The organism is Streptomyces sp. NPDC052225 (genome assembly GCF_040679615.1).
In the GTDB taxonomy this organism is placed as follows: domain Bacteria; phylum Actinomycetota; class Actinomycetes; order Streptomycetales; family Streptomycetaceae; genus Streptomyces.
The window spans coordinates 504,293-550,641 of sequence record NZ_JBFAVD010000001.1; the positions used below are offsets into that span (position 1 = coordinate 504,293).

The 46,349-nt window shown below is 72.2% G+C and carries 43 protein-coding genes, 2 tRNA genes and 1 other RNA gene (1 of these 46 cut by a window edge); 20 read left to right on the top strand and 26 right to left on the bottom strand.

Going from position 1 to position 46,349, the window contains the following annotated elements:
* The 5 genes from AB0L37_RS02505 to AB0L37_RS02525 form a co-directional block, all read left to right on the top strand.
* Positions 1–34, top strand: the final stretch of a protein-coding gene (locus tag AB0L37_RS02505; protein WP_365498862.1) for an antibiotic biosynthesis monooxygenase. 338 nt of this gene lie to the left of the window's left edge; only the last 34 of its 372 coding nucleotides appear in the window; the start codon falls outside the window, past its left edge; the stop codon is at positions 32–34.
* Entirely contained in the window at positions 15–899 is an 885-nt protein-coding gene (locus AB0L37_RS02510) for an amidohydrolase family protein (protein ID WP_365498865.1), read from the top strand. The genes AB0L37_RS02505 and AB0L37_RS02510 overlap by 20 nt, the downstream gene beginning before the upstream one ends.
* A gap of 101 nt (positions 900–1,000) precedes the next feature.
* On the top strand, positions 1,001–1,750 hold the full coding sequence (locus AB0L37_RS02515) for a response regulator transcription factor (RefSeq protein ID WP_365498868.1): 750 nt from the start codon (positions 1,001–1,003) through the stop codon (positions 1,748–1,750).
* Positions 1,747–3,294 carry a HAMP domain-containing sensor histidine kinase gene (locus AB0L37_RS02520; RefSeq protein WP_365498871.1) on the top strand — a complete coding sequence of 516 codons (1,548 nt, stop codon included), beginning with the start codon at positions 1,747–1,749 and terminating at the stop codon, positions 3,292–3,294. The genes AB0L37_RS02515 and AB0L37_RS02520 overlap by 4 nt, the downstream gene beginning before the upstream one ends.
* 26 nt (positions 3,295–3,320) lie before the next feature.
* Positions 3,321–4,607 (top strand): bifunctional glycosyltransferase family 2/GtrA family protein, encoded by a 1,287-nt coding sequence (locus AB0L37_RS02525; RefSeq protein WP_365498874.1) that lies wholly within the window; start codon positions 3,321–3,323, stop codon positions 4,605–4,607.
* A 31-nt stretch (positions 4,608–4,638) separates the two neighbouring features.
* On the opposite strand, the gene AB0L37_RS02530 is transcribed toward AB0L37_RS02525, so the two are convergent.
* The gene (locus AB0L37_RS02530) at positions 4,639–5,502 is read right to left on the bottom strand and encodes an endonuclease/exonuclease/phosphatase family protein (RefSeq protein ID WP_365498877.1); all 864 of its coding nucleotides are present in this window, start codon (positions 5,500–5,502) and stop codon (positions 4,639–4,641) included.
* Positions 5,503–5,599: 97 nt separating this feature from the next.
* Here AB0L37_RS02530 and AB0L37_RS02535 point away from each other — a divergent pair, with 97 nt between their 5' ends.
* Together AB0L37_RS02535 and AB0L37_RS02540 are read left to right on the top strand one after the other, a co-directional pair.
* Positions 5,600–7,132 (top strand): MFS transporter, encoded by a 1,533-nt coding sequence (locus tag AB0L37_RS02535; protein WP_365498880.1) that lies wholly within the window; start codon positions 5,600–5,602, stop codon positions 7,130–7,132.
* Positions 7,133–7,231: 99 nt separating this feature from the next.
* A complete protein-coding gene (locus AB0L37_RS02540) occupies positions 7,232–7,999 on the top strand; it encodes a TetR/AcrR family transcriptional regulator (protein WP_365498883.1) in 768 nt (255 codons plus the stop codon).
* Here AB0L37_RS02540 and AB0L37_RS02545 read toward each other — a convergent pair.
* The 4 genes from AB0L37_RS02545 to AB0L37_RS02560 all read right to left on the bottom strand — a co-directional run bounded on the left by AB0L37_RS02545 (position 7,996) and on the right by AB0L37_RS02560 (position 12,557).
* Positions 7,996–8,457: a PPOX class F420-dependent oxidoreductase gene (locus AB0L37_RS02545; protein WP_365498886.1), complete on the bottom strand. Its 462-nt coding sequence runs from the start codon at positions 8,455–8,457 to the stop codon at positions 7,996–7,998. The genes AB0L37_RS02540 and AB0L37_RS02545 overlap by 4 nt on opposite strands.
* 13 nt (positions 8,458–8,470) lie before the next feature.
* Positions 8,471–9,289, bottom strand: a complete 819-nt coding sequence (locus AB0L37_RS02550) for a YceI family protein (protein WP_365498889.1) — start codon at positions 9,287–9,289, stop codon at positions 8,471–8,473.
* Between the two features lie 209 nt (positions 9,290–9,498).
* Positions 9,499–12,039: an MFS transporter gene (locus AB0L37_RS02555; protein WP_365498892.1), complete on the bottom strand. Its 2,541-nt coding sequence runs from the start codon at positions 12,037–12,039 to the stop codon at positions 9,499–9,501.
* Positions 12,040–12,101: 62 nt separating this feature from the next.
* A complete protein-coding gene (locus tag AB0L37_RS02560; RefSeq protein ID WP_365498895.1) occupies positions 12,102–12,557 on the bottom strand; it encodes a MarR family transcriptional regulator in 456 nt (151 codons plus the stop codon).
* Between the two features lie 194 nt (positions 12,558–12,751).
* On the opposite strand from AB0L37_RS02560, the gene AB0L37_RS02565 reads away from it, so the two are divergent.
* A complete protein-coding gene (locus AB0L37_RS02565; RefSeq protein ID WP_365498898.1) occupies positions 12,752–12,964 on the top strand; it encodes a hypothetical protein in 213 nt (70 codons plus the stop codon).
* Positions 12,965–12,982: 18 nt separating this feature from the next.
* On the opposite strand, the gene AB0L37_RS02570 is transcribed toward AB0L37_RS02565, so the two are convergent.
* From AB0L37_RS02570 to AB0L37_RS02610, 9 genes are all read right to left on the bottom strand, one after another.
* Entirely contained in the window at positions 12,983–13,759 is a 777-nt protein-coding gene (locus tag AB0L37_RS02570; protein WP_365498901.1) for a hypothetical protein, read from the bottom strand.
* A gap of 84 nt (positions 13,760–13,843) precedes the next feature.
* Positions 13,844–14,704 carry an RNA polymerase sigma factor SigF gene (locus AB0L37_RS02575; RefSeq protein WP_365498904.1) on the bottom strand — a complete coding sequence of 287 codons (861 nt, stop codon included), beginning with the start codon at positions 14,702–14,704 and terminating at the stop codon, positions 13,844–13,846.
* A gap of 246 nt (positions 14,705–14,950) precedes the next feature.
* Positions 14,951–15,841: an RNA polymerase sigma factor SigF gene (locus AB0L37_RS02580; protein ID WP_365498907.1), complete on the bottom strand. Its 891-nt coding sequence runs from the start codon at positions 15,839–15,841 to the stop codon at positions 14,951–14,953.
* A gap of 227 nt (positions 15,842–16,068) precedes the next feature.
* Positions 16,069–16,362, bottom strand: coding sequence for a Dabb family protein (locus AB0L37_RS02585; protein WP_365498910.1), 294 nt, complete (start codon positions 16,360–16,362; stop codon positions 16,069–16,071).
* A 35-nt stretch (positions 16,363–16,397) separates the two neighbouring features.
* Entirely contained in the window at positions 16,398–16,574 is a 177-nt protein-coding gene (locus AB0L37_RS02590; protein ID WP_365498913.1) for a hypothetical protein, read from the bottom strand.
* A gap of 470 nt (positions 16,575–17,044) precedes the next feature.
* Positions 17,045–17,129: transfer RNA gene (locus AB0L37_RS02595), tRNA-Ser, on the bottom strand.
* 10 nt (positions 17,130–17,139) lie between these two features.
* Positions 17,140–17,676, bottom strand: a complete 537-nt coding sequence (gene tadA / locus AB0L37_RS02600; protein ID WP_365498916.1) for a tRNA adenosine(34) deaminase TadA — start codon at positions 17,674–17,676, stop codon at positions 17,140–17,142.
* 33 nt (positions 17,677–17,709) lie between these two features.
* Complete coding sequence (locus tag AB0L37_RS02605) at positions 17,710–18,264, bottom strand: hypothetical protein (RefSeq protein ID WP_365498919.1); 555 nt, start codon at positions 18,262–18,264, stop codon at positions 17,710–17,712.
* A gap of 206 nt (positions 18,265–18,470) precedes the next feature.
* Positions 18,471–18,680, bottom strand: coding sequence for a hypothetical protein (locus tag AB0L37_RS02610; protein WP_365498922.1), 210 nt, complete (start codon positions 18,678–18,680; stop codon positions 18,471–18,473).
* Between the two features lie 122 nt (positions 18,681–18,802).
* Here AB0L37_RS02610 and upp point away from each other — a divergent pair, with 122 nt between their 5' ends.
* Positions 18,803–19,438 (top strand): uracil phosphoribosyltransferase, encoded by a 636-nt coding sequence (gene upp / locus AB0L37_RS02615; RefSeq protein WP_365498925.1) that lies wholly within the window; start codon positions 18,803–18,805, stop codon positions 19,436–19,438.
* 110 nt (positions 19,439–19,548) lie between these two features.
* Here the strand turns inward: upp and AB0L37_RS02620 are convergent, their stop codons facing one another.
* On the bottom strand, positions 19,549–20,181 hold the full coding sequence (locus tag AB0L37_RS02620) for a LytR C-terminal domain-containing protein (RefSeq protein ID WP_365499186.1): 633 nt from the start codon (positions 20,179–20,181) through the stop codon (positions 19,549–19,551).
* Positions 20,182–20,311: 130 nt separating this feature from the next.
* Entirely contained in the window at positions 20,312–20,608 is a 297-nt protein-coding gene (locus AB0L37_RS02625) for a type II toxin-antitoxin system VapB family antitoxin (protein WP_003955420.1), read from the bottom strand.
* A gap of 121 nt (positions 20,609–20,729) precedes the next feature.
* Between AB0L37_RS02625 and AB0L37_RS02630 the strand changes: the two genes are divergently transcribed.
* Positions 20,730–22,463: a helicase HerA-like domain-containing protein gene (locus AB0L37_RS02630; protein WP_365498928.1), complete on the top strand. Its 1,734-nt coding sequence runs from the start codon at positions 20,730–20,732 to the stop codon at positions 22,461–22,463.
* A 201-nt stretch (positions 22,464–22,664) separates the two neighbouring features.
* On the opposite strand, the gene AB0L37_RS02635 is transcribed toward AB0L37_RS02630, so the two are convergent.
* The 3 genes from AB0L37_RS02635 to AB0L37_RS02645 all read right to left on the bottom strand — a co-directional run bounded on the left by AB0L37_RS02635 (position 22,665) and on the right by AB0L37_RS02645 (position 23,883).
* The gene (locus tag AB0L37_RS02635) at positions 22,665–22,790 is read right to left on the bottom strand and encodes a hypothetical protein (protein WP_365498931.1); all 126 of its coding nucleotides are present in this window, start codon (positions 22,788–22,790) and stop codon (positions 22,665–22,667) included.
* 53 nt (positions 22,791–22,843) lie between these two features.
* Positions 22,844–23,185 carry a hypothetical protein gene (locus AB0L37_RS02640; RefSeq protein WP_365498933.1) on the bottom strand — a complete coding sequence of 114 codons (342 nt, stop codon included), beginning with the start codon at positions 23,183–23,185 and terminating at the stop codon, positions 22,844–22,846.
* 77 nt (positions 23,186–23,262) lie between these two features.
* The gene (locus AB0L37_RS02645) at positions 23,263–23,883 is read right to left on the bottom strand and encodes an HhH-GPD-type base excision DNA repair protein (RefSeq protein WP_365498936.1); all 621 of its coding nucleotides are present in this window, start codon (positions 23,881–23,883) and stop codon (positions 23,263–23,265) included.
* 88 nt (positions 23,884–23,971) lie between these two features.
* On the opposite strand from AB0L37_RS02645, the gene AB0L37_RS02650 reads away from it, so the two are divergent.
* The gene (locus AB0L37_RS02650; protein ID WP_365498939.1) at positions 23,972–26,593 is read left to right on the top strand and encodes a GNAT family N-acetyltransferase; all 2,622 of its coding nucleotides are present in this window, start codon (positions 23,972–23,974) and stop codon (positions 26,591–26,593) included.
* 44 nt (positions 26,594–26,637) lie between these two features.
* On the opposite strand, the gene AB0L37_RS02655 is transcribed toward AB0L37_RS02650, so the two are convergent.
* A complete protein-coding gene (locus tag AB0L37_RS02655; protein WP_365498942.1) occupies positions 26,638–27,399 on the bottom strand; it encodes a sulfite exporter TauE/SafE family protein in 762 nt (253 codons plus the stop codon).
* Between the two features lie 175 nt (positions 27,400–27,574).
* Here AB0L37_RS02655 and AB0L37_RS02660 point away from each other — a divergent pair, with 175 nt between their 5' ends.
* Genes AB0L37_RS02660 through AB0L37_RS02670 form a run of 3 tightly spaced genes read left to right on the top strand, consistent with a single transcriptional unit; the run spans position 27,575 to position 30,756 of the window.
* Complete coding sequence (locus AB0L37_RS02660) at positions 27,575–28,513, top strand: LysR family transcriptional regulator (RefSeq protein WP_365498945.1); 939 nt, start codon at positions 27,575–27,577, stop codon at positions 28,511–28,513.
* Complete coding sequence (locus tag AB0L37_RS02665) at positions 28,510–28,836, top strand: cupin (RefSeq protein WP_365498948.1); 327 nt, start codon at positions 28,510–28,512, stop codon at positions 28,834–28,836. The genes AB0L37_RS02660 and AB0L37_RS02665 overlap by 4 nt, the downstream gene beginning before the upstream one ends.
* A 42-nt stretch (positions 28,837–28,878) precedes the next feature.
* Complete coding sequence (locus AB0L37_RS02670; RefSeq protein ID WP_365498951.1) at positions 28,879–30,756, top strand: propionyl-CoA synthetase; 1,878 nt, start codon at positions 28,879–28,881, stop codon at positions 30,754–30,756.
* Positions 30,757–30,761: 5 nt separating this feature from the next.
* Here the strand turns inward: AB0L37_RS02670 and AB0L37_RS02675 are convergent, their stop codons facing one another.
* Complete coding sequence (locus tag AB0L37_RS02675) at positions 30,762–33,977, bottom strand: BTAD domain-containing putative transcriptional regulator (protein ID WP_365498954.1); 3,216 nt, start codon at positions 33,975–33,977, stop codon at positions 30,762–30,764.
* Positions 33,978–34,127: 150 nt separating this feature from the next.
* Here AB0L37_RS02675 and AB0L37_RS02680 point away from each other — a divergent pair, with 150 nt between their 5' ends.
* The 3 genes from AB0L37_RS02680 to AB0L37_RS02690 are packed head-to-tail and all read left to right on the top strand — an operon-like array spanning position 34,128 to position 37,114.
* Positions 34,128–34,703, top strand: coding sequence for a short-chain dehydrogenase (locus AB0L37_RS02680; protein ID WP_365498957.1), 576 nt, complete (start codon positions 34,128–34,130; stop codon positions 34,701–34,703).
* Positions 34,696–35,898: an MFS transporter gene (locus AB0L37_RS02685; protein WP_365498960.1), complete on the top strand. Its 1,203-nt coding sequence runs from the start codon at positions 34,696–34,698 to the stop codon at positions 35,896–35,898. Before AB0L37_RS02680 ends, AB0L37_RS02685 begins: the two co-directional genes overlap by 8 nt.
* 40 nt (positions 35,899–35,938) lie before the next feature.
* On the top strand, positions 35,939–37,114 hold the full coding sequence (locus AB0L37_RS02690; RefSeq protein WP_365498963.1) for an alkene reductase: 1,176 nt from the start codon (positions 35,939–35,941) through the stop codon (positions 37,112–37,114).
* Here AB0L37_RS02690 and AB0L37_RS02695 read toward each other — a convergent pair.
* On the bottom strand, positions 37,036–37,635 hold the full coding sequence (locus AB0L37_RS02695) for an alpha/beta hydrolase (protein WP_365498966.1): 600 nt from the start codon (positions 37,633–37,635) through the stop codon (positions 37,036–37,038). The two genes, AB0L37_RS02690 and AB0L37_RS02695, sit on opposite strands and share 79 nt — an antisense overlap.
* Before the next feature lie 52 nt (positions 37,636–37,687).
* Here AB0L37_RS02695 and AB0L37_RS02700 point away from each other — a divergent pair, with 52 nt between their 5' ends.
* Positions 37,688–38,719 carry a LysR family transcriptional regulator gene (locus AB0L37_RS02700; protein WP_365498969.1) on the top strand — a complete coding sequence of 344 codons (1,032 nt, stop codon included), beginning with the start codon at positions 37,688–37,690 and terminating at the stop codon, positions 38,717–38,719.
* Here the strand turns inward: AB0L37_RS02700 and AB0L37_RS02705 are convergent.
* The 4 genes from AB0L37_RS02705 to AB0L37_RS02720 form a co-directional block, all read right to left on the bottom strand.
* On the bottom strand, positions 38,683–42,843 hold the full coding sequence (locus tag AB0L37_RS02705) for a trypsin-like peptidase domain-containing protein (RefSeq protein ID WP_365498972.1): 4,161 nt from the start codon (positions 42,841–42,843) through the stop codon (positions 38,683–38,685). The two genes, AB0L37_RS02700 and AB0L37_RS02705, sit on opposite strands and share 37 nt — an antisense overlap.
* Entirely contained in the window at positions 42,840–43,172 is a 333-nt protein-coding gene (locus tag AB0L37_RS02710) for a CU044_2847 family protein (RefSeq protein ID WP_365498975.1), read from the bottom strand. Before AB0L37_RS02710 ends, AB0L37_RS02705 begins: the two co-directional genes overlap by 4 nt.
* A gap of 124 nt (positions 43,173–43,296) precedes the next feature.
* On the bottom strand, positions 43,297–43,518 hold the full coding sequence (locus AB0L37_RS02715) for a hypothetical protein (RefSeq protein WP_365498978.1): 222 nt from the start codon (positions 43,516–43,518) through the stop codon (positions 43,297–43,299).
* Positions 43,519–43,641: 123 nt separating this feature from the next.
* Positions 43,642–43,729 (bottom strand) — tRNA-Ser (locus tag AB0L37_RS02720).
* Between the two features lie 72 nt (positions 43,730–43,801).
* On the opposite strand from AB0L37_RS02720, the gene ffs reads away from it, so the two are divergent.
* An RNA gene (ffs, locus tag AB0L37_RS02725) (signal recognition particle sRNA small type) lies at positions 43,802–43,900 on the top strand.
* Between the two features lie 55 nt (positions 43,901–43,955).
* Complete coding sequence (locus AB0L37_RS02730; protein WP_365498981.1) at positions 43,956–46,070, top strand: DNA polymerase III subunit gamma and tau; 2,115 nt, start codon at positions 43,956–43,958, stop codon at positions 46,068–46,070.
* The last annotated feature ends 279 nt before the right edge of the window (positions 46,071–46,349 follow it).

The window sequence follows — 46,349 nt, forward strand, 5'->3', positions numbered from 1 at the left end:
GGTGGAGCGCAGTCATGGGTTCGCGCGTGGATGAGGCCGGGCGGGTACGGGAGTTCCTCGCACGTCACCGGCTGCCCGGGCTCGTCGACGTGCACACGCACTTCATGCCGGAGCGGGTGCTGCGCAAGGTGTGGGCGTACTTCGACGCCGTCGGGCCGATGACCGGCGTCGCGTGGCCGATCACGTACCGCGAGGAGGAGGACCGGCGGGTCGAGCTGCTGCGGGAGTTCGGGGTCACCGCCTTCACCGCCATGCTCTACCCGCACAAGGCCGGCATGGCGCAGTGGCTGAACGGGTGGGCCGTGGAGTTCGCCGGTCGGACGCCTGGGTGTCTGCACACCGCCACCTTCTTTCCCGAGGCCGGCGCCGAGGCGTATGTGCGGCGGGCCCTGGAGGACGGGGCCCGGGTGTTCAAGGCGCATGTGCAGGTGGGGGGTTACGACCCGAACGATCCGCTGCTGGACCCCGTGTGGGGGCTGCTCGCCGAGGCGGGCGTGCCCGTCGTGACGCACTGCGGGTCGGGGCCCGCGCCCGGCAAGCACACCGGGCCGGAGCCGATGGGGCGGGTGCTCGCGCGCCATCCCCGGCTGCCGTTGATCGTCGCGCACATGGGGATGCCGGAGTACACCGACTTCCTTGACCTGGCCGAGCGCTACCCCGAGGTGCGGCTCGACACGACGATGGCGTTCACCGACTTCAGCGAGGCGCAGGCGCCCTTTCCCGTACGGGAGTTGGGGCGGCTGCGGGACCTGGGGCACCGGGTGCTGCTCGGGAGCGACTTCCCGAACATTCCGTACCCGTACGTGCATCAGCTGGAGGCGATCGAGCGGCTCGGGCTGGGGGACGCATGGGTGCGGGCCGTCTGCCATGACAACGGCAGGGACCTCTTCCGCCTCTGAGGTCGGCTCTGACGCCGGCGCTGTGGGGCGGCTGTGCGTTTCTCAGGGTTTTCACAGGTTCGGGAAAGGGTGTTCTCAGAGGGGCGCCGCAAGGTTGCACCATGACCGCGACCTCGCCCCAGGGGCGTACCGAACTGCTGAGGCCGGACGGGAGCCCCGTCCGGGTGCTTGTCGTGGACGACGAGCAGTCCATCACCGAGCTGTTGTCCATGGCCCTGCGCTATGAGGGCTGGCAGATCCGTGCCGCCGGTGACGGGTCGGGAGCCGTGCAGACCGCACGGGAGTTCCGGCCCGACGCCGTCGTGCTCGACATGATGCTGCCGGACATGGACGGGCTGAGCGTGCTCGGGCGGCTGCGTCGTGAGCTGCCGGACGTGCCGGTGCTGTTTCTGACCGCCAAGGACGCCGTCGAGGACCGCATCGCGGGGCTGACGGCCGGGGGCGACGACTACGTCACCAAGCCGTTCAGCCTCGAGGAGGTCGTCGCGCGGCTGCGCGGGCTGATCCGCAGGACCGGCGCCGCGGACCGGCGCAGCGACTCCGTGCTCGTCGTGGGCGACCTCATGCTCGACGAGGACAGCCACGAGGTGTCGCGGGGCGGTGCCCACATCCACCTCACCGCGACCGAGTTCGAGCTGCTGCGGTTCCTCATGCGCAATCCGCGGCGCGTGCTCAGCAAGGCGCAGATCCTGGACCGGGTGTGGAGCTACGACTTCGGCGGCCAGGCCAACGTCGTCGAGCTGTACATCTCCTATCTGCGGCGGAAGATCGACGCCGGGCGTGAGCCGATGATCCACACGCGGCGCGGGGCGGGTTATCTGATCAAGCCGGCCGCGACGACGGTGGCGTGAGCCGGCGGCGCGGGGCCAGGACACTGCGGACCCGGCTCGTGGTGTCGGCCGTCGCGTTGATCGCCGTCGTCGCCGCGGTGATCGGGACCGTGACCACGGTGGCGGTGAGCAGTTCGCTCTACGAGCGCCTGGACTCCGACCTCACCTCGATCGCCCATCGGGCCGAGGGCGGCAAGCAGCCCGTGAAGCCCGGCGAGGCGTCGTCGCAGACCCAGCCGCCCGATATCGATGTCGACCAGAAGCTGCGCTTCGTGGTCGGCGGCGGGTCGCCGAAGGACACCGTGGGCGCCGTGGTGGACGACGGCACGGTCACCGCGTCCGAGCGCGGCACGGGCGGCTTCGCCACCGCCGACCTCACGGAGGATCAGCGGAGCGAGCTCGCGGCCGTGTCCGACGACGGCGACATCCACGGTGTCGACCTGACGGACCTCGGCACGTACCGGGTGAAGGCCGTGCACACGGTCGACGGCGACACCGTCGTCGTGGGGGTGCCGGTCTCCCAGGTCCAGGACACCGTCCGGACCCTGATCCTCGTCGAGCTCTCCGTCACCGCGGCCGGGCTCGTCGCCGCCGGGATCACCGGCGCCCTCATGATCGGCCTCGCCCTGCGCCCCCTGCGCCGCGTGGCCGCGACGGCGACCCGCGTCTCCGAACTCCCGCTCCACAGCGGCGAAGTCACCCTCTACGAGCGCGTGCCCGACACCGAGGCCGATCCGCGGACCGAGGTCGGGCAGGTCGGGGCCGCGCTCAACCGGATGCTCGACCATGTGCACGGGGCGTTGCAGGCACGCCAGCAGAGCGAGACGCGCGTACGGCAGTTCGTCGCCGACGCCAGTCACGAGCTGCGCACGCCGCTCGCCTCCATCCGCGGTTACGCCGAACTGACCCGGCGCGGCCGCGAGGAGACCGGTCCCGACACCCGGCACGCCCTCGGCCGGATCGAGTCCGAGGCGCATCGCATGACAGGCCTCGTGGAGGACCTGCTGCTGCTCGCGCGGCTCGATGCCGGGCGACCCCTGTCGTACGAGCCGACGGACCTGTCGCCGCTGGTCGTCGACGCGCTCAGTGATGCCCGCGCCGCCGGCCAGGGTCACGCCTGGCGTCTCGAACTGCCCGATGAACCGGCCACCGTGCTCGCCGACTCCGCGCGGCTGCACCAGGTCCTCGTCAACCTGCTCGCGAACGCCCGTACGCACACGCCACCGGGCACGACCGTCACCGCACGCGTCCACGGGCACGGCCCCCGGGTCTGCCTCGACATCCAGGACGACGGGCCCGGCATCCCCGCCGGGCTGCTGCCGCACGTCTTCGAGCGGTTCGCGCGCGGTGACTCGTCGCGGTCGCGGAAGGCGGGCTCCACGGGGCTCGGCCTGGCCATCGTGCAGGCCGTCGCGGCCGCGCACGGCGGCGCCGTGACCGTGGACTCGGTGCCCGGCAGGACGGTGTTCACCGTGCACCTGCCGGCGTACGTCGATCCCACTGTGCCCGCCGGATGCGCACAGCCGTACTCACAGGCGGGCCAAAGCCTCACCACACAGCGCTGACAGGGCAGTTGGCGAATGTCGGTGGCATGCGAACCGACTCTTCTCCGGGCATCGACCCCACCGCCGCGAGGTTCGGGGCGCTGCCGGCGCGGGAGCACCTCCCCGCGGGCAGCGGCGATGTGCCGGTCCTGGACGTTGTCGTCCCCGTCCACAACGAGGAGAAGGACCTCGGCGCGTGTGTGCACAGGCTGCACCGGCACCTGGTCCGCACCTTCCCCTACCGCTTCCGGATCACGGTCGCGGACAACGCCTCCGCCGACACCACGCCCCAGGTGGCGCACCGGCTGACCACCGAGCTGCCGGGAGTCTCGTACGTCCGTCTTGAGCAGAAGGGGCGCGGGCGTGCCCTGCGCACCGTCTGGTCGGCGTCCGACGCGCCGGTCCTCGCGTACATGGACGTGGACCTGTCCACCGACCTGAACGCGCTCCTCCCGCTCGTCGCGCCGCTGATCTCCGGGCACTCGGACCTCGCGATCGGGTCCCGGCTCACCCGCTCGTCGCGCGTCGTGCGCGGCCCGAAGCGGGAGTTCATCTCACGCGCCTACAACCTGATCCTGCGCGGCTCGCTCCAGGCCCGCTTCTCCGACGCCCAGTGCGGTTTCAAGGCGATCCGGCGTGATGTCGCGCAGGTGCTGCTCCCGCTGGTGGAGGACACCGGCTGGTTCTTCGACACCGAGATGCTGGTGCTCGCCGAGCGCGCCGGGCTGCGTATCCACGAAGTGCCCGTCGACTGGGTCGACGACCCGGACTCGACGGTCCACATCGTGAAGACGGCGACCGAGGACCTGAAGGGTGTGTGGCGGGTCGGCAAGGCCCTCGCCACCGGGTCGCTCGCGCTCGACCGGCTCGCCCGCCCCTTCGGAGACGACCCGCGCGACCGTCAGCTCGCCGGAGTCCCGCGCGGGTTGGCGCGTCAGCTGGTCGGCTTCTGCGTGGTCGGTGCCCTGTCGACGCTGCTGTATCTGCTGCTCTACTCCGGCTTCCGTACGTCCTCGGGCGCGCAGGTCGCCAACGCGCTCGCCCTGTTCGTCTCGGCGCTCGCCAACACGGCCGTCAACCGGCGCCTCACCTTCGGGGTGCGCGGCCGTGACGGTGCCGTGCGCCACCAGGCGCAGGGCATCGTCGTCTTCGGCATCGGGTGGGCGCTGACCAGCGGTTCGCTGGCCGCCCTGAACACCGCGTCCGGCGACGCCGCGCACTCCACCGAACTGGCCGTGCTCATCGCGGCCAACCTCGCGGGGACCGTGCTGCGCTTTCTGCTCTTCCGGGCGTGGGTGTTCCCCGCGAGCAGTTCAAGCCCCCGCGGCGATTGAGCCCCGGGCCCCGGCGCCGTTCCCCGCGCCCCTAGCGGGGCAGCGCGACCTCTGCGATCACCGGGCGATGGTCCGATGCCGCCGGCTCCGGCGGCACCGAGACGCTCCGGACCCGCACGCCCTCCCCCACCGCCACATAATCGATCCGCTTCACCGGCGCATCCGCCGGATACGTGTCGCCCCCGTTCACCGGCCCGGCATCCCTCAACTCCCGCCACAGCGGTTCCAGCTCCCCCGCGGAGCGCTCCGCGTTGAAGTCGCCGAGGAGCACCTGACGCGCCCCCGGGACGGCCTCCCGTTCGGACGCCATGATGCGGCGGGTGTCCGCGACCTGGGCGATCCGGACCGACGGGTCGGCGCGGTAGTCGAGGTGGGTGACGAACACCTGGAGCGGGATGCCGCGCACCTTGAGCGTCACCTCCCCGAACCCGGGCGCCGGGGCCGGCACCGGGTTCGGGTCCTGGGTGGAGAGCCGGGTGATCTCGTGGTTGGCGGCCGACCGGATCGGATACCGGGACAGGACCGCGACCCCGTACTCGCGCCGCGGGCCGCCGGCCGTCACCGGATCGAGGCTGTAGATCGGCGCGAACGACACCCGCATCCCGAGCCGGTCCGCCAACTCCCGCGCCACGTCGAGGTCCTGGCTGCGCGCGCCCCAGTGGACGTCGACCTCCTGGAGCCCGATCACATCCGCGTCGAGCGCCCGCAGCGCGGCGGCCTGGCGGTCGAGATCGAAGACGTTGTCCATGCCGGACCCGGCGTGGATGTTGTACGTGGCGATCCGGAGGGGAACGGCTCCGTGCGCGTCGGCGGAGGCGGGAGGTGCCGCCGCGACCAGGCTCAGCAGTACGGCGGGCAGGGTCAGTCGGGGCAGTGCCCGGACAGGAATCGGCATGCTCGGAACCGTAGGCGGAAAACCTTCTTGTACAGCGTACGAGTTCTCCTTTACGCTGTATAGCATCCACCGGCCCCGAAGCGGAGAGCGAGCCCAGATGACGGCGACGACCGCCGAGAACGCGAAGAACCCCCACCCGGAAGGCCCCGGCCCCGCCCCGGCCGGAGGCCACCCGCAGCGCTGGCTCATCCTCGGTGTCATCTGCCTCGCCCAGTTGACCGTGCTGCTCGACAACACCGTCCTGAACGTCGCGATCCCCTCGCTCACCACGGAGCTGCACGCGTCGACGTCCGACATCCAGTGGGTGATCAGCGCCTACTCGCTCGTGCAGTCGGGCCTGCTGCTCACCGCGGGCTCCACCGCCGACCGCTACGGCCGCAAGAAGATGCTCGCGGCCGGACTCGTGCTCTTCGGCGTCGGTTCGCTGGTCGCCGGACTCGCCGACTCCACCGGGCAGTTGATCGCCGCGCGGGCGGGGATGGGCGTCGGCGGCGCGCTCCTGATGACGACCACCCTCGCCGTCGTCGTGCAGATCTTCGACGACGCGGAGCGGGTCAAGGCGATCGGGCTGTGGGCGACCGTGAACTCGCTCGGGTTCGCCGTCGGCCCGCTGCTCGGCGGTGTGATGCTCGACCACTTCTGGTGGGGCGCGATCTTCCTGATCAACATCCCCGTCGCCGTGATCGGGCTCGTCGCCGTCCTGGCCCTCGTGCCCGAGTCCAAGAACCCGCGGGGTGAGCGGCCCGACCTGCTCGGCGCGCTGCTGTCCACGATCGGCATGACCGGCATCGTCTACGCGATCATCACCGGGCCCGGCGACGGCTGGACGGCCGGGCCGACGCTCGCCTCGGCCGCGATCGGCGTCGCCTTCCTCGCCGCGTTCGTGACGTGGGAGCTGCGCATCCCGTACCCGATGCTGGACATGCACTTCTTCCGCAACCAGAAGTTCACGGGCGCGGTCGCCGGGGCGATCCTCGTCGCGTTCGGCATGGGCGGCTCGCTCTTCCTGCTCACTCAGCACCTCCAATTCGTCCTGGGATACGGGCCGTTGGAGGCGGGCCTGCGCACCGCGCCGCTCGCCCTGACCGTCGTCGCGCTCAACCTCACCGGGGTCGGCGCGCGCCTCCTGCCGAAGCTCGGCACGCCCCTGACCATCGCGTCCGGCATGACGTGCCTGGCGGCCGGGCTCGCCGCGATCGCGCTGCTCGGCGGCGACAGCTACGGCGGCCTGCTCACCGGCCTGATCGTGATGGGCGCGGGCATCGCCCTGGCCATGCCCGCCATGGCCAACGCCATCATGAGCGCGATCCCGCCGGAGAAGGCGGGCGTCGGCGCGGGCGTGAACGGCACCCTCGCCGAGTTCGGCAACGGGCTCGGCGTCGCCGTCCTCGGCGCCGTCCTGAACGCGCGGTTCGCGGCGCTCGTATCCGTCTCCGCGGCCTCGCTGCCCGCGGCGCTCGCGGCGGCGTCGTCCGATACGGAGAAGGCCCGTATCGCCGACGCCTTCTCCTCGGGTCTGGAGACCAGTCAGCTCGTCGGGGCCGTCGCCGTCCTCGTCGGCGGACTCCTCGCAGCGGCGTTGCTGCGGCGGGCCGAGAGGGCAGACTCAGCGATGGTGGCTTCCGCATAGCATCGGTGCGGGGACGGAGGCGGACGGACGGATTCCGCGAGGGGTCCGGCCGGGCTCCCGTCCCCGCCCGCGAACGAGCAACTCCTGGGAAGGTGCGCCATGGCGAAGGCAGCGCGGATGAGCGTCTGGCTCGAGGGCTCCGGGGCGAAGCCGTCCCGCAGCCGCCGCAGCGAGCAGCCGAGCGGCCTGGACCGGGAGCGGATCACCGACGCCACCGTGAAGCTCCTCGACGCCGAGGGCCTCGCGAAGTTCTCCATGCGCCGCCTCGCGGGCGAGCTCGGCGTCACCGCGATGTCCGTCTACTGGTACGTCGACACCAAGGACGACCTGCTCGAACTCGCCCTGGACCGGGTCTTCGGCGAACTCGACATCCCCGACACGGACGACACGGACGGGCCCGACTGGCGCGACCAGCTGCGCGAACTGGCCGCCACCTACCGGGCGTTGATCGTCCGCCACCCGTGGATCTCGCCGCTGATCGGCAACTACCTCAACGTGGGCCCGCGCTCGCTGCTCTTCTCGCGCGCGGTGCAGCGCGTCATCGGCCGCACGGGCCTGTCGATGGCCCGGCAGCGCGGCGCGATCGCGTCCGTCTTCCAGTTCGTGTACGGGTACGGCACCGTCGAGGGCCACTTCCGGCAGCGGTGCGCCGAGGTCGGCATGACGCAGGACGAGTACTTCCACGAGGCGATGGCCGCGTTCAGCGTGCCGCCGGAGATGGCCGACGACTTCAAGCACGCCGAGCACATGATGGAGGCGGTGGAGGGCGGCGGCACGGTGGACCAGATGCGCGACCTGGACTTCCAGGTCGCGCTCGATCTGCTCGTGGCGGGCATCGAAGCCCTGGTGGCCCGGGAAGCCGCCTAAGCCAGTCGCGCGGGGAACCCGCCCGTGGCGATCGGCCCCCACTTCTCCGGCGTGACGCGGATGATCGACTTCCCCTGCTTGACCATCGCCTCGCGGTACTCGTCCCAGTCCGGGTGCTCGCCCGAGATGTTGCGGAAGTACTCGACGAGCGGTTCGACCGAGTCGGGGGAGTCGATGACCTCGGCCGTGCCGTCGATCTGCACCCACGGCCCGTTCCAGTCGTCGCTCAGGACGAGGACGCTGACGCGCGGGTTCCGCTTGGCGTTGCGGGTCTTGGCGCGCTCCGGGTAGGTGGAGACGACGATCCGCCCGGCGTCGTCGACCCCGCAGGTCAGCGGTGAGGCCTGCGGGGTGCCGTCGGCGCGGGCGGTGATCAGGAGGGCGCGGTGTCGAGGGCGTACGAAGTCGAGCAACTCGTCCAGAGAGACACGGGTGTTGGTCGCGATGTTCGGAGCCATGCGCCCAGCCTAATCATGCAGAGGGCAGCGAATCGCCCTGCACCGCCTGGATGTCGAGCTCGACCTTGAGCGTCGCGCCGATCGCCGCGATGCCGGCCTGCACGACCTGGTTGTAGTTCATGGCGAAGTCCTCGCGCTTGAGCTCGGCCGTCGCCTTGAACGCCGCGCGCGTGCCGCCCCACGGGTCGGCGCCGGTGCCCAGGTAGCTCAGGTCCAGGTCGACCTGGCGGGCGACGCCGTGCATGGTGAGCTCGCCGTGCACGGTCCAGCGGTCGGGCCCGGCCGGGCTGAGGCCGGTCGACCGGTAGGTGATCTCCGGGTACGTCTCGACGTCCAGGAAGTCCGGCGACTTCAGGTGGCCGTCACGCATGCCGTTGCCGGTGTCGATGGAGGCCGCCTTGATGACCGCCTCCACCCGCGACTTCTCGACGTCCTGCGCGATGTCGATCCGCGCGGAGAAGTCCGTGAACCGCCCGTGCACCGACGTGATCCCCAGGTGCTGCGCGGTCGCCGCGACCGCGGAGTGCGCCGGGTCGACCGTCCACGGACCGGGCGGCGGCAGCTCGGCGCCGCCCTGCCGGGCGAGCACCACGGTGCCGACCTCGGCCCGGCCCGTCGCCGTCACCAGCGCGGTGGAGGCGGCGGGGGCGTACCCGACCGCGGTCACGATCACGGTGTACGGGCCCGGGGTGAGGGCCGACGCGTCGTGCACGGCCCCCTCGTCGTCGGCCTCGGCGCGCAGCACCTGCGCGCCCGTCATGTCGGTCACCGTGACGACGGCGTGCGGCAGAGCCCACCCGTCCCGCGTACGGATCCGCGCACTCAGTCCCATCAGTCACATCTCCTAGCTCAAGTTCTCACACACGTAAGGGAATCGAGTGTTCCCGCTACGTGAACGGGCCCCGGCCCGTGGCGTCTCGGCCGTCCCCTGCCGATCACGACGCCTCCGGGTCCGGGGCCCCTTTCCCACAACCGGACCGCGGCGGCTCCCGTCTCCGCTCGAAGCGGGAGCCGCGTCGTACACGTGGTCCGGGGTCTCGACTACTCGCCCGGGTGGGCGAGTTCGATGTCGTGGCCGTCGACGCCGCTGCCCTGCACGCTGAGGTGCGTGGCCACCGGCGGGTAGCCGGTCGCGATGACGGTGTAGTCGCCGCCGTCCAGGTCGGTGAAGGCGTACGCGCCGTCCTCACCGGTGGTGGAGGTCGCGACCACGTTGCCCGCGGCGTCGATCAGCGTGACCCGCGCGTCGTTCAGGCTCTTGCCGGCGGCGCGCACGGTGCCCTGCACCTGCGAGCCCGAGTTCAGCTCGATCTCGACGCGGGTGACACCCGTGCCGCCGACCTCGACGGGCAGCGCGAGCGGCCGGTGACCGGCGGCGTTGACGGCCACCGTGACCTGACCGGGCACCAGCTCGGCGAAGGTGAACTCGCCCTCCTCGCCGGAGAGCCCGGTGGCGAGCACGTCACCGCGCACGTCCGTCACGATGACCATGGCACCGGCGACCGGGTCCTTGGTCTCGGCGGCCTTCACGACACCGCTGAGCCCGCTCGTCCCGCTGAGCAGGATGTCGTACGTGATCGGGTCCTCGCCGACGACCACCGTGGAGGCCTGCGGCTGGTAGCCGTCCGCCGAGGCGATCAGCACGTACGAACCGGCGCCGGGAGCGTCGATCGCGTACGAGCCGTCGCCCTGGGCGACCGCACGGCCCAGCTGCCGTCCCGCGAGGGAGATCAGCGTGACCGCGGCACGCGGCACGGGCGCGGACTCGGCGCCGCGGACGAAGCCGTGCACCGGGGTGCCGCCGCCGACGGCCTGCGCCGGGATGTCGGATCCGGCGACGGACGCGACCGCCGCGAGGCGCTGGGTCTGCTGGTCGGCGGCGGGCTCACCCGCACCCACCAGGCTCGGCACCTTCTCCGTGTCGACAGCGGGAGCGGCGGGAGCGGCGGCCTGCGGAGCGGCCTCCGGGGCCGGGGCGTCGCCGTTCGCGGCCTGCTCGAGAGCACCGGCGGTACGCAGCGGAACCTCCTTGATGAAGAGCGTGACGATCAGCGCGAGGAACGCGATCGGGGCGACGTACAGGAAGATGTCGCCGATGCCGTGCCCGTACGCGCTCTCCAGCCATGTGCGGACCGGGGCGGGCAGGGCGTCCATGACGGGCAGCGAGCCGCCGCCCGCGGCCTTGGCGGCAGCCGCCTGCGACTGCGGGTCCAGCGTGCCGATCGTGTCCTTGGCGTAGTGCGAGATCCGGGTCGTCATGACCGAGCCGAGCGCCGAGACGCCGACCGCGCCACCGAGGGAGCGGAAGAAGGTCACGACGGACGAGGCGGAACCGAGGTCCTTCGGCGCGACCTGGTTCTGCGTGGACAGCACGAGGTTCTGCATCATCATGCCGACGCCGAGACCCATCAGCGCCATGAAGATCGCGAGGCGCCAGTACGGGGTGTCGTACCGCATGGTGCCCAGCAGACCCAGACCGGCGGTCAGGAAGACACCGCCCGCGACCAGCCAGGCCTTCCACTTGCCGGTCTTGGTGATGACCTGGCCGGAGACCGTGGAGGAGACGAACAGACCGGCGATCATCGGGATCGTCATGACACCCGACATCGTCGGCGTCTTGTCCCGCGCCAGCTGGAAGTACTGGGAGAAGTACACCGTGCCCGCGAACATCGCGACACCGACGAACAGCGAGGCGATCGAGGCGAGCGTGATGGTGCGGTTCTTGAAGAGGCGCAGCGGGATGATCGGCTCGCTGGCCTTGGACTCGACGAACAGGAAGATCAGCGCGAGGACGACGGCACCGCCGACCATGGCGCCGGTCTGCCACGACATCCAGTCGTACTTGTCGTCGGCGAAGGTCACCCAGATCAGGAGCAGGCAGACCGCGGCGGTGATGAAGAAGGCGCCGGCCCAGTCGACCTTCACCTTCCGCTTGACCACCGGCAGGTGCAGCGTCTTCTGGAGCACGAGCAGCGCGATGAGCGCGAACGGCACACCGACGAAGAGGCAGTAGCGCCAGCCCAGCCAGTCGGTGTCGGTGATCACGCCGCCGAGCAGCGGGCCGCCGACGGTGGCGACGGCGAACGTCGCGCCGAGGTAGCCGGAGTAACGGCCGCGCTCACGCGGGGAGATCATCGCGGCCATGATGATCTGCGCCAGCGCGGACAGACCGCCGGCGCCGATGCCCTGGACGGCACGGGCGGAGATCAGCATCGCGGGGTTCTGCGCGAACCCGGCGATCACCGATCCGGCCACGTACACGACGAGGGCTATCTGGACCAGGGCCTTCTTGCTGAACAGGTCGGCCATCTTGCCCCACAGGGGCGTGGTGGCCGTCATGGCGAGCAGCGAGGCGGTGACGACCCAGGTGTAGGCCGACTGTCCGCCGCCGAGGTCACCGATGATCTTCGGCAGGGCGTTGGAGACGATCGTCGACGAGATGATGGCGGCGAACATGCCGAGCAGCAGCCCGGACAGCGCCTCCATGATCTGCCGGTGCGTCATCGGCGCGCCGGAGTCGTGGGCGCCGCCTGAATGCTTGGCATGGCTGCCCCGCACACCGGCCGGTGTGGATGTTGCCATGGGATTCCTTTTCCTCTTACGTCTGTTGCGGCTTGAAGCAGGTGTGCGTACGTGCGTACGGCTCAAGCGGGGGTACGGGTGGCGGTGGCCCGGCAGTCGCCGAAGCTGTCGCGCAGTCTGGTCATGAGAGCGATCAGCTCGTTGACCTCGTCGTCCGACCAGTCGCTCAGCCGGTCGGCCAGCAGCTGGGTGGTCAGCTCGTTGAGCAGGTCCAGCTGCCGGAGACCCTCGTCGGTGAGGGTCAGGATGCGTGAGCGCTTGTCGGCGGGGTCGGCGTTCCGCTCGATCCAGCCGCGGTCCGCGACGTGGGCGACGTGCCGGCTGGCCACCGACATGTCGACGGCGAGCAGCTCCGCGAGCTTGCCCATCCGCATGTCGCCGTACCGCTTGAGAAGGGTCAGTACCGCGGCCGATCCGGCCGGGCAGTCGTGCGGCAGGATCCGCGCCATGTCCCTTTTGACGGCACCGAAGGCGCTGAGCTGCCGTGCCAACTCGTCGTAATGACGCTGTGCGGCCACAGCACCTCCTGACGTGAACCTTATTTGTTGCTTAGGGCAACCATAGAATCAGTTGGTTGCCGCAGGCAAACTAAAAGGGGCGTTCAACCCTAAAATCACGGCAAAGGCAAGGTGCAATGCGGTAAAGCCGCAGCTCAAGGGGGTGATGTGCAGGCTGTGGCGCCTGTGCCGGGGATTCGCTAGGGTCCTGGGCCATGGCACACAACCCCCAGGGCCCGGGCCCCGAAGGCAACTACGACCCCGCGGGCAGCACCCAGATGTTCCGCGCCTTCGTCGACGAGGGCGGCACCCCCACTCCGCGCGCGCAGGCGGCCCCGGTGAAGTCCGGCCCCGGCGCCGGCCTGATCATCGGCATCGTCGTCGCGATCGCCGTCATCGCCGCGGTGGCGTGGCTGGCCCTCAAGTAGGCGCCAGTCAGGCGTACTTCACTTCCACTGCACGTCGACGTCCCGCGTCTCGACGTGCATGCCGAGCGGTACGCGCCAGGAGTCGACGCACACGGTCCACGTCTTCTCCTTCTTCTCCCCGGCCCCGATGGGGACGGGAAGCTGCTGGGTGGACACGACGGTCGCCCAGTCGACGCCCAGCGCGCCGATGACATGCGTCCGGAACGTGACGGTGCCCGAACGCACGGCGGTGCCACCGGAGTTGACCAGCTTCAGGGTCACGTCCTGGCACCACCGCTGATCGGTGCCCTTCAGGACGGGCTCGCCGACTTTGAGGGCGGCGGGCCCGGCCGGGGCCGAACTCCCGCCGGTACCGGGCGACTTGCCCGCGGTTCCGCCGCCGCTCTCCCGCGCCGCTGCCGTCGAGGACGCCGCACCGGGCCCGTCCGCCGCCGGTGACGAGGACGACGTGTCCGACGGCCTGTCCGACGACGCATCCGGCGACGATGACGACGCATCCGTACCGGCATCCGTGGACGCGTCCGGCGCCGCCCCGGACCCCGACGAGGAACCGCCGCCCCCGGAGCCCCGCCCCGCGCCGGCCGGGTCCAGCGGTACGAGCCTCACCTTGCCGGTCGGAGCGACCCCGCTCCCGGGCTTCGACGGGGCGCCGCCGGCCGCACCGACGGCGACGTAGCTCTCCCGCCCGTCACCCCCGTCGAGCGCGACCACACCGGCCGCACCGAGACAGACGGCCACCACCGAGGCACCGCCCACGACGGCCCCGCGACGCCCGCGCACCCACGTCCGTAGCATCGCGCCAGTGTGTCTGACGGTTCGTCAATTAGGAAGCCCGCGCGGTGGATCCACCACGCGGGCCCCAGGAGGCGTCAGTCGGCGTCAGTCGGCGATCAGGCCTTCGCGCAGCTGGGCGAGGGTGCGGGTCAGCAGCCGGGAGACGTGCATCTGGGAGATGCCGACCTCCTCGCCGATCTGCGACTGCGTCATGTTCGCGAAGAACCGCAGCATGATGATCCGGCGCTCGCGCGGCGGCAGCTTGGCGAGCAGCGGCTTGAGCGACTCGCGGTACTCGACGCCTTCGAGCGCGGTGTCCTCGTACCCGAGCCGGTCGGCGAGGGAGCCCTCGCCGCCGTCGTCCTCGGGGGCGGGGGAGTCCAGGGACGACGCCGTGTACGCGTTCCCCACCGCGAGGCCGTCGACGACGTCCTCCTCCGATACGCCGAGGACCGCGGCGAGCTCGGGGACGGTCGGGGAGCGGTCCAGCTTCTGCGCGAGCTCGTCGCTCGCCTTCGTCAGCGCGAGACGCAGCTCCTGAAGGCGCCGCGGCACCCGCACCGACCAGGACGTGTCCCGGAAGAACCGCTTGATCTCGCCGACGACGGTCGGCATCGCGAACGTCGGGAACTCGACCCCGCGCTCGCAGTCGAACCGGTCGATCGCCTTGATCAGGCCGATGGTGCCGACCTGGACGATGTCCTCCATCGGTTCGTTGCGGCTGCGGAAGCGGGCCGCCGCGTACCGCACCAGCGGCAGGTTCAGCTCGATGAGGGTGTCGCGCACATAGGCCCGCTCGGGGCTGTGCTCGTCGAGCGTGGCAAGGCGCAGGAACAGGGAGCGGGACAGGGTGCGGGTGTCGATGGACCCGGAGGTCCTCGCGGCCTCCGGGGCCTGGGCCGGAACAGGAACAGGCGTGTCGGGCGTGAGCGTGAGCACCTTCGAGCTGCCCTGGTCTGCGGACATGCCACCCCCTTGAGGTCGCGGACGGTCGCGGCGGGCGCTCCCGTCAGGTAGGAGCGCAGCCTCCACCTGAATACCGGACGTGGGGCTGCGCCAAACGCCGTTCCAGCAGAATGTCACATGTCGGCAACACGCTGTAGTGACATGTCGACATGGAAGGGGTGAAAACGCGCAGTTAACAGGGGGTGTGGCCGGAGTTGGCCGCGTTTCTGTCGGGAAATGGCCCCGTGTTCGGTCTACCCGATTCAGCTACGCGTCGATCCTGTTTGCGGATCGAAGTCGCGCGAAGCTGCGGGCGAGGAGCCTTGACACATGCATCTGTGAGACACCGAGTTCGGCGCTGATCTGGGACTGCGTCAGATTGCTGTAGTACCGAAGGAGCAGGATCCGCTGCTCCCGCTCGGGCAGCTGTACGAGCAGATGCCGTACGAGGTCGCGGTGTTCGACCCCGTCGAGCTCCGGGTCCTCGTAGCCGAGCCGGTCGAGCAGCCCCGGCATCCCGTCGCCCTCCTGCGCCGCCTCCAGGGAGGTCGCGTGGTACGAGCGGCCCGCCTCGATGCAGGCGAGCACCTCGTCCTCGCCGATGCGCAGCCGCTCGGCGATCTCGGCGGTCGTGGGGGAGCGCCCGAAGGCCGTGGTCAGGTCCTCGCTGGCGGCGTTCACCTGGACCCACAGCTCGTGCAGCCGGCGCGGCACGTGCACGGTGCGCACGTTGTCGCGGAAGTAGCGCTTGATCTCGCCGACGACGGTCGGCATCGCGAAGGTCGGGAACTGCACGCCGCGGTCCGGGTCGAACCGGTCGATGGCGTTGATCAGACCGATCGTGCCGACCTGGACGACGTCCTCCATCGGCTCGTTGCGGCTGCGGAAGCGGGCCGCCGCGTAGCGCACGAGCGGCAGGTTCGCCTCGATCAGGGCGCCGCGCACCCGGGAGTGCTCCGGGGTGCCCGGCAGCAGGTTCTTGAGCTGCCCGAAGAGCACCTGCGTGAGGGCCCGGGTGTCCGCACCCCGGGTCGACTTCGCGGGCGCGGCCTGGGGGGCCTGCGTGGTGGCTTCGGCCGACTGTGCGGCTTCGGGGACCTGGGGGGCCTGCGAGGCCTGGGGGGCCTGCGGGGCTTGAGGCGCAGTACTGGCCGGCACGGTCAACGCCACCTCTGTTTCCGTCAACTCTGATTCCGTCAACTCATCGGTCAAAAGCGGTCATAGCATCACAAGACATGTGCACTGTGTGCAAGCACCGTATAACTACGTGTTGAAGGGCAAGTTGGGGCAGAAGACGCAAAAAAGCCCCTCGCCGTTCCGTCCGGCGAAGGGCTGTTCGGTGGTGCTGCGGTGGTGCTGCGGTGGTGCTGTGCCGAGCGGTCGGCTCAGAACTCGTAGTCGGCGATCACCCACGTGGCGAACTCCCGCCACAGGGCGACGCCCGCCTGGTGCGCGGGGTGCTCGATGTACCGCTTCAGCGCATCGGTGTCCTCGACCGCCGAGTTGATCGCGAAGTCGTACGCGATGGGGCGGTCGGTGATGTTCCAGTCGCACTCCCAGAACGCCAGCTCCGGGATCTGCTCGCCCAGCGCGCGGAAGGCGGCGACGCCCTCGACGACGCGCGGTTCGTCGCGGCTCACACCGTCGTTGAGCTTGAAGAGGACCAGATGGCGGATCACGGCAGTGCTCTCCCTGGGGCTGCTGGGCTGTGTGCCTACTCGCCGCCGCCGTTGACGACCCAGGTCATGAAGTCGCCGATGGACTGCGCGGCGGTCGAGACGCCCTCGAACCCTATCTGCACGTAGTCGGCGGCCTTGGCGGGGTCGGTGATCACCACGTAGAGCACGAACACGATCCCGACGTAGAGCGCGATCTTCTTCGTCTGCACCACGTTCGGCCTCCCCGTGCCCCGTGTCCGCCCACGTCTGTTCCCCGTGTGGCCCCTGTTGCCGGGCGCGAGTCTATCCCGGACGGTCTCTCACCTGACCTTTAAGGACCAACGGCCCCCGGGTACAGGCCTTTTGCCGTGCAGAACCGTGGCGGACGAGGCGCAGGATTGGTGATGAGCCCGGAGGGTCTGGCAGGAATCCGAAGGGCAGGGACGAGACCCCGACTGCGGGGTTCGCGCCGCGGCTTCCCCCCAAGGAGCGGCGCGGGCTTACGGGAGTCCGTCCTCATCGGGGGAAGCGGCTTGTCCCCCCGATGCCGCTTCCCCCGTCCAAGTGGGAGATGAGCCCCGGCGCCTCTGGTCAGGCGCCGGGGCTCCTTGCGTACGCCGCTCCGCCGATGCCCGCGGACGCCCAACTGGCATGCAGAAAGCCCCTCTTCCTCGGGAGACCCGTGGAAGAGGGGCTTTGTCAGCGGTGGCGGAGGGATTTGAACCCTCGGTGAGTTTCCCCACACTCGCTTTCGAGGCGAGCTCCTTCGGCCGCTCGGACACGCCACCGAGAGGAACTCTAGCTCAAGGTGGGCCGTGGTCTGAAATCCGTATCTCTGAAGAAGCGGGTCAGGGGCTCCGCGCACTCCTCGGCGAGCACTCCGGAGATCACTTCGGGACGGTGGTTGAGCCGCCGGTCGCGGATCACGTCCCACAGGGACCCGGCCGCTCCGGCCTTGTCGTCACGGGCTCCGTAGACGACGCGGTCGAGCCGGGACTGGACGATGGCGCCCGCGCACATGGTGCACGGCTCAAGGGTCACGACGAGCGTGCAGCCGGTCAGCCGCCACTGGCCGGTCGCCTGCGCGGCCCGGCGGATCGCCAGGACCTCGGCGTGGGCGGTGGGGTCGCCGGTCAGCTCGCGTTCGTTGTGCGCGACGGCGAGCACGGTGGTCCCGTCCGGCGCCAGGACCACGGCGCCGACGGGCACGTCGCCGGCCTGCGCGGCGAGCCCGGCCTCGGCCAGGGCCCGCCGCACGGACGGCTTCCAGGGGTCCCGTACGAGATCGCGTACGGGACCGGGGGCGGGAGAGGGGTCGGGTTCGGGGGGTGTCACGGCCTGGAATCTATCCCTGAGGGCCCCGGGCGGTCAGCGCACCGTCTCGAGCACCTCCGCGGCACCCAGCGCGTCGGCGATCTCGCTCAGCGCGTCCACGTCGAGGGCGAGCAGCTCCTTCTCGGAGACGCCCAGGTCGACGAGGATCACGGTGTCGCCGAGCGGGCCCGAGGGGACCGTCTCGACGGCGGCGGTGTCGTCGTCCTCGTCGTCGGCCTGCGCCTCGGCCGAGTCCTCCGGTTCACCGTCCTCGGTGCCGTCCAGGTCCAGGGCGTCGAGGTCGTCGGCACCGTCCGGATCCTTGCCGAGCAGATCGGTGAGCAGGATCTCGCCGTAACTGCTGCGGACTGCTGCGGCGGCGTCCGAGACGTAGATGCGAGGGTCGTCCTCGCCGTCCACGCGGACGACGCCGAACCACGCGTCCTCCTGTTCGATGAAGATGAGGATCGTGTCGTCCTCGGCGCCGGCCTCGGCCGCCGCCTCGCGGGCCAGGTCGGACAGGTCCGACAGGGTCTCCACGTCGTCCAGCTCTGTGTCGCTCGCTTCCCACCCGTCTTCGGTGCGCGCGAGCAGTGCGGCGAAGTACACCGTGACTCTCCCACTGGTCTCAGGTGTGCCGGTTGGAGGTCCCCCCGGCGGAGTCTTGGAGGCGGGTGGTGCAGTTCAAGCCCCGCCCACTCGGAATCGTGGCAGAAAGTACGGCTTCAAGAGAGGTCTTCCGCGGGCTGTGTTGACGTCGCGTTGTCGCGGCGCGTGTCCGGTGTGAGGCGCGTCACCCGTACGTCATGGGTGTGTCACCAGCGAAACGTGCGCATCCGCATCTGCTGACGCATCCGTGCCGCCCGCGCGCGCCGCGGCTGGACCCGGGCGCGCAGCTCGCGGGCCTCGGTGAGTTCGCGCAGGAACAGGGCGCGGCGGCGCCTTCGTTCGGCGTCCGTCTCCGCTTCGGGCTCCGCGGAGTCCGGATCCCGGTCGGGCTGTGCTCGGCGCTGTTGGTCCGGCATGTGCCACACCACCACCCCAGGTCCCCTCGGCCGACAGGTTCTTTCCACTTTCCCTCCGCACGGGCCTTTGATGCCAGCGCGAGCGGGAGCCGGTGCGGTGGGGCCCGGTTACTGTTGAGGACATGCGGATCCACGTCGTCGACCACCCGCTGGTGGCGCACAAACTCACCACGCTGCGCGACAAGCGCACCGACTCCCCGACCTTCCGGCGTCTCGCCGACGAGCTGGTCACCCTGCTCGCCTACGAGGCGACCCGGGACGTGCGCACCGAGCAGGTCGACATCGAGACCCCCGTGACGGCGACGACCGGCGTGAAGCTGTCGTACCCGCGTCCGCTGGTGGTCCCGATCCTGCGCGCCGGCCTCGGCATGCTGGACGGCATGGTGCGGCTGCTGCCGACCGCCGAGGTGGGCTTCCTCGGCATGGTCCGCAACGAGGAGACGCTGGAGGCCTCCACGTACGCGACCCGCATGCCGGACGACCTCTCCGGCCGCCAGGTCTACGTCCTGGACCCGATGCTCGCCACGGGCGGCACGCTGGTCGCGGCGATCCAGGAGCTGATCAAGCGCGGTGCCGACGACGTCACGGCCGTGGTCCTGCTCGCCGCCCCCGAGGGCGTCGAGGTCATGGAGCGCGAGCTGGCGGGGACGCCGGTGACCGTGGTGACGGCGTCGGTGGACGAGCGGCTCAACGAGAGCGGGTACATCGTGCCGGGCCTCGGTGACGCGGGTGACCGGATGTATGGGGCTGCTGAGTAGCCCCGTAAGCGGGAGCGAGCTTTGAAAAGCCGCGGTCGCGTCTGCTCATGATCGAGCAGTCGCGGCCGCGGCTTTTCTGTGGCTGGTCGCGCAGTTCCCCGCGCCCCTGATTAGCAGCTCGGCGACTTCGACGGTGCGGGCTGGGGGTGGGTCAGGGCCGTGAGGGCCTTGTCGGCCTCGGCCTTCGGGGTCAGGTGCTTGAAGGCCGTGCCGAGGATCAGGTCGACCTCGGTGGGCTTGTCGCGGGTGTCCGCCTTGACCTCGGCGCCCGCCAGCTGCGTGCCGAGGACGGGCAGCGCCGCGTCCGTCGCCTTCGTCGCGCCGAGCAGTATCCCGGTGCCCTTGACCTTCTTGTCGTACGCCTTCGTCGCGTTGCCCACGTCACCGATCTTGAAGCCGCGCTTCTTCAGCTCGTCGGCGGTCTCCTTGGCCAGGCCGCTGCGGGGCGTGGCGTTGAAGACGTTCACCGTGATCTGGGCGGGCGCGGGGAGCTTCTTCGCGGGATCGCCGGTCCTGGCGGCGGAGGGCGACGCGCTCGGCTTCGTCGTGCAGTGCGCGGGGCCGGGGCCCGCCGCGCTGGCCTTGTCGCCGCCCGTGAAGACGTCGATGAGCTGGAGCGACCCCCAGCTGATCAGGCCGATCGCGGCGACGGACGCCACGATGGCGAGCACGATCCTGCTGCGCGGGCGACCTCGCCGCATACGGGGATATTTGTCCCCCGTGATGCGGTATTTGCCGCCCATGCCGGGGGGAGTGAGCATGCTCATGGGCGCAGCGTAGTGCCGCTCGGCGACGATGCCTATTAAATGATCACGGGCAGTCGCCCGTCCAACCCGAAAGGGCCAACGAGGGCCGCTGCGGACAGCGGTGGTGTCAGCCCAGTTCGAGGACGCGGGCGTGCAGCACCTGGCGCTGCTGGAGCGCGGCGCGGACGGCGCGGTGCAGTCCGTCCTCCAGGTACAGGTCGCCCTGCCACTTCACGACGTGCGCGAAGAGATCGCCGTAGAACGTCGAGTCCTCGGCGAGCAGGGTTTCCAGGTCCAGCTGGCCCTTGGTCGTCACCAGCTGATCGAGGCGGACCGGGCGCGGTGCGACGTCCGCCCACTGCCGGGTGCTTTCCCGGCCGTGGTCGGGGTACGGCCGGCCGTTTCCGATGCGCTTGAAGATCACACGGAAAGCCTACCGGGCAAGGCTCTCCGGGCGCAGCCATGAAGACGGAGTGCGACCCTGGGAAATAACGCCCTGAAGTGGGGCGTAATGGGAACACTCAAGCCGGGGACAGGGGCCTGAAATGAGTGACAGCGAGCCGATCGCGGGTGGGCCGGAGAGTGGAGCCTCCCCGTCCGGGGGAGCCCCGGGCGCCGGGTTGACGCCGGGGGCGCAGCGTCCGCGCGGCCGGTTCGTTCCCCCCACGGCTGCCCCGGGTGCCGGTGCCGGCACGGTCGCGGCCCCCGAGCCGCACCCCGAGACCGTGACCGGCGCCCCCGCGCTGCCCGCCGAGGCGCTGGAGATCGCCGCCGGGTACGCGTTCACGGGACCCGCGCTCGACCTCGGCGCCCTCCTGTGGGACGGGCAGTGCCATGCCGACGCGCAGGTCCGCATCCCGCTGCCGATGCTCAACCGGCACGGCCTCGTCGCGGGCGCCACCGGCACGGGCAAGACGAAGACGTTGCAGCTCATCGCCGAGCAGCTGTCCGCGCAGGGCGTGCCCGTGTTCCTGGCCGACATCAAGGGCGACGTGTCCGGCATCTCGGCGCCCGGTGAGGACGGCGAGAAGGTGCGCGAGCGCGCCGGGCAGGTCGGCCAGGAGTGGACGGCCACCGGGTTCCCCTGCGAGTTCTACGCGCTGGGCGCGGCCGGCGGCGGCATCCCGCTGCGGGCGACCATCACGAGTTTCGGCCCCGTTCTGCTCTCGAAGGTGCTCCAGCTCAACCAGACCCAGGAGCAGTCGCTCGGCCTGATCTTCCATTACGCGGACCAGAAGGGCCTGGAACTCGTCGATCTGAAGGACCTGCGGGCGGTCGTCACGTTCCTGACGTCCGACGAGGGCAAGCCGGAGCTGAAGGGGATCGGCGGTCTGTCGACGGTGACGGCCGGGGTGATCCTGCGCGCGCTCACCGCCTTCGAGGCGCAGGGCATGGGCGACTTCTTCGGGGAGCCGGAGTTCGACACGAGCGAGCTGCTGCGGGCGGCGCCCGACGGGCGCGGGCTCGTCTCCGTACTGGAGCTGCCGGCGGTGCAGGACAAGCCGCAGCTGTTCTCGACGTTCCTGATGTGGCTGCTGGCCGATCTGTTCCAGCGGCTGCCGGAGGTCGGCGACGTGGAGAAGCCGAAGCTGGTCTTCTTCTTCGACGAGGCGCACCTGCTGTTCAACGGGGCGTCGAAGGCGTTCCTGGAGGCCATCACGCAGACCGTGCGGCTGATCCGGTCGAAGGGCGTCGGCGTCTTCTTCGTGACGCAGACCCCGAAGGACGTGCCCGGCGACGTGCTCGCCCAGCTCGGCAACCGCGTCCAGCACGCGTTGCGCGCCTTCACGCCCGACGACCAGAAGGCGCTGAAGGCGACCGTGAAGACGTTCCCGAACTCGGCGTACGACCTGGAGGAGCTGCTCACCTCCCTCGGCACCGGTGAGGCCGTGATCACCGTCCTGAGCGAGAAGGGCGCGCCGACGCCGGTCGCGGCGACGCGGCTGCGGGCGCCCGAGTCGCTGATGGGCCCCGTGGAGGCGGGGGCGCTCGACGCGGCGGTGAAGGGGTCGCTCCTGTATCCGCGGTACGCCGATGCCGTGGACCGGGAGTCGGCGTACGAGAAGCTGACGGCTCAGGAGGCGGAGGTCGCGGCCCGCAAGCAGGCGGAGGCGGAGGCGGCGGAGGCCGCGAAGTCGGCGAAGGCGCGTCCCGCGCAGGACGCGTCCGTGGTGGACCAGGTCGTCGGGAGCGGCATCTTCAAGTCGCTGGCCCGGTCGGTCGGGACGCAGCTGGGCCGCGAGATCTCCCGCTCGATCTTCGGAACGCGTCGCCGGTGATCGGCTTCAGCAAATCAAGCCCTTTCCGGCGCTGGTTGAGCCAATCAAGCCCCTGCGGCGATTGAGCAGCGGGGTCCGGGGCGGAGCCCCGGGGCCTCAGCATCGTTGCCGGGTGCGACTGCGTCGTGGCTGGTCGCGCAGTTCCCCGCGCCCCTGAGGGGGCTGCCCCCCGGCCCGGGCCGGAGGGCAGCCCCCTGTGCCTTACTTCTCCGGCGGAGCTGACGTACGGGTCTTCGCCGGAGGCGCCGGCGGCTTGGTGGCGCGGGCGTCACGCGCCGCCTCCGCACGCAGAAGAGCCCGGAGCAGGGCATACGGGTCCTTGGGCATGGCTGAGCGTCCTTTCGCTGCTGAGGGGATGGATCCGGTCGATGCCGGAGGCCTCAGCAGCGCAGGACGACGGTGCGCAGGGCGCGATGGGACGGGCGTACGAGATCGTCGGTGGTGGCCGGGGCGAGCGGCGCCGGGGTCGGCGCGGGGGCGGCCGTGTGCGGGGTCGTGGGCAGCCTGGTGGGATGCCCGGTCGGCAGACGCAGGGCGGCCTCGGCGGTGTCCTGCTGGAGCTCGCCCGGTTCGCAGGAGGCCGCGGCCGGCGGCGGGGCGCTCGCGGCGGCGGGGGCGGCGGCGAGCGGCGCCAGGAGCAGCACCGCGACCGTCAGGAGCGCACGCGCCCACGCCAGGGCACGGGAGGCCCTGCGCGGGTGGGTGGACACGGCGGCGCTCATACGAGGTCATGTCCCCCGGACCCGCCCGTGACGTGATCTCCGCGCCGCCAGAACCGCCCTCTTGGGCTACGCGGTCATCATGGGGCTGACGTCTTGGCGGCCTTCGCCGCCTTGGCCGCCGCCTTCATCTCCTGCTTGTGCGCGCGGACCTTGGCGAGGGACTCGGGGCCGGTGATGTCCGCGACGGAGCGGAACGCCTTGGCCTCGCCGTACGGGCCCGCCGCCTCGCGCCAGCCCTTGGGGCGCACGCCGAGCTGCTTGCCGAGCAGGGCGAGGAAGATCTGGGCCTTCTGCTTGCCGAAGCCGGGCAGGTCGACGAGGCGCTGGAGCAGTTCCGTACCGCTGCCGACGCCTTCCCACACGGCCGCCGCGTCACCGTCGTAGTGCTCGACCAGGTACTGGCACAGCTGCTGGATGCGCTTGGCCATCGAGCCGGGGTAGCGGTGCACGGCCGGTTTCGCGGAGAGCAGGGCGGCGAACGCCTCGGGGTCGTGGGCGGCGATCTCGTGGGCGTCGAGGTCGTCGGCGCCCAGGCGTGTGGCGATCGTGCGGGGGCCCGCGAACGCCCACTCCATGGGCACCTGCTGGTCGAGGAGCATCCCGACGAGCGCGGCGAGCGGGCTGCGGCCGAGGAGTTCGTCGGCGGCGGGCTCCTGGGCGAGGTGGAGGGTGCGGTGCGAAGGGTCTGCGCTGCTCATACGTCGATGATGGCGCCGCCGCCCGGGGGCCGCGAGGGGGCTTAGGTTAGGCTCGCCTAAGAAACTGTGGATGTGGGGTGGGGAAGCCGTGACCGACGGTGGCGCGCCGGACTTCGAGCTGTTCCGGGACGAGTGGGGGATACCGCACCTGCGCGCGGGCGACGCGACCGCGCTCGCGTACGCGCAGGGGTACGTGACCGCCCTCGACCGGGCCTGGCAGCTGGAGGTCGAGCGGCACCGGATGCTCGGCACCAGCGCGGGCTTCCTGGGGGACGAGGCGGCCGGCTGGGACAGGTTCGCCCGGCAGGCGCGGCTCGCCGACACCGCGCGGCGGTGCTGTGCGGCGCTGGACGCGCCCACCCGGGAGTGGGTCGCGGCCTACGTGGACGGGGTGAACGCCGGACTGCCCCAAGGCGTCGCCCGCGCACCGGAGTTCGGGCGGGCCGGCCTCGACGGGCCGGGCCGCTGGGAGCCGTGGACGCCGCTCGGGGTGTGGCTGTCGACGCACGTGCTGTTCGCCGGGTTCCCGGGGAAGCTGTGGCGCGACGAGGTCGTACGGCGGCTCGGGCCCGAGGCCGTGGAGCTGTTCGCCACCGACGGGCCGGGGACCCTGGGCAGTAACGGCTGGCTGGTCGACGCGGACCGCAGCGCGAGCGGGGCCGCGCTGATCGCGGGCGACCCGCACCGGTTCATCGAGGACCCGGGGGTCTACCAGCAACTGCGGCTGGCCTGCCCGGAGTTCGACGTCGCCGGGCTCGCCGTGCCGGGCGTTCCCGGCATCGGGCACTTCGGGCACGCGGGCGGTGTCGCCTGGGCCATCACCAATGCCATGGCCGACTACCAGGACCTCTACCGGGAGCGGCTGCGGCGCACCACGCGTGGCGGCGTCGAGGCGTTCGGACCCGACGGCTGGTACGCCGCTCAGGTCCACGACGACGGCGGCGTCGAGGTGATCGAGACCGCGCGCGGTGTCGTCGTCATCGGCGGCCCCGACGAGGAGGGCGGCGAGGGCATCAGCCTGCGCCAGCCCGCCCGCGTCCACGAGGACGTGGGCTTCACCGCGATGCGCGCGCTCCTGGACGCCAGGACCGTCGCCGACGTCGACCGCGCCTTCGACGGCTGGGCCGAACCGGTCAACGTCGTCCTCGCCGCCGACACCGAAGGCGGCCTGCTGCACCGGGTCGCCGGCACCGTCCCCGTGCGCGACCCCGAGAACATGGTGCGGGTCGTGCCCGCGTGGGAGGAGCGGTACGCGTGGCGCGGCCGGCACGCGCCGATGCCCCGCGCCGACGTCGAGGGCGGGGCCGCCGTCATGGCCAACGAGCGCTCGCTCGCGGCGCCGCTCGGCACCGAGTTCGCGCCGCCGCACCGCGCCCGGCGCATCGCGGAACTGCTCGGCGAGCGAGCGGTCTGGGACGCCGAGGCCATGGCCGACATCCACACGGACACCGAACTGGCCTCGGCCAGGCCCCTGTTGAAGCTGATCGAGGCCCTCGACGGACTCACCGCAGAGGGAGCCGCCCTGCGCGAGTCGCTCCTGAACTGGGACCGGCGGATGGCCGCGGGCAGTGTCCGGGCCGCCGCGTACGCACGGGTGCGCTCCGCCGTCGTACGGCGCCTGTCCGCGCACCCGGCGCTGTCCCGGCTCACCGGACTCGGGGCCGCGTACCCCGAGATCTTCCGGCCCTGGCTGGCGCTGGTGCCGAGGGTGGCGTACGGCCTGGAGAATCTGCTGACGGCCGATCACATCCCATACGGGGAGCGCCTTTCGGCCGTGCGGGAGGCCGTGGAGGCCGTCGCCGTCCTGCCGGATGCCACCTGGGGCGAGCTGCACCGGCTCGCGCCCTGGCAGGCGCTGCACGACCCGGACGCCGAGTGGCCCGCGCTCGACGGCGATCACGACTGCGTGCTGTCCACGTCGAGCGTGCCCGGCATCACCGACCGGGCCGCGCGCGGGCCCGCCGCCCGTTACGTATGGGACCTGGCGCACCGCGGGAACAGCCGCTGGATCGTGCCGCTCGGCGCGTCCGGGGTGCCGGGATCCGCGCACCACCGGGACCAGCTGCCGCTGTGGCAGCGCGGCGAACTCGCCCCGCTCGTCACCGACTTCGACCGCCTGACCGAGGAGACCCCTGTGACCACCGACGTGTACCGCAAGAGCGTGGACGGCTTCGGCACCTTCCGCCTCACGCCCGTCGACCCGGACGGGGCCGACATCGACGTGCTGCACGGGTGGGTGAGCGAGGAGCGGGCCGCGTTCTGGGGGATGACGGGCATCGGGCGCGACGACGTGCGCGACATCTACGCGCACATGGCGACGCTCGACACGCACCACGCCTACCTCGTCCGCCTCGACGGCCGGCCGGTCGCGCTCTTCCAGACGTACGAGCCCGGGGCCGACCGGGTCAGCGAGTGCTACGAGGTGCGGGACGGCGACATCGGGGTGCACCTGCTCGTGGGCCCGGCCGAGGAGAACGGCGGGGTGCGCGGGTTCACCGGCGCGCTGGTCGACGTACTGACCGGGTACGCGCTCGACGGGCTCGGCCGCAAGCGGCTCGTGGCCGAACCGGACGCCCGTAACGCGAAGGCCATCGCGCTGTTCGCCCGCATCGGGTTCGAGCTCGCCGGGGAGATCGTGCTGCCGGAGGTCGACCTGCCGGAGGTGTTCCTGCCGGAGAAGCGGGCGCAACTCGCCTTCTACGTACGCTGATCCAGCCCTCTGCGTACGTTGCTCACGCCTTCTCCGTACGCTGATCACGCACGCGCGATGAGCAGCACCGACGCCGTCACGCCGACCGTCACGATGACACCCCGCATCGCGGTGGGAGGCAGCTTGCGGCCGAGGCGGGCGCCGAGCAGGCCTCCTGCCGTGGAGCCGGCCGCGATGAGTCCGGCGACCGCCCAGTCGACGTCGGCGACGGCGATGAAGACGACCGCGGCGACGCCGTTGACCAGGGACGCGAGGACGTTCTTGGCCGCGTTCAGGCGTTGCAGGTCGTCGCGGAGCACGGCGCCGAACATGCCCATGAGCAGCACGCCCTGGGCCGCCCCGAAGTAGCCGCCGTAGACGCCGGTGCCGAGCACGCCGAGCCACATGGGCACACCGCCGTCGGTACGGGAACCGCCGCCGGAGCGCTCCCGCATCCAGCGGTTGAGGCGCGGCTGGAGCAGCACGAGCACGCACGCCGTGAGGATCAGGACGGGCACGACGGCCCGGAACGCGGCGTCCGGCAGGTTCAGCAGGAGCAGCGCGCCCGCCAGACCGCCGAGCAGCGAGGCGGCACCGAACCGGATCAACCGCCGCCGCTGGCCCGCGAGTTCGCGCCGGTAGCCGTACGCGGCGCTGAGCACGCCCGGCACCAGGCCGACGTTGTTGGAGACGTTGGCGAGCACCGGCGGATAGCCGAAGGCGAGCAGTGTCGGGAACGTGATCAGGGTGCCGGAGCCGACGACCGCGTTCATGCCGCCGGCGGCGACTCCGGCGGCGCCAATGGCCACAGCCTCGACAACATCCACACGTAACCCCACTCACTCGACCTGGCCCTCTCAACGGGTCGGCACCCGCCCGGAGTTCGCGACCTCCGCAGCGGGTTGCCGCCCTGGGACGTCCCGTCAGAGATCGTGCTCCGGGCAGCCAACCCAAGTCAATCCTCGGGTTTTCTTGCACATCCCCAAGCTGTAGCTTGGATCGGTGACCCTCGACGACCTCCGCGTCTTCGTCGCCGTCTGCCGCGCCGGCAGTCTCAGCGCCGTCGCCCGGGACCTCTCCTGCACCCAGTCCGCGGTCAGCCAGCACGTGAAGCGGCTGGAGAAGGAGGTCGGCATCGGCCTCCTCGAACGGCATGCGCGCGGCGTCGTCCCCACCCCCGCGGGCCGGGTCCTGCGCGCCGCCGCGGCCGACGGCATCGGCGCCATCGACCAGGCCCTGCGCCGCCTCGGCGACCTGGCGCGCGGCGAGGGCGGCTCGGTACGCGTGACGACCGGCGCGACGTCCGTACGGCACTTCATGGCGGAGGCGATCGTCGCGTTCCGGCGTACGCACCCGCAGGTCAGCCTGGAGTTCCAGACGGTCAGCTCCAGCCGGGCCTGCTTCGAGGCGCTGGCCGCGCACGACCTCGACCTGGCCTGGATCACGATGGGCGCACCCGAGCGCGGGATAGAACTGCACCCCGTCCTGGAACTCCCCTGGGTCCTCGCCGTCCCCGCCTCCGACCCCGACCTGGCCGCGAAGCCGCACATCGAACCGGCCGACCTGGCAGCCTCGGCCCAGCTGATCCTGCCGCCCGAACACTCCACGTCCCGCTCCCACCTCGACGAACGCTTCACCGAGCTGGGCATCGCGGGCGCCTCCGCCTCCGGCACCGGCATCGCCGACTGGGACACGGCCGTGCACCTGGCCGAACTGGGCCTCGGCCACGCCGTCGTCCCCGACCTGCCGGGCCTGCGCGGCCCCGGCCACCGCGACCTCACCCTCGTCCCCGTCCCCTGCCTGCCGCCGCTCCGGGTCGGCTGGGCGGTGCGCCGCTGGTCGGCGCTGTCCCCGGTGGCCCGCGCGTTCGCGGACACGGTGGCCCGATCGGGCGACGTCACATCGCGCCGCCCGGCGTCCGGGGCGACCCTGACCCCATGACCTCCACCCACAACCTGACGGCCCTCGCCGCCGACCACCTCGCGGCCGCCCGCAGCGCCCCGCACGGCCGCAGCGCCGAACTCCTCCTCCACGAGGACCAGCTCCGCCAGAGCGTCATCGCCCTCACCGAGGGCACCACCCTGGAGGAACACAACGCCCCACCGGCCGCCACCCTCCAGATCCTCACCGGCCGCGTCCGCCTCACCGCCCTCTCCGGCGACGTCACCCTCACCGAGAGCGAGATCCACGCGATCCCGCAGGAACGGCACGGGCTCGTGGCACTGACGGACGCGGTGGTCCTGTTGACTGCGGTGACCGCCTGACCGGATCGTGTTCCCGTCTCTCTGCGCAAAGGGGTGCGGGTCATGCCGTCGTACGACGAAGTCTTCCGCGCGAGCACCGAGGACCCCGAAGGGTTCTGGCTCGCGGCCGCTCGGGGGATCGACTGGGACGTGGAGCCCGTGCGGGGGCTGGACGCGCGGCGGGCGCCGTTCTACCGGTGGTTTCCCGACGGGGAGTTGAACGTCTGCCGCAACGCGCTCGACCGGCATGTGGAGGCGGGGCGCGGGGAGCAGGCCGCGCTCGTGTACGACTCGCCGGTGACGGGAGCGCGGCGGACGTACACATACGCCGAGTTGCGGGATCAGGTCGCCGTGTTCGCCGGGGTGCTCGCCGGGCTCGGGGTGGGGCGCGGGGACCGGGTCGTCGTCTATATGCCGATGGTGCCGGAGGCCGTCGTCGCGATGCTCGCCTGCGCGCGGATCGGGGCCGTGCACTCCGTGGTGTTCGGCGGGTTCGCGGCGAACGAGCTCGCCGTGCGGATCGACGACGCCGAGCCGAAGGTCGTCGTGGCCACGTCCTGCGGGATCGAGGCTTCGCGGGTCGTCCCGTACAAGCCGCTGCTCGACCGTGCCGTGGAACTCGCGGAGCACAAGCCCGCGGCGTGCGTGGTGCTGCAACGACCGGAGTGGACAGCGGAGTTGGGGGCGCGGGATGTCGATTGGGACGAGGCCGTGCGGGGCGCCCGGCCCGCCGCCTGCGTCTCCGTCGCCGCGACCGACCCGCTGTACATCCTCTACACGTCGGGGACGACCGGGAGGCCGAAGGGCGTCGTGCGCGACAGCGGCGGGTACGCGGTCGCGCTGCGCTGGACCATGGAGGCCGTGTACGACGTCGGGCCCGGCGAGGTGATGTTCACCGCGTCCGATGTGGGGTGGGTCGTCGGGCACTCGTACATCGTCTACGGGCCGCTGCTCGCGGGCGCGACGACCGTGCTGTACGAGGGGAAGCCGGTGGGGACGCCGGACGCCGGGCAGTTCTGGCGGGTGGTGCAGGAGTACGGGGTGAAGACCCTGTTCACCGCGCCCACCGCCTTCCGGGCGATCAAGAAGGTCGACCCGAAGGGGGAGTGGGCGCGCCGGTACGACCTGGGGAGTCTGAAGTACCTGTTCCTCGCGGGGGAGCGGCTCGACCCGGAGACGTATCACTGGGCCGGTGAGCTGCTCGGCATCCCCGTCGTCGACCACTGGTGGCAGACCGAGACGGGGTGGCCGATCGTCGCCAACCCGGTCGGCATCGAGGCCGCGCCCATGAAGGCCGGATCGCCTACGTTGCCGCTGCCCGGCTGGGATGTGCGCGTACTGGACGCGGACGGTGAGCCGGTGGCGCCCGGGGTGGACGGGGCGATCGTCGTGAAGCTGCCGATGCCGCCGGGTGCGCTGCCGACGCTGTGGAACGACGACGAGCGGTTCGTCTCCTCGTACCTGTCGACGTACGAGGGGTTCTATCTCAGCGGTGACGGCGGGCATGTCGACGAGGACGGGTACGTGTTCGTGATGGGGCGGACGGACGACGTCATCAACGTCGCCGGGCACCGGCTGTCCACGGGAAGCATGGAGGAGGTGCTCGCCTCCCATCCCTCTGTCGCCGAGTGTGCCGTCATCGGCGTGGCGGATGCGCTGAAGGGGCAAGTGCCGCGCGGGTTCGTGGTGTTGAAGGCCGGGGCGGAGGCCGATCCGGCCGTCGTCGAGGCCGAGCTCGTGCAGCTCGTGCGGGACCGGATCGGCGCCGTCGCCTCGCTCAAGGACGTCGCCGTGGTGGCCGCCCTGCCCAAGACGCGGTCCGGGAAGATCCTGCGCAGGACGATGCGCGGGATCGCCGACGGGCTCGACGAGCCGGTGCCGTCGACCGTGGAGGACGCGGCGGTCGTGGAGGCGCTGCGGCCAGTGTTGAGGAGGGGCTGACCCGGTCAGAGGGCCGCGGCCAGGGCCTCCTCGGGGCTCAGCGTCGCGCCCTTCGCGAGGCACTCGGCGTAGCGGTCCGCGCCGAGTGCGTCCTGGGTCCGCCGCTCCACCCGGCCCACGTCGCCCCGCTCGGCCGGGGGCAGCGGCGCGCCCACGGAGCACCGTGCCGCGTCCGCCGCGCCGAGGAGCAGAGCGGCGCCCGGCGCGTCGCCGGCCAGGGACAGCGCGCCCGCGAGCCCCTCCAGGGTGAGCGCGTACGCCCGCGGCTCGGCCAGCACGCGGGCGGCGTCGAGGCCGCGCAGCTGGTGGGCGCGGGCCGCGTCCGGGTCGCCGCGCAGCTCCGCGAGGAAGCCGGACTCGGCGGCGAGCAGATGGTCCCCCGCCGGTGACGACAGGTCGCCCAGGTCATCGCGCAGCCGCGTCAAATGCCGTTCGGCCGCGTCGAGTTGGCCGGACCTGCGGGCCCCGAGCGCGAGCCCCATCTCGGCGTGGATCTCCCCGTACCTGTAGCCCTGCGCGACTGCCTTCTCGCGGGCCTGTTCGTGCAGGGCGCGGGCCCGCTGCCAGTCGCGGCGCAGCAGCGCGAGGCGCCCGAGGCCGGAGAGCCGGGCGGCGACCTCCGCGGCGAGGCCGAGCTCCTCGGCGAGCCGCAGCCCCTCCCGGCCGAGCCGCTCGGCCTCCTCGTACGCGCCCCTGATCTCGGCCAGCGCGGCCAGCGGCTGGATGGTCTGCAACTCGCCCCAGCTGTCGCCCAGTTCCCGCAGCATCCGCGCCGCGCGCAGGCCGTCCCGTTCGAGGGCGGGCAGGTCTCCGCGGATCAGGGCGTGCAGGGCGCGCAGCGCGAGGGTCGCGGCGACGGCCCAGGTGTCGTCCGGTGATGGCGGGAACGCGTCGAGGTGGCGTCCGCAGGCGTCGGGGTCGCCGCCGTTGAACAGGGCGTAGGCGTAGAGCCAGTGGACGGGCGCGGACAACTCGCCGGTCGGCGTGCAGGGAGCCGTCGCGGCACCCGTCAACAGCCCGAACGCGCCACGCAACACGTCGACTTCGGCGTCGGCCGCCCGGTCCGAGCCTTCGCCCTCGCCGCCGACCGCCAGGTCCGAGCCCTCGCCCCCGCCGCCGACCGCCCGGTCCGAGCCCCCGCCCCCGCCACCACCCCCCGGCACCGAAGCCAGTGCCCGATACGCCTCCGTCCAGCGCCCGCGCAGCAGCCACCACCACGTCAGCGCCGCGGCGAGGCGTCGTGACGTCGCCGGGGCGACGCGCAGTGCCTCGTCGAGTGCGGCTCGCAGATTGCCGGACTCGGCGTCGAGCCGTACGAGCCATTCCCGCTGGTCGCCGGTGCGCAGCCGGGGCGCGGCCCGTTCGGCGAGTGCCAGGTGGTGGTCCAGGTGGCGGCGGCGCACGGCGTCCTCGTCACCCATCTCGGCGAGCCGTTCCAGGGCGTACGCGGCGACGGACTCCAGGAGCCGGTAGCGCGGCCGCGCCCCCGGCACCGCGACGACCAGCGAACGGTCCACGAGCCGCGTCATCAGGTCGAGCACGTCCTCGCGAGCGACACCCTCCCCCGCGCACACGGCCTCCGCCGCCTCCAGGGTGCAGCCGCCCTGGTGCACGGCGAGCCGGCGCAGCACGATCCGCTCCGGCGCGCCGAGCAGCTCCCAGCTCCAGTCGATCATCGCCCGCAAGGTCTGCTGCCGGGCGGGCGCGCCCCGTTGCCGGGCCGCCCCGAGCAGCCGGAACCGGTCGTCGATCCGTGCCGCCAACTCCCGTACGCCCAGGGCCCGTACGCGCGTCGCGGCCAGCTCGATGGCGAGGGGGATGCCGTCGAGGCGGCGGCAGATCTCGGCGACGGCGTCGGGGGCGTCGGCCGGGTCGTGGCCGGGCGCGGACGCGGCGACCCGCTCCGTGAACAGGGCCGCCGCGTCGGCCGCGCGCAGCGGCTCGACGGGGTGCACGGCCTCCCCGGACGAGGCCAGGCCCAGCGGCTCCTGGCTGGTGGCGAGGACGCGCAGGCCGGGTGCGGCCCGCAGCAGGGCGTACGTCAGGTCGGCGGCGGCGTCGACGACGTGCTCGCAGTTGTCGAGGACGAGCAGCACCCGCCGCTCCCGCAGGGCCTCGGCCAGCTGCCGTACGGGACCGTCCCGGTGCGGGCTGCCGTGGGGCGCGTCGTCGCGCAGGCCGAGGGCGGCGGCGACGGCCAGGGCGAGATCGTCGGTGTCACCGTGCAGCGCGGCGAGTTCGACGAGCGCGACCTCGCCCGGGTCCCGGGCCTGCCGGGCCGTCTCCACGGCCAGGCGCGTCTTGCCGACCCCGCCGGGCCCGGTGAGCGTCACCAGGCGGTGCGTGTCGAGCAGTGCGGACAGGGTGCGCAGATCGTCGGCGCGGCCGATGAGGGGGGTGGCGGGGGCGGGGAGATCCGGGACCCGCGGCGCGCTCACGGTCACGGGCGCGCTCACGGTCACGGGCACGGGCACGGGCGCGGTCCCGGATGCGGCGGGTTCGTGGCGCAGGATCGCCGTGTGCAGCGCGGCCAGTTCGGGCGACGGGTCGACGCCGAGCTCGTCCGCGAGCAGGCGGCGCAGATCCTCGTACGAGGTGAGCGCCTCGCTCTGCCGCCCCGCCAGGTACAGCGCCCGTATGTGCAGGGCGCGCAGCCGCTCGCGCAGCGGGTGTTCGGCCACCAGGGCGCCCAGCTCACCGGCGACGACATGGTGCTCCCCGGCCGCGATGCGGGCGGCGGCCCGCTCCTCCAGCGCGACGAGCCGCAGCTCCTCCCACCGCTGCGCCGCTCCCCGTACGGACTCGGTGTCGACGCAGTCCAGGAAGGCGGGCCCGCGCCACAACTCCAGCGCCTGATCGAGGAGTTGGACCTTCGACCGTACGTCGGCGGAGGTGCGGGCCCGCTCCACGAGGTCGCGGAACACGACGGCGTCCACCTCGGCGCCGTCGAGGACGAGGCGGTAGCCCGCCCCCTGGCGCACGACGCGCTCCCGGCCGACGGCGCGGCGCAGCTGGGACACCTTGGCCTGGAGCGCGTTCGCGGGGTTGCCCGGCGGCCGCGCCCCCCACACGTCCTCGACGAGCCGGTCCACGGAGACCGCCCGCCCCTCGTGTGCGAGCAGCACGGCGAGCACCGCCCGCACCTTGACCTCGGCCACGGCGACGACCGGCCCGCCGGCCGACTCGCGGACGACCAGTCCCCCCAAGACCCCGAACCACATGCGGGAACGGTAACCCGCGAGCTCCCTCAGCCGACCTCGAGCCGACCGTCAGTGATCCGTCAGTGACCCGTCAGCGAACCGTCAGCCGGTCCGAAGGCCGCCCCGGCATGGTCGTCCCGTCCCCGAGAACATCCGGCCGAGGAGGCCCTCATGACCAAGTACGCAGGCCGTACCGCGGTGGTCGCCGGCGCGGCCCACGGCGTGGGACTCGCCGTCGCCAAACGCCTCGTCGAGGGCGGCGCCACCGTTCTGGCCGCCGTCACCGAACCCGCCGACGCCCCGCTCCTCCGCGCCGAACTGGGCCGCACCGCCCACGTGCTGACGGGCCCCGACCCCACCGAGGTCGCCGCCCGCCTGGGCCGCGTCGACCACCTCTTCCTCCACGCGGGCAGCGCCGACGGCGTCACCGCGCACACCAGGGCAGCCCTCGACGCCCTGCTCCCGCTCCTGGCCCCCGGCGGCTCCGTGGTCCTCAGCGGCTGCCCGGCCACCCAGCCCGCGCTGCGCGCCTGCGCCCGCGAGGCGACGGCCCGGCGCGCCGACGGCGTCCGCGTGAACACCGTCGCCGCCGGTCACGACGACGCGCGGATGCTGCGCCGCGGCTCGGCCGACGAGGCGGCCCGCGCCGCGCTGTTCCTCGCCCTCGACGCCCCGTTCACGACCGGCACCGAACTCCCGGTCGATCTCCCGACCCCGCACACCGACGGAGCCCCCGACCATGACTGACACCACGACAACTCCCGTACCCGGCAAGGCCGCCGACGCCACCGCCCCCGCCCTCCGCATCGCCCCCCTGCTCGCCCTCGCCACCGCCGTCTTCGTCACGAGCCTCACCGAGACCCTCCCGGCGGGCCTGCTCCCGGCGATGAGCGGCTCCCTGGGCGGCACCGAGTCGGCCGCGGGCCAGACCGTCACCGTCTACGCCGCCGGCACCTTCCTCACCGCGATCCCGCTCACCGCGGCGACCGCCGCCTGGAACCGCAGGCGCCTGCTGCTCACCGCCATGGCCGGTTTCGCCGCCGCCAACACGGTGACCGCGCTCTCCTCCTCGTACGCCCTGACGATGACGGCGCGCTTCGTCGCCGGGATCGCGGCCGGCATCGCCTGGGCCCTCCTCGCCGGCTACGCCCGCCGCCTCGCCCCGCCGAACCTCGAAGGCAAGGCCCTCGCCATCGCCATGGCGGGCATCCCCGTGGCGCTCTCGCTCGGCGTCCCCGCGGGCACGTTCCTCGGGGAGGCGCTCGGCTGGCGCACCGCGTTCCTCGCGATGACCGCGCTGACGGTCGTACTCCTCGGATGGATCCGCCTGGCCGTCCCCGACCACCCCGGCCGCGAGGGCGCCGCCCGCGCCCCGATGCGCCACGCCCTGCGCGTTCCGGGCGTCCCCGCCGTCCTCACGGTCACCCTCGTCTTCGTCCTGGCGCACACGATCCTGTACGCGTATGTCGCCGCGTTCCTCGACGACCTGGGCCTGAGCGGCTCCACCGACGTGATCCTGCTCGTCTTCGGCGCGGCCTCGCTCCTGTCGATCTGGCTGGTCGGCGCCCTCGTCCACCGCCGCCTGCGCGCCCTGACCCTGGCGGGCACCCTCCTGGTCGCCGCGGCCGCGGCCCTCCTGGCCCTTGCCGCCGACAGCACCCCGCTCGTGTACGGCGCCGCCGCCCTGTGGGGCCTCGGCTGGGGCGGCGTCCCGACGCTGTTGCAGACGGCGGCGGGCCGCGCGGGCGGCGAACACGCCGACGCCGCCCAGGCGATGCTCGTGACCTTGTGGAACGTGGCCATGGCCGGCGGCGGCGCGGCCGGCGGCATCCTCCTCGCCCAGGCCGGTCCTGGCGCGCTCCCCGGGGCGGTCCTGCTCCTCCTGGCCCCCGTGCTCGCGGTGGTCCTGACGGCCCGCCGCCACGGTTTCCCGACCGCCTGACGTCCCCTCAACCCACGTATCGAACACGGGAGTTACGACCATGAAGAACGCCGCCACCCTCACCCTCACCCGCGACGCCCTCTTCGCGCCCGCCCGTCTCTCCGGCATCCCCCTCGCGAACCGCCTGGTGATGGCCCCCATGACCCGCAACCGCGCCCGCGCCGACGGCACCCCGACCCCCCTCATGGCGACCTACTACGCCCAGCGCGCCACCGCGGGCCTGATCGTCGCCGAGGCCGCCACCCCGAACGCCGTCGGCCGGACCTACCCGAACATCACCGCCCTCTACGACGACGCCCACGAAGCGGGCTGGCGCACGGTCACCGACGCGGTGCGCGCGGCGGGCGGCACGATGTTCCTCCAGCTCCAGCACGGCGGCCGCGTCGGCCACCCGTCGACCAGCGGAACGACCCCGCTCGCCCCGTCCCCGATCCCGCTCCCGGACGGCATCCACACCGCCGATGGCCACCAACCGGCGCCTGTGCCCCGTGAGTTGACGACGGACGAGATCGGGACGACCGTCGCCGACTTCGCGGCAGCGGCCCGCCGCGCGATCGACGCGGGCTTCGCGGGCGTGGAGGTCCACTCGGCCAACGGCTACCTCCTGCACCAGTTCCTCGCCGGCAACACCAACCACCGCACCGACGCCTACGGCGGCCCGGTCGCCCACCGCATCCGGTTCACCGTGGAGGTCGTCCGCGCGGTCGCCGCCGCCATCGGCCCGGAGCGCGTGGGCGTCCGCCTCTCACCCGGCCTGACCGTCAACGGCATCGAGGAAGGCGACACCGAGGCGATCTACCCGGCCCTGGTGGAGCAGCTCAAGGCCGTCGGCCCCCTCGCCTACCTCCACGTCGTGTACGCGAACCCGTCCGACCCGGTCTTCCGCCACATCCGCGCCGCCTGGCCGGGCACGCTCGTCGCCAACCCGGTCCTCTCGGGCGAGCTCACCACCGAGACGGTCGGGACGGCCGCGCACGAACTGCTGTCCGCCGGGGCCGACCTGATCGCCCTCGGCCGCCCGTTCCTCGCCAACCCCGACCTCGTGGACCGGCTGCGCACGGGCGCCCCGCTGAACCCCGTACGGAACGCGTTCCTCATGTACGTAGGAGGCGCGGAGGGCTACACCGACTACCCCCACTACGCGAAGGAGACGGCGGAGGCGACGGCCGGGTCCGGCGCGGTGCACCACGCGAGCACCGAGGGCCAGGCCCCGTAACCGTCGTCGATGCTCAGATGCCCGGCGCCCCCGACGACGTCCGTGCCGATCCCCAACGGGCGGCCGTACGCGGCGAGGGCGCCTTCGGGGCAGCACGGGTCGTCGTCGCCCGCGACGATCCGGGCCCCCGTCACCTGCCCCACCGCCAACGGCGGAGGCGCGAAGCCGGCGATCTCCGGATGCGACGCCACGAACGACGCCGAGGGCGGTGCGACGAGCAGCACCCGTTCGACACCCGGCCCCACCACGCCACGCGCCACGGCGTGCAGCCACAGCAGGCATCCGAGACTGTGACAGACGACGACCCGGGGCGCGTCCGATGCCAACCACCGTTCCAACTCCCGCACCCACACATCGAGTTCGGGCAGGTCGGGCTCGGGAAACTGCGGATACGCGACATCGTGCCGCGCGGAGAGCTCCCCGGCGAGCCACCGTTGCCAGTGCCCCTCGGGCCGCCGGTTCTGCCACCCGTGCACAAGAAGAAAACTCTGGCGGTCACGGCCGCCGGTGCTGTCGCTCATACCCACCGATCCTGGCCCCGGGCCCGCCCGCGGATCCAGTTAATCTTTCGCGATGAAACCGGTAAGCGGGACCTTCACAGTCGGCGCCGCGGGAGGCGGAGAGGGCGGTTTCACCCTCGATCCGCGCCGCCTCGCCGTCCTGCGCGAACTGCGCCGCCGCGGCACCCTGGCCGCCACCGCCGAGGCCCTCCACCTGACACCGTCCGCGGTCTCACAGCAGATCGCCGCGCTCGCCCGCGAGGCCGGCGCCCCGCTGACCGAACGCGCCGGACGCGGCGTCCGCCTCACCGGCCAGGCCCGCATCCTCCTCGACCACGCCGACCGCATCGCCGCCCAACTGGAGCGTGCGCGCACCGACCTGGCCGCGTACGAGCAGGGCGCCCGCGGCACGATCACCATCGGCGCCTTCTCCAGCGGCATCCTGGGACTACTGCCCGCGACCCTGCGCACCCTCGCCGAGCAGCTGCCGGAGGTCGAGGTACGGGTGGTGGAGGCACAGCCCCCCGACGTCTTCACGGCGCTCGACGCAGGACAGATCGACCTGGTCGTGGCAGTGGACTTTGCGGCGACCCCACCGCACACGGACCGCCGCTACACCCGCACGGACCTGCTGACCGACATCCTCGACCTGGCACTGCCGCCCGGCCACCCCCTGGCCGCCACCCCCGCCCCGGCGCTGCGCGACCTCGCCACGGAACGCTGGATCGTCGGCGACGCCGCGAGCTGCTGCGGCGCGGTGACCCGCTCGGTGTGCGCGGCGGCCGGCTTCACCCCGGACATCCGGCACGAGATCGACGACTGGGCGTCGGTGGCGGCGCTGGTGGGGGCGGGAGCCGGGGTGGCCCTGATGCCGAGGCTGGTCCAAGAGATCCTGCAGCGACGGGAGTTGCCGCTCCGCACCCTGGCCGCGCCCGGCTGCGCGTCCCCGTCGCGGAACGTGTTCGCGGCCGTCAGGGCGGGGGCCGAGGCGAACCCGGTGCTGACGGAGGTCGTGGCGGCGTTGCGGCAGGCGGCGGACGAGCAGCGGGCTCGTACGGCGGCAGGGCGTCAGGATGTGGTGACGTGGACCGCCATGAGGCCCTGATCGAGGCCGAGGATCAGATGGCCGGAGGCCTGGACGACGCTGTGGACCTCGCGTCGCACCGGGACCTCCGCCACCGGGCGCAAGCCGTCGACCGTCCACAGGCCCACGCACCGCGCGGTCTGTGCGGCTGTAGCCAGCAGGGCACGGTGGCCGAGTTCGACACGTCCGATGCTGTCCACCCATCCGCTGTGGAGCTCGCGTGCGAGCAGCGTGCGGCCTGTGGCGGGGTCGTGGAACGACACGGAGCCGATCCCCGACGTGTCCTCTTCGGTGGTCCTCACCTGGCGCTTGACCGCGAGGGCCGGGCCGAGTCGCGTTTCCACCTCGCACAGGTGTCCCAGCCCGGCTCCGGGGATTTCCCAGGAGCCGACCACGTTCGACCGGCCCACGTCCCACACGGTCACCGTGCCGGAGTCCGTGCTCCAGTCGTCCTGGAGAATCGCGAGCGCGAGCCGGCCCGCGACGCGCACTGTGCACAGACCGGACGTCATGGACTTTCTGCCGGTGTCGATGTCCTGGACCGTCTCCCCGGACAACGCGTTCTGGATCATGATCCGTTCGGTATCTTCCTGCCGGTAGGCCACCGCGAGGCAGGTGGTGCCGTCCACCTCCAGCGGCTGCACGTTCCAGCACGATGGCCCGGACCACTGCCGAACGACTTTCTGCGATGAGGGGTCCCAGATCTGCAGCGCGCCATCGTCCTGGGAGCTGCTGGTGACGGCCAGTAGGGTGCGGCCGCCGACCGGCACGGCGCACAGACCCCTGACGTGTTCGTGCGGGGTACGGACCTGACCCACGAGTTCGCCCGTCTCCACGTCGTGGATGCGTACGGCGCCTCGCAACCCGTTGTCGGCGACGACCATCCGGCCGCCGACACTCAAGACGGACAGGGATCCCACCCACTTGCCCGCGCCGTCGCACTGGCTGGTGGCCGGCCGGCGGTCGAGGTCCCAGAGGCGCACGGTGCGGTCCGCGCCTGCACTGGCCAGGAGCCATTCACCGTCCGCCGCCACCGCACAGAGATCCCCCACCCACTCGCTGTGCGCCTCCAGACGGTGGGTCAGCACCTCCGTCTCCACATCCCAGACGACGATGTTTCCCTCGTCGTCGTTCGAGTAACCGGCGGCCAGCAGCGGTCCGTTCGGGCCGGGCACGACGCCGAGGGTCCACAACATGCCCTCCGCGCCGTCCAGGACCCCTTCACATGCGCCGTTGCGTGGATCGAGCAGCAGAACGTCGTCCCCGTAGTTCGTGGCGAGGAGCGGACCGTCACTGCTCGGCACGGCGACCACCGAGCGGGCGACCATCTCAGAGCTGTACGTGGAGAATGTCCGGACCGTGGTGCCGGTCTCCGGATCCCAGACACGTATCCGGTCGGAGCGGACGCGGTTGTCCTTGTCCGTGTGATGGATTCCGATCGCCAGCACAGGACGCCCGTCCAGTTCGAAGGCGCACACGCCGGAGATGCGGTGGGTGCGAGTACGGAAGGCCGTGTGCTTCTTACCGGTCCGGGCATCCCGCACGGTCAGCCGTTGATGGCCGTCCACGATCACCAGGTGGGGGCCGCCGGAGAGATCGATCGTGCACAGGTTGTGGATCGCCCCGCCCGCGCCCTGCCACTCCCGCACCAGGTCGCCCGTCCCGGGGTCCCACAGCCGGACGCAACCGTCGCTTCCACCGGCGGCGAGGAGGTCCCGGCCCTCCACCGTCACTTCGCAGAGCGCCCCGATCCAGCCCGAGTGGCCGGTGAGCGTCCGCACGGCATCCCCGGTCGCGACGTCCCAGAGGCGGATGGCTCCGTTGCCTGCGCTGGCGAGCAGGGTCCCCTGGGCAGCGTGCAGCACACAGAGTGATTCCGAATGCCCGGTATGCCCCTCGAAGGTGGCCACCTCCCACGACGACGGCGGCACGGTCGACCAGAGTGCCTGGTACGGAGCGGCAGCGAAGCGACTGGATCTGTACGTGCTGCCGAGGTTCTCTTGTACTTCGGTCACGCTGAACAGCGCCGCCCGCTCGAGGGGCGAGGCGTCGATGGCACGTGGCGTGCGGCGCAGCAGCGCGGCTCGTGTGCGCCCCTCGTCCGTCACGGCACGGCGCGCCTTGGGGATGAGCCGGCGCAGATCGGCGTGGAGCAGGTAGTCGTCCTCGCACAGCAGCCGGTCGATGACGCCGCCGCGCTCCGCGTGCGTGGCCAGGGACCGAAGGAGGTACGCAGGTGCGTCCGCCCAGCCTTCCCGTGCTCCTTCTGCGAGGAGGGCCAGCGCCACGGACCTCTCGTCCGAGGCGAGGACGGCGAGGTCGGCGCGTACGGCGCGGAGCGCTTCGTTCAGGGCTTGGTGGAAGAGCCGGAACGTGATGCCGCGGCCCTCGCTCCCGTCGGTCTCCACCAGGAAGTTCGCCGCGGAGGTCCGGGCGAAGGCCAGCAGCTCTCCCTCGGCCGGAGCGGCGCCGAACAGTGCGTGCAGGGCCGCCCGCCACAGCGGTGCGGTCAGCCCCGGGTGCTCGGAGTACGCGAGCGGAACGAGGAGGTTCTCCGCGGACAGACCGCCGATCAGGGGGAGCCGCCGCAGGTATTCGCGCAGTGAGGTCTCCACCGTCACCGGGAAGGACACGGTGTCAGGGTCCACGGCCTGGGCGTCGTGCATCCCGTGGGCGCGGGCGACCAGACCGGCCACGAGGAAGCTGCCGTCGGCGATCTCCGCGATGCGTCCGGCGACCGGGAGCGCGACCGTCTCGTCCAGGTAGGGGTTGCCGGCGCGCTCGTCACCGCGCAGTTGCAGGGTCGCCAGTGCGTACGCGACGAGGTCCGAACGGTCCGAGAGTTCCGGTGCGTCCAGGTCGAGGACTCGCGCCGAAGGACCGAACGCGCCCAGCAGATCACCGGCCGCATCCCGTTTCCGCGCCCCCACCACCAGCCGTGCCCCCACATCCGCGCAGGTCTCCGCGAGAGGGACCACGACGTGGCGGACCACGGAGCGGGCTTCGGCCGGTGAAGCGGCCTCGTCGAGGGCGTCGACGACCAGGGTGAAGCCCTGTCCGGCGCGGTCCCGCAGAGCCTCGCGCAGGGCGGGCAGCAGATCGACCACCTGATCCGGCGGTGGCACCGACGCGGCACGGGCGATTTCCTGGGCGATTTCCAGTGCCGTCTTGTCCTTGGCGTGCACCGCGCAGGCGACGGAACCCTCGGGGGCGCGCAGGGCGACGTCGTCGGGTGGCAGCGACGCGGCGATCCCCGGGTCCGCCGTCGTGACGACACGGCTCAGCACCGCTGACTTCCCCGAACCGGGAGCCCCTGTGACCACCAGGACCTGCCGGCGGGGCGTGGCGGCGGTGATCGATGCGGTGATCTCCCGCAGTACTGCGGTCCTGCCCCGGAAACGGAACCCCTGCTCCGTATCCGTGCTCACGCCCCGGGCACGAGGCCGCCAGTGCCGGGCCGACTCGGGATCGGTGTCAAGGGACCAGCTCCACGCGGCCGACGCGGGCGCGCCGACGGCGAGCGCCCCCAACTGCTGGTCCGGCAGCAGCCGGCCGGTCTCCCACACCGTGATGGCGAGAGCGTCGCCCGTACTTCTGTGGGCCTGTCCCACCAGCCCGACCACGGCCTGATGAGCCTCCGACCAGACGCCCGCCCCGCTGTAACCGCCGCTGACCGGATAGCGGGTTCCATGGGTGTCGAGACGCACCCAGCCGTGCCCGAGCGCCTCGCCCACCCGTCCGCTCGCGGAGTTGCCGAGCACTCCCTCCGGGAAGCCGAACGACCACCAGGCCGTACCGACGAGATCCCCCGGCGCCACCGGCGCCAGACGTGCCGCCAGGGCTTCGGGCACCTCTTCCGCCAGGCGGAGCACCGCCACGTCCTGCACCTCAGGGGCACCACCGGACGGCAGGAACACCTCGGTGACCTTGATGCGGTGACCGACGGCCTCCTCCGCCTTGGGAAGAGCGACCCACAGGGCTCCGCCCGCGTTCCAGGCCGTCCTTACGACATGGGCGCAGGTCAGCACACGGCGGCTGTCGACGAGGACGCCGGAGCCCAGTGGCCGCATGTCCAGCTCGGCGCCGTGTATCGCGGCCACCCAGGTGTCGCGCTCGGGCCGCACGTCCTGCGGCGTCGTGGTCATGGCGCGGGCGCGCCCCGTTCCGCCCCTGCCGCGGAGCGCGGCTGCCAGGTGAGGGTGACCTCGAAGTTCGCTTCGGTGGCCGCCTTGGCCACGATCCAATTCGCCGTGCCGTTGACCTTGATGCCGAACTTGACCTGCACCTGGTCGGGGTGGAGCGCGGTGACCCTGTCGAGCACGGAACGGGCGGCCTCGACCGCCGGACCGGCGGCGTCCCGCACGCGCCCGGCCGCTTCGTCCGCGGACACGGGGTGCCAGTCCCCCGTGGGCTCGATCTCGAACTGGACCGACGTCTCGTCGTCCAGCGTGTACGACACGATCTGCGTGGCCACACCGCCCCCTCGCCCTGCGTGGGCGAAAAGCCTACTGCGCCGCACGCGTCGACGGGTCCAGGAGCGATGAGGGGCCGGTGCGGCGGGCACGGGCCCAGCCCTGCGGCTCGGCCGGCCGTGAGGTCTAGAGCTTGGTCATCTTGGCGTAGGGGCTGAGGATCCGGAGCTGGGCGGAGCCGAAGTCCACGAGCGCCGCGATCCCGTCCTCGACCCCGATGACCTGGCCGAGCCCGTGGACGTCGTGCGTGACCTGGTCGCCCGTGGCGAAGTGCTTGGGGGTCGGTGCGACCGGGGCTTTGAAGGGGCTGGTCGGCAGGTGGCGCCGGGGAGCAGGAGGTTTTGTCATGGCTCAGTATGAGCCCGCGCGGCATGCCCGACACCAGCCCCGGACGATTACAGAGAGGCGACAACGCCGAAGGGCCCCACTGCGAACAGTGGGGCCCTTCGACTTAGTGCCCGGTGAGGCACTTGGCGGAGGATACGAGATTCGAACTCGTGAGGGGTTGCCCCCAACACGCTTTCCAAGCGTGCGCCCTAGGCCACTAGGCGAATCCTCCGCGGCAAACAATACAAGACGTTGAAGGGTGCTCGCGAACTCGTTCCCACCCGCTCGGAGCATGTACTCTTGGCGCAGCCCCTCACGTGGCGCTATCTGACTGAACTCCCCCAGGGCCGGAAGGCAGCAAGGGTAGGTTGGCTCTGGCGGGTGCGTGGGGGGCGTTCGCGTTCCCCGGCGCTCGTGGGCGGGACCGGTTGTCAGTGGGCGCCTATAACCTCGTATGCGTGTCGTCTCTCGCGCTGTACCGCCGTTATCGCCCGGAGTCGTTCGCCGAGGTCATCGGGCAGGAGCATGTAACCGACCCGTTGCAGCAGGCGCTGCGGAACAACCGGGTCAATCACGCGTACCTGTTCAGTGGTCCGCGCGGCTGCGGCAAGACGACCAGCGCGCGCATCCTGGCCCGCTGCCTGAACTGTGAGCAGGGTCCTACGCCGACGCCGTGCGGCGCGTGCCAGTCCTGCCAGGACCTCGCGAGGAACGGGCCGGGGTCGATCGACGTCATCGAGATCGACGCCGCGTCCCACGGTGGCGTGGACGACGCCCGTGACCTGCGCGAGAAGGCCTTCTTCGGACCGGCGTCGAGTCGTTACAAGATCTACATCATCGACGAGGCCCACATGGTCACGTCGGCCGGTTTCAACGCGCTCCTGAAGGTCGTCGAGGAGCCGCCGGAGCACCTCAAGTTCATCTTCGCGACCACCGAGCCCGAGAAGGTCATCGGGACGATCCGGTCGCGCACGCACCACTACCCGTTCCGGCTCGTGCCGCCCGGCACCCTGCGCGACTACCTGGGCGAGGTGTGCGGCAAGGAGAACATCCCGGTCGCGGACGGAGTCCTGCCGCTCGTCGTGCGTGCGGGCGCGGGTTCGGTCCGTGACTCGATGTCGGTCATGGACCAGCTCCTCGCCGCAGCCGCCGAGGACGGTGTGACATACGCCATGGCGACGGGCCTGCTCGGCTACACCGACGGCTCGCTGCTCGACTCCGTGGTCGAGGCGTTCGCCACGGGCGACGGCGCCGCGGCCTTCGAGGTCGTCGACCACGTCATCGAGGGGGGCAACGACCCCCGGCGCTTCGTCACCGACCTTCTTGAGCGGCTGCGTGACCTGGTGATCCTGGCGGCCGTGCCGGACGCGGCGGAGAAGGGGCTCATCGACGCCCCGGCCGACGTCGTGGAGCGGATGCAGGCGCAGGCGAGCACCTTCGGCGCCGCCGAGCTCAGCCGCGCCGCCGACCTGGTCAGCCAGGGCCTGACCGAGATGCGCGGCGCGAACTCGCCGCGGCTCCAGCTCGAACTGATCTGCGCGCGCGTGCTGCTCCCCGCCGCGTACGACGACGAGCGCTCCCTCATGGCCCGCCTCGACCGGCTGGAGCGCGGCGGCCACTTCACCCCGGCAGGACAGGGCCCCGCCCCTTCCATGGCGTACGTCCCCGGACCCGACGCCCACGCTGCTCCGGCCGCGCCGGCCGCGCCGGGCGGGGGACCGGCCGCGGCCCGCGCGGCGGTGCGGGGCGGAGCTCCGGCCCCGGCCCCCGTGCAGGCGGCGCCCGCTCCGGCTCCTGCCCCTGCGCCCGCTCCGGTGCCGGAAGCGCAGCCCCCGGCTCCCGCCCCCGCCCCGGCAGCTCCGGCTCCGGGGGCCTGGCCCACCGCGGCCCCTGCGGGCGGTGCGCGCAGGCCGGGCGGCTGGCCCACGGCCACACCCGCGGGATCGGGCCAGCCCCAGCCCCCGGCACCTGCGCCTACGCCTGCTCCGGCACCCCAGCAGCAGCCCGCGCCCGCGGCTCAGGCCCCCGCAGCCCCGGCCCCGGCTCCGGTCGGCGGCCCGGACCCCCGCACCCTCTGGCCGAACATCCTGGAGGCGGTCAAGAACAAGCGCCGCTTCACCTGGATCCTGCTCAGCCAGAACGCCCAGGTGACGGGCTTCGACGGCACCACGCTCCAGCTCGGCTTCGTGAACGCGGGAGCCCGGGACAACTTCGCGAGCAGCGGCAGCGAGGACGTCCTCAAGGCGGCGCTGACCGAACAGTTCGGCGTCAACTGGAAGATCGACTCCGTGGTCGACGCCTCCGGCGCGGCGGCTCCGCCCCCGCCCACCGCGTCTTACGGAGGCGGCTACACCCCGCCCCCCGCCCCGACCCCCGCGCCTGCCCCGGCCCCGGCAGCAGCCCCACCCCAGCCGGCCCCGGCCCCGACTCCTCCTCCCCGCCAGCCGGTCTCAGCAGAGGACGACGTCCCCGAGGACGACGACCCGGACCTGGACGAGAACGCCCTCTCGGGCCACGAACTGATCGTCCGGGAACTGGGCGCCACAGTGGTCGAAGAATTCACGAACGAGTAGCGCCCCGCCGGCCCGAAAGAGAACGGCAACGACCGCACCCCGCCAGGAGCGCGGGCAACGGCGCGCCCAGCCACAACGACGCGGCACGTTCGAGACGACCGTGCCCCGTCAGGGGCGCGGGGAACTGCGCGAGCAACCACGACGAACGCGCCACGTAAGAGGCGACCGGTCCCCGTCAGGGGCGCGGGCAACGGCGCGCCCAGCCACAACGACGCGGCACGTTCGAGACGACCGTGCCCCGTCAGGGGCGCGGGGAACTGCGCGAGCAACCACGACGAA

Coding starts and splice junctions, on each gene's coding strand:
- AB0L37_RS02555 (WP_365498892.1), bottom strand. CDS start 12,039: ATGGCAACATCCACACCGGCCGGTGTGCGGGGCAGCCATGCCAAGCAT.
- AB0L37_RS02610 (WP_365498922.1), bottom strand. CDS start 18,680: ATGCCGGACCAACAGCGCCGAGCACAGCCCGACCGGGATCCGGACTCC.
- AB0L37_RS02545 (WP_365498886.1), bottom strand. CDS start 8,457: ATGGCTCCGAACATCGCGACCAACACCCGTGTCTCTCTGGACGAGTTG.
- AB0L37_RS02630 (WP_365498928.1), top strand. CDS start 20,730: ATGAGTGACAGCGAGCCGATCGCGGGTGGGCCGGAGAGTGGAGCCTCC.
- AB0L37_RS02535 (WP_365498880.1), top strand. CDS start 5,600: ATGACGGCGACGACCGCCGAGAACGCGAAGAACCCCCACCCGGAAGGC.
- AB0L37_RS02540 (WP_365498883.1), top strand. CDS start 7,232: ATGGCGAAGGCAGCGCGGATGAGCGTCTGGCTCGAGGGCTCCGGGGCG.
- AB0L37_RS02715 (WP_365498978.1), bottom strand. CDS start 43,518: ATGACAAAACCTCCTGCTCCCCGGCGCCACCTGCCGACCAGCCCCTTC.
- upp (WP_365498925.1), top strand. CDS start 18,803: ATGCGGATCCACGTCGTCGACCACCCGCTGGTGGCGCACAAACTCACC.
- AB0L37_RS02640 (WP_365498933.1), bottom strand. CDS start 23,185: ATGAGCGCCGCCGTGTCCACCCACCCGCGCAGGGCCTCCCGTGCCCTG.
- AB0L37_RS02570 (WP_365498901.1), bottom strand. CDS start 13,759: ATGCTACGGACGTGGGTGCGCGGGCGTCGCGGGGCCGTCGTGGGCGGT.
- AB0L37_RS02565 (WP_365498898.1), top strand. CDS start 12,752: ATGGCACACAACCCCCAGGGCCCGGGCCCCGAAGGCAACTACGACCCC.
- AB0L37_RS02515 (WP_365498868.1), top strand. CDS start 1,001: ATGACCGCGACCTCGCCCCAGGGGCGTACCGAACTGCTGAGGCCGGAC.
- AB0L37_RS02575 (WP_365498904.1), bottom strand. CDS start 14,704: ATGTCCGCAGACCAGGGCAGCTCGAAGGTGCTCACGCTCACGCCCGAC.
- AB0L37_RS02635 (WP_365498931.1), bottom strand. CDS start 22,790: ATGCCCAAGGACCCGTATGCCCTGCTCCGGGCTCTTCTGCGTGCGGAG.
- AB0L37_RS02675 (WP_365498954.1), bottom strand. CDS start 33,977: ATGTGGTTCGGGGTCTTGGGGGGACTGGTCGTCCGCGAGTCGGCCGGC.
- AB0L37_RS02620 (WP_365499186.1), bottom strand. CDS start 20,181: ATGGGCGGCAAATACCGCATCACGGGGGACAAATATCCCCGTATGCGG.
- AB0L37_RS02530 (WP_365498877.1), bottom strand. CDS start 5,502: ATGCCGATTCCTGTCCGGGCACTGCCCCGACTGACCCTGCCCGCCGTA.
- AB0L37_RS02700 (WP_365498969.1), top strand. CDS start 37,688: ATGAAACCGGTAAGCGGGACCTTCACAGTCGGCGCCGCGGGAGGCGGA.
- AB0L37_RS02665 (WP_365498948.1), top strand. CDS start 28,510: ATGACCTCCACCCACAACCTGACGGCCCTCGCCGCCGACCACCTCGCG.
- AB0L37_RS02510 (WP_365498865.1), top strand. CDS start 15: ATGGGTTCGCGCGTGGATGAGGCCGGGCGGGTACGGGAGTTCCTCGCA.
- AB0L37_RS02680 (WP_365498957.1), top strand. CDS start 34,128: ATGACCAAGTACGCAGGCCGTACCGCGGTGGTCGCCGGCGCGGCCCAC.
- AB0L37_RS02550 (WP_365498889.1), bottom strand. CDS start 9,289: ATGGGACTGAGTGCGCGGATCCGTACGCGGGACGGGTGGGCTCTGCCG.
- AB0L37_RS02685 (WP_365498960.1), top strand. CDS start 34,696: ATGACTGACACCACGACAACTCCCGTACCCGGCAAGGCCGCCGACGCC.
- AB0L37_RS02645 (WP_365498936.1), bottom strand. CDS start 23,883: ATGAGCAGCGCAGACCCTTCGCACCGCACCCTCCACCTCGCCCAGGAG.
- AB0L37_RS02525 (WP_365498874.1), top strand. CDS start 3,321: ATGCGAACCGACTCTTCTCCGGGCATCGACCCCACCGCCGCGAGGTTC.
- AB0L37_RS02670 (WP_365498951.1), top strand. CDS start 28,879: ATGCCGTCGTACGACGAAGTCTTCCGCGCGAGCACCGAGGACCCCGAA.
- AB0L37_RS02695 (WP_365498966.1), bottom strand. CDS start 37,635: ATGAGCGACAGCACCGGCGGCCGTGACCGCCAGAGTTTTCTTCTTGTG.
- AB0L37_RS02705 (WP_365498972.1), bottom strand. CDS start 42,843: ATGACCACGACGCCGCAGGACGTGCGGCCCGAGCGCGACACCTGGGTG.
- AB0L37_RS02690 (WP_365498963.1), top strand. CDS start 35,939: ATGAAGAACGCCGCCACCCTCACCCTCACCCGCGACGCCCTCTTCGCG.